At 69.1% G+C, this 55,324-nt stretch carries 55 protein-coding genes and 1 pseudogene (2 of these 56 only partly in view); 30 read left to right on the top strand and 26 right to left on the bottom strand.

Annotated features, from left to right (window positions below; translation table 11 throughout):
* The 3 genes from ACXC9Q_RS09575 to ACXC9Q_RS09565 form a co-directional block, all read left to right on the top strand.
* Positions 1-2,317, top strand: partial view of an ATP-dependent Clp protease ATP-binding subunit gene (locus ACXC9Q_RS09575; protein WP_457056126.1) — the 3' portion only. Its footprint begins 221 nt before the window's first position; 2,317 of the gene's 2,538 nt are visible here — the last part of the coding sequence; its start codon lies beyond the left edge, outside the window; it ends in the stop codon at positions 2,315-2,317.
* Positions 2,318-2,596: 279 nt separating this feature from the next.
* Positions 2,597-4,579, top strand: a complete 1,983-nt coding sequence (locus ACXC9Q_RS09570; RefSeq protein WP_457056125.1) for a kinetoplast-associated-like protein — start codon at positions 2,597-2,599, stop codon at positions 4,577-4,579.
* A 72-nt stretch (positions 4,580-4,651) separates the two neighbouring features.
* Complete coding sequence (locus ACXC9Q_RS09565) at positions 4,652-5,602, top strand: DivIVA domain-containing protein (RefSeq protein ID WP_457056124.1); 951 nt, start codon at positions 4,652-4,654, stop codon at positions 5,600-5,602.
* Positions 5,603-5,637: 35 nt separating this feature from the next.
* On the opposite strand, the pseudogene ACXC9Q_RS09560 reads toward ACXC9Q_RS09565, so the two are convergent.
* Positions 5,638-6,544, bottom strand: a pseudogene (locus ACXC9Q_RS09560) (A/G-specific adenine glycosylase).
* 23 nt (positions 6,545-6,567) lie between these two features.
* Here ACXC9Q_RS09560 and ACXC9Q_RS09555 point away from each other — a divergent pair.
* Positions 6,568-7,200 carry a hypothetical protein gene (locus tag ACXC9Q_RS09555; protein ID WP_457056123.1) on the top strand — a complete coding sequence of 211 codons (633 nt, stop codon included), beginning with the start codon at positions 6,568-6,570 and terminating at the stop codon, positions 7,198-7,200.
* Here the strand turns inward: ACXC9Q_RS09555 and ACXC9Q_RS09550 are convergent.
* The 4 genes from ACXC9Q_RS09550 to ACXC9Q_RS09535 form a co-directional block, all read right to left on the bottom strand.
* A complete protein-coding gene (locus ACXC9Q_RS09550) occupies positions 7,171-8,685 on the bottom strand; it encodes a DHA2 family efflux MFS transporter permease subunit (RefSeq protein WP_457056122.1) in 1,515 nt (504 codons plus the stop codon). The two genes, ACXC9Q_RS09555 and ACXC9Q_RS09550, sit on opposite strands and share 30 nt — an antisense overlap.
* Positions 8,661-9,233, bottom strand: a complete 573-nt coding sequence (locus ACXC9Q_RS09545; RefSeq protein ID WP_457056121.1) for a PadR family transcriptional regulator — start codon at positions 9,231-9,233, stop codon at positions 8,661-8,663. Before ACXC9Q_RS09545 ends, ACXC9Q_RS09550 begins: the two co-directional genes overlap by 25 nt.
* A 119-nt stretch (positions 9,234-9,352) precedes the next feature.
* The gene (gene disA, locus ACXC9Q_RS09540) at positions 9,353-10,408 is read right to left on the bottom strand and encodes a DNA integrity scanning diadenylate cyclase DisA (protein WP_328526919.1); all 1,056 of its coding nucleotides are present in this window, start codon (positions 10,406-10,408) and stop codon (positions 9,353-9,355) included.
* Between the two features lie 219 nt (positions 10,409-10,627).
* On the bottom strand, positions 10,628-11,566 hold the full coding sequence (locus ACXC9Q_RS09535) for a beta-ketoacyl-ACP synthase III (protein WP_457056120.1): 939 nt from the start codon (positions 11,564-11,566) through the stop codon (positions 10,628-10,630).
* Between the two features lie 252 nt (positions 11,567-11,818).
* On the opposite strand from ACXC9Q_RS09535, the gene ACXC9Q_RS09530 reads away from it, so the two are divergent.
* Positions 11,819-14,017, top strand: coding sequence for an FUSC family protein (locus ACXC9Q_RS09530; protein ID WP_457056119.1), 2,199 nt, complete (start codon positions 11,819-11,821; stop codon positions 14,015-14,017).
* A 47-nt stretch (positions 14,018-14,064) separates the two neighbouring features.
* On the opposite strand, the gene radA is transcribed toward ACXC9Q_RS09530, so the two are convergent.
* The 7 genes from radA to ACXC9Q_RS09495 all read right to left on the bottom strand — a co-directional run bounded on the left by radA (position 14,065) and on the right by ACXC9Q_RS09495 (position 22,414).
* Positions 14,065-15,468, bottom strand: coding sequence for a DNA repair protein RadA (gene radA / locus ACXC9Q_RS09525; protein ID WP_329482422.1), 1,404 nt, complete (start codon positions 15,466-15,468; stop codon positions 14,065-14,067).
* A 36-nt stretch (positions 15,469-15,504) separates the two neighbouring features.
* Entirely contained in the window at positions 15,505-16,821 is a 1,317-nt protein-coding gene (locus ACXC9Q_RS09520) for a hypothetical protein (protein WP_457056118.1), read from the bottom strand.
* Positions 16,818-18,590 (bottom strand): ABC transporter permease subunit, encoded by a 1,773-nt coding sequence (locus ACXC9Q_RS09515; RefSeq protein ID WP_457056117.1) that lies wholly within the window; start codon positions 18,588-18,590, stop codon positions 16,818-16,820. Before ACXC9Q_RS09515 ends, ACXC9Q_RS09520 begins: the two co-directional genes overlap by 4 nt.
* Complete coding sequence (locus ACXC9Q_RS09510) at positions 18,590-19,735, bottom strand: ABC transporter substrate-binding protein (RefSeq protein WP_457056116.1); 1,146 nt, start codon at positions 19,733-19,735, stop codon at positions 18,590-18,592. The genes ACXC9Q_RS09515 and ACXC9Q_RS09510 overlap by 1 nt, the downstream gene beginning before the upstream one ends.
* Positions 19,736-19,826: 91 nt before the next feature.
* Positions 19,827-20,378 carry a hypothetical protein gene (locus ACXC9Q_RS09505; RefSeq protein WP_457056115.1) on the bottom strand — a complete coding sequence of 184 codons (552 nt, stop codon included), beginning with the start codon at positions 20,376-20,378 and terminating at the stop codon, positions 19,827-19,829.
* A 103-nt stretch (positions 20,379-20,481) separates the two neighbouring features.
* Positions 20,482-21,177 (bottom strand): class I SAM-dependent methyltransferase, encoded by a 696-nt coding sequence (locus ACXC9Q_RS09500; RefSeq protein WP_457056114.1) that lies wholly within the window; start codon positions 21,175-21,177, stop codon positions 20,482-20,484.
* Between the two features lie 4 nt (positions 21,178-21,181).
* Positions 21,182-22,414: an MFS transporter gene (locus tag ACXC9Q_RS09495; RefSeq protein ID WP_457056113.1), complete on the bottom strand. Its 1,233-nt coding sequence runs from the start codon at positions 22,412-22,414 to the stop codon at positions 21,182-21,184.
* A 159-nt stretch (positions 22,415-22,573) separates the two neighbouring features.
* Here ACXC9Q_RS09495 and ACXC9Q_RS09490 point away from each other — a divergent pair, with 159 nt between their 5' ends.
* Both ACXC9Q_RS09490 and ACXC9Q_RS09485 read left to right on the top strand, forming a co-directional pair.
* On the top strand, positions 22,574-23,998 hold the full coding sequence (locus ACXC9Q_RS09490) for a beta-N-acetylhexosaminidase (RefSeq protein ID WP_457056112.1): 1,425 nt from the start codon (positions 22,574-22,576) through the stop codon (positions 23,996-23,998).
* Positions 23,999-24,148: 150 nt separating this feature from the next.
* A complete protein-coding gene (locus ACXC9Q_RS09485) occupies positions 24,149-25,540 on the top strand; it encodes a WS/DGAT/MGAT family O-acyltransferase (protein ID WP_457056111.1) in 1,392 nt (463 codons plus the stop codon).
* A gap of 2 nt (positions 25,541-25,542) precedes the next feature.
* On the opposite strand, the gene ACXC9Q_RS09480 is transcribed toward ACXC9Q_RS09485, so the two are convergent.
* Positions 25,543-26,175 carry a VOC family protein gene (locus ACXC9Q_RS09480; RefSeq protein ID WP_328525846.1) on the bottom strand — a complete coding sequence of 211 codons (633 nt, stop codon included), beginning with the start codon at positions 26,173-26,175 and terminating at the stop codon, positions 25,543-25,545.
* A gap of 65 nt (positions 26,176-26,240) precedes the next feature.
* On the opposite strand from ACXC9Q_RS09480, the gene ACXC9Q_RS09475 reads away from it, so the two are divergent.
* Positions 26,241-27,194: an NAD-dependent epimerase/dehydratase family protein gene (locus ACXC9Q_RS09475; protein WP_457056110.1), complete on the top strand. Its 954-nt coding sequence runs from the start codon at positions 26,241-26,243 to the stop codon at positions 27,192-27,194.
* On the opposite strand, the gene ACXC9Q_RS09470 is transcribed toward ACXC9Q_RS09475, so the two are convergent.
* Positions 27,187-27,927, bottom strand: a complete 741-nt coding sequence (locus tag ACXC9Q_RS09470) for a hypothetical protein (RefSeq protein ID WP_457056109.1) — start codon at positions 27,925-27,927, stop codon at positions 27,187-27,189. The genes ACXC9Q_RS09475 and ACXC9Q_RS09470 overlap by 8 nt on opposite strands.
* 87 nt (positions 27,928-28,014) lie before the next feature.
* Between ACXC9Q_RS09470 and ACXC9Q_RS09465 the strand changes: the two genes are divergently transcribed.
* The 7 genes from ACXC9Q_RS09465 to ACXC9Q_RS09435 all read left to right on the top strand — a co-directional run bounded on the left by ACXC9Q_RS09465 (position 28,015) and on the right by ACXC9Q_RS09435 (position 34,683).
* Positions 28,015-28,947 (top strand): Ppx/GppA phosphatase family protein, encoded by a 933-nt coding sequence (locus ACXC9Q_RS09465; protein WP_457056108.1) that lies wholly within the window; start codon positions 28,015-28,017, stop codon positions 28,945-28,947.
* 7 nt (positions 28,948-28,954) lie between these two features.
* Positions 28,955-29,806: a sugar phosphate isomerase/epimerase family protein gene (locus ACXC9Q_RS09460; RefSeq protein WP_457056107.1), complete on the top strand. Its 852-nt coding sequence runs from the start codon at positions 28,955-28,957 to the stop codon at positions 29,804-29,806.
* A complete protein-coding gene (locus tag ACXC9Q_RS09455) occupies positions 29,803-30,402 on the top strand; it encodes a TetR/AcrR family transcriptional regulator (protein WP_457056106.1) in 600 nt (199 codons plus the stop codon). Before ACXC9Q_RS09460 ends, ACXC9Q_RS09455 begins: the two co-directional genes overlap by 4 nt.
* The gene (locus tag ACXC9Q_RS09450) at positions 30,402-30,992 is read left to right on the top strand and encodes an HDIG domain-containing metalloprotein (protein WP_457056105.1); all 591 of its coding nucleotides are present in this window, start codon (positions 30,402-30,404) and stop codon (positions 30,990-30,992) included. The genes ACXC9Q_RS09455 and ACXC9Q_RS09450 overlap by 1 nt, the downstream gene beginning before the upstream one ends.
* 39 nt (positions 30,993-31,031) lie before the next feature.
* Positions 31,032-31,754, top strand: coding sequence for an ABC transporter ATP-binding protein (locus ACXC9Q_RS09445; RefSeq protein ID WP_457056104.1), 723 nt, complete (start codon positions 31,032-31,034; stop codon positions 31,752-31,754).
* Positions 31,751-32,488, top strand: coding sequence for an ABC transporter permease (locus ACXC9Q_RS09440; protein WP_457056103.1), 738 nt, complete (start codon positions 31,751-31,753; stop codon positions 32,486-32,488). Before ACXC9Q_RS09445 ends, ACXC9Q_RS09440 begins: the two co-directional genes overlap by 4 nt.
* A 410-nt stretch (positions 32,489-32,898) precedes the next feature.
* Entirely contained in the window at positions 32,899-34,683 is a 1,785-nt protein-coding gene (locus tag ACXC9Q_RS09435) for a hypothetical protein (RefSeq protein WP_457056102.1), read from the top strand.
* A 693-nt stretch (positions 34,684-35,376) separates the two neighbouring features.
* Here ACXC9Q_RS09435 and ACXC9Q_RS09430 read toward each other — a convergent pair.
* The 4 genes from ACXC9Q_RS09430 to ACXC9Q_RS09415 form a co-directional block, all read right to left on the bottom strand.
* Positions 35,377-36,438 (bottom strand): hypothetical protein, encoded by a 1,062-nt coding sequence (locus tag ACXC9Q_RS09430; protein WP_457056101.1) that lies wholly within the window; start codon positions 36,436-36,438, stop codon positions 35,377-35,379.
* 11 nt (positions 36,439-36,449) lie between these two features.
* Positions 36,450-36,953 carry a SigE family RNA polymerase sigma factor gene (locus ACXC9Q_RS09425; RefSeq protein WP_457056100.1) on the bottom strand — a complete coding sequence of 168 codons (504 nt, stop codon included), beginning with the start codon at positions 36,951-36,953 and terminating at the stop codon, positions 36,450-36,452.
* Positions 36,954-37,040: 87 nt separating this feature from the next.
* Positions 37,041-37,613, bottom strand: coding sequence for a dihydrofolate reductase family protein (locus ACXC9Q_RS09420; RefSeq protein ID WP_457056099.1), 573 nt, complete (start codon positions 37,611-37,613; stop codon positions 37,041-37,043).
* 97 nt (positions 37,614-37,710) lie between these two features.
* Positions 37,711-38,745 carry a DUF695 domain-containing protein gene (locus tag ACXC9Q_RS09415; protein WP_457056098.1) on the bottom strand — a complete coding sequence of 345 codons (1,035 nt, stop codon included), beginning with the start codon at positions 38,743-38,745 and terminating at the stop codon, positions 37,711-37,713.
* 155 nt (positions 38,746-38,900) lie between these two features.
* Here ACXC9Q_RS09415 and ACXC9Q_RS09410 point away from each other — a divergent pair, with 155 nt between their 5' ends.
* The 3 genes from ACXC9Q_RS09410 (at position 38,901) to ACXC9Q_RS09400 (ending at position 41,294) form a co-directional block, all read left to right on the top strand.
* On the top strand, positions 38,901-39,830 hold the full coding sequence (locus tag ACXC9Q_RS09410) for a proline dehydrogenase family protein (RefSeq protein ID WP_457056097.1): 930 nt from the start codon (positions 38,901-38,903) through the stop codon (positions 39,828-39,830).
* A 9-nt stretch (positions 39,831-39,839) separates the two neighbouring features.
* Positions 39,840-40,643, top strand: coding sequence for a pyrroline-5-carboxylate reductase (gene proC, locus ACXC9Q_RS09405; protein ID WP_328525863.1), 804 nt, complete (start codon positions 39,840-39,842; stop codon positions 40,641-40,643).
* 81 nt (positions 40,644-40,724) lie between these two features.
* Positions 40,725-41,294 carry a hypothetical protein gene (locus tag ACXC9Q_RS09400; RefSeq protein ID WP_457056096.1) on the top strand — a complete coding sequence of 190 codons (570 nt, stop codon included), beginning with the start codon at positions 40,725-40,727 and terminating at the stop codon, positions 41,292-41,294.
* Between the two features lie 10 nt (positions 41,295-41,304).
* On the opposite strand, the gene ACXC9Q_RS09395 is transcribed toward ACXC9Q_RS09400, so the two are convergent.
* The gene (locus ACXC9Q_RS09395; RefSeq protein ID WP_457056095.1) at positions 41,305-41,736 is read right to left on the bottom strand and encodes a TIGR03618 family F420-dependent PPOX class oxidoreductase; all 432 of its coding nucleotides are present in this window, start codon (positions 41,734-41,736) and stop codon (positions 41,305-41,307) included.
* Between the two features lie 51 nt (positions 41,737-41,787).
* Here ACXC9Q_RS09395 and ACXC9Q_RS09390 point away from each other — a divergent pair, with 51 nt between their 5' ends.
* The 3 genes from ACXC9Q_RS09390 to ACXC9Q_RS09380 are packed head-to-tail and all read left to right on the top strand — an operon-like array spanning position 41,788 to position 43,806.
* A complete protein-coding gene (locus tag ACXC9Q_RS09390; protein ID WP_457056094.1) occupies positions 41,788-42,144 on the top strand; it encodes a winged helix-turn-helix transcriptional regulator in 357 nt (118 codons plus the stop codon).
* Positions 42,145-42,148: 4 nt separating this feature from the next.
* Complete coding sequence (locus ACXC9Q_RS09385) at positions 42,149-43,051, top strand: TIGR03560 family F420-dependent LLM class oxidoreductase (RefSeq protein WP_457056093.1); 903 nt, start codon at positions 42,149-42,151, stop codon at positions 43,049-43,051.
* A gap of 53 nt (positions 43,052-43,104) precedes the next feature.
* Positions 43,105-43,806, top strand: a complete 702-nt coding sequence (locus ACXC9Q_RS09380) for a DUF3800 domain-containing protein (RefSeq protein WP_457056092.1) — start codon at positions 43,105-43,107, stop codon at positions 43,804-43,806.
* Between the two features lie 130 nt (positions 43,807-43,936).
* On the opposite strand, the gene ACXC9Q_RS09375 is transcribed toward ACXC9Q_RS09380, so the two are convergent.
* The 4 genes from ACXC9Q_RS09375 to ACXC9Q_RS09360 form a co-directional block, all read right to left on the bottom strand.
* On the bottom strand, positions 43,937-44,680 hold the full coding sequence (locus ACXC9Q_RS09375; RefSeq protein ID WP_457056091.1) for an endonuclease/exonuclease/phosphatase family protein: 744 nt from the start codon (positions 44,678-44,680) through the stop codon (positions 43,937-43,939).
* Complete coding sequence (gene trpS, locus ACXC9Q_RS09370) at positions 44,677-45,645, bottom strand: tryptophan--tRNA ligase (protein WP_457056090.1); 969 nt, start codon at positions 45,643-45,645, stop codon at positions 44,677-44,679. The genes ACXC9Q_RS09375 and trpS overlap by 4 nt, the downstream gene beginning before the upstream one ends.
* A gap of 184 nt (positions 45,646-45,829) precedes the next feature.
* Complete coding sequence (locus ACXC9Q_RS09365; protein ID WP_457056089.1) at positions 45,830-46,579, bottom strand: hypothetical protein; 750 nt, start codon at positions 46,577-46,579, stop codon at positions 45,830-45,832.
* A gap of 192 nt (positions 46,580-46,771) precedes the next feature.
* On the bottom strand, positions 46,772-47,356 hold the full coding sequence (locus tag ACXC9Q_RS09360; RefSeq protein ID WP_457056088.1) for a TetR family transcriptional regulator: 585 nt from the start codon (positions 47,354-47,356) through the stop codon (positions 46,772-46,774).
* A gap of 82 nt (positions 47,357-47,438) precedes the next feature.
* Here ACXC9Q_RS09360 and ACXC9Q_RS09355 point away from each other — a divergent pair, with 82 nt between their 5' ends.
* The 3 genes from ACXC9Q_RS09355 to ACXC9Q_RS09345 all read left to right on the top strand — a co-directional run bounded on the left by ACXC9Q_RS09355 (position 47,439) and on the right by ACXC9Q_RS09345 (position 49,277).
* Positions 47,439-47,750 (top strand): DUF2530 domain-containing protein, encoded by a 312-nt coding sequence (locus ACXC9Q_RS09355; RefSeq protein ID WP_457056087.1) that lies wholly within the window; start codon positions 47,439-47,441, stop codon positions 47,748-47,750.
* Positions 47,751-47,767: 17 nt separating this feature from the next.
* Positions 47,768-48,943, top strand: coding sequence for an acetoin utilization protein AcuC (locus ACXC9Q_RS09350; RefSeq protein ID WP_457056086.1), 1,176 nt, complete (start codon positions 47,768-47,770; stop codon positions 48,941-48,943).
* A 118-nt stretch (positions 48,944-49,061) separates the two neighbouring features.
* A complete protein-coding gene (locus ACXC9Q_RS09345; protein WP_012923942.1) occupies positions 49,062-49,277 on the top strand; it encodes a helix-turn-helix domain-containing protein in 216 nt (71 codons plus the stop codon).
* A 49-nt stretch (positions 49,278-49,326) separates the two neighbouring features.
* Here ACXC9Q_RS09345 and ACXC9Q_RS09340 read toward each other — a convergent pair whose 3' ends face one another.
* Positions 49,327-49,821, bottom strand: a complete 495-nt coding sequence (locus tag ACXC9Q_RS09340) for a MarR family winged helix-turn-helix transcriptional regulator (RefSeq protein ID WP_457056085.1) — start codon at positions 49,819-49,821, stop codon at positions 49,327-49,329.
* A 64-nt stretch (positions 49,822-49,885) separates the two neighbouring features.
* Here ACXC9Q_RS09340 and ACXC9Q_RS09335 point away from each other — a divergent pair, with 64 nt between their 5' ends.
* Positions 49,886-51,136 carry an amidohydrolase family protein gene (locus ACXC9Q_RS09335; RefSeq protein WP_457056084.1) on the top strand — a complete coding sequence of 417 codons (1,251 nt, stop codon included), beginning with the start codon at positions 49,886-49,888 and terminating at the stop codon, positions 51,134-51,136.
* Positions 51,137-51,208: 72 nt separating this feature from the next.
* Here ACXC9Q_RS09335 and ACXC9Q_RS09330 read toward each other — a convergent pair whose 3' ends face one another.
* Positions 51,209-51,823 carry a TetR/AcrR family transcriptional regulator gene (locus ACXC9Q_RS09330; protein ID WP_457056083.1) on the bottom strand — a complete coding sequence of 205 codons (615 nt, stop codon included), beginning with the start codon at positions 51,821-51,823 and terminating at the stop codon, positions 51,209-51,211.
* Positions 51,824-51,891: 68 nt separating this feature from the next.
* Here ACXC9Q_RS09330 and ACXC9Q_RS09325 point away from each other — a divergent pair, with 68 nt between their 5' ends.
* A complete protein-coding gene (locus tag ACXC9Q_RS09325) occupies positions 51,892-52,746 on the top strand; it encodes an LLM class flavin-dependent oxidoreductase (protein ID WP_457056082.1) in 855 nt (284 codons plus the stop codon).
* 109 nt (positions 52,747-52,855) lie between these two features.
* The gene (locus ACXC9Q_RS09320) at positions 52,856-53,038 is read left to right on the top strand and encodes a hypothetical protein (protein ID WP_457056081.1); all 183 of its coding nucleotides are present in this window, start codon (positions 52,856-52,858) and stop codon (positions 53,036-53,038) included.
* A gap of 328 nt (positions 53,039-53,366) precedes the next feature.
* Here the strand turns inward: ACXC9Q_RS09320 and ACXC9Q_RS09315 are convergent, their stop codons facing one another.
* On the bottom strand, positions 53,367-53,930 hold the full coding sequence (locus ACXC9Q_RS09315) for a class I SAM-dependent methyltransferase (protein WP_457056080.1): 564 nt from the start codon (positions 53,928-53,930) through the stop codon (positions 53,367-53,369).
* A 111-nt stretch (positions 53,931-54,041) separates the two neighbouring features.
* Here ACXC9Q_RS09315 and ACXC9Q_RS09310 point away from each other — a divergent pair, with 111 nt between their 5' ends.
* The 3 genes from ACXC9Q_RS09310 to ACXC9Q_RS09300 all read left to right on the top strand — a co-directional run.
* Positions 54,042-54,143 carry a 30S ribosomal protein bS22 gene (locus tag ACXC9Q_RS09310; protein WP_008356322.1) on the top strand — a complete coding sequence of 34 codons (102 nt, stop codon included), beginning with the start codon at positions 54,042-54,044 and terminating at the stop codon, positions 54,141-54,143.
* A 67-nt stretch (positions 54,144-54,210) separates the two neighbouring features.
* Complete coding sequence (locus ACXC9Q_RS09305; protein ID WP_457056079.1) at positions 54,211-55,218, top strand: NAD-dependent epimerase/dehydratase family protein; 1,008 nt, start codon at positions 54,211-54,213, stop codon at positions 55,216-55,218.
* A protein-coding gene (locus ACXC9Q_RS09300) for a lysophospholipid acyltransferase family protein (protein ID WP_457056078.1) crosses the window boundary here: on the top strand, positions 55,211-55,324 show its 5' portion. The gene runs 981 nt beyond the window's last position; the window shows 114 of its 1,095 coding nt (coding positions 1-114); it begins with the start codon at positions 55,211-55,213; its stop codon lies off the right edge, out of view. Before ACXC9Q_RS09305 ends, ACXC9Q_RS09300 begins: the two co-directional genes overlap by 8 nt.

Here is a 55,324-nt window from a genome sequence, read left to right as displayed (position 1 = left end):
GAGCGGGCACATCCCGTTCACCCCCCGCGCCAAGAAGGTGCTGGAGCTCTCCCTGCGCGAGGCCCTGCAACTGGGCCACAACTACATCGGCACCGAGCACATCCTGCTCGGCCTCATCCGCGAGGGTGAGGGTGTCGCAGCGCAGGTCCTGGTCAAGCTCGGCGCGGACCTGAACAAGGTCCGCCAGCAGGTCATCCAGCTGCTGAGCGGGTACCAGGGCAAGGAGCCGTCGAGTGCCGGTGCGCCCACCGAGGGTGCGCCCAGCAGCTCTCTGGTGCTGGACCAGTTCGGCCGGAACTACACGCAGTCCGCTCGTGAGGCGAAGCTCGACCCGGTGATCGGGCGCGAGACCGAGATCGAGCGGGTCATGCAGGTGCTGTCCCGGCGGACCAAGAACAACCCTGTCCTGATCGGTGAGCCGGGTGTCGGGAAGACCGCGATCGTGGAGGGTCTGGCCCAGCAGATCGTCCGCGGTGACGTCCCGGAGACCCTGAAGGACAAGCAGATCTACTCCCTCGACCTGGGTGCCCTGGTGGCCGGTTCGCGCTACCGCGGTGACTTCGAGGAACGCCTGAAGAAGGTGCTCAAGGAGATCCGTACCCGCGGCGACATCGTGCTGTTCATCGACGAGATCCACACCCTCGTCGGGGCCGGCGCCGCCGAGGGCGCGATCGACGCGGCGAGCATCCTGAAGCCGATGCTGGCCCGTGGTGAGCTGCAGACCATCGGCGCCACCACCCTCGACGAGTACCGCAAGTACGTCGAGAAGGACGCCGCGCTGGAGCGCCGGTTCCAGCCGATCCAGGTGGCCGAGCCCTCGATCGCGCACACGATCGAGATCCTCAAGGGCCTCCGGGACCGGTACGAGGCGCACCACCGGGTGACCATCACCGACGCCGCGCTGGTGAACGCCGCGCAGATGGCCGACCGGTACATCTCGGACCGGTTCCTGCCGGACAAGGCGATCGACCTGATCGACGAGGCCGGGGCCCGGCTGCGGATCCGCCGGATGACGGCTCCGCCGGACCTGCGCGAGTTCGACGAGAAGATCGCGACCGTGCGCCGGGAGAAGGAGTCGGCCATCGACGCGCAGGACTTCGAGCGCGCCGCCGGTCTCCGCGACGACGAGAAGAAGCTGATCAACGCCAAGTCGGAGCGGGAGAAGCAGTGGAAGGCCGGCGACATGGACGTCGTCGCCGAGGTGGACGAGGAGCTGATCGCCGAGGTGCTGAGCACCGCGACCGGCATCCCCGTCTTCAAGCTGACCGAGGAGGAGTCCTCCCGGCTGCTCGACATGGAGAAGGAACTGGCCAAGCGCTACATCGGCCAGGAGGACGCGGTCAAGGCGCTGTCCCGCTCGATCCGGCGTACTCGCGCCGGCCTGAAGGACCCGCGTCGCCCGAGCGGCTCGTTCATCTTCGCCGGCCCGTCCGGTGTCGGTAAGACCGAGCTGTCCAAGGCGCTGACCGAGTTCCTGTTCGGCGACGAGAATGCGCTGATCAGCCTCGACATGTCGGAGTACTCCGAGAAGCACACCGCCTCCCGGCTCTTCGGCTCGCCGCCCGGTTACGTCGGCTACGAAGAGGGTGGCCAGCTGACCGAGAAGGTCCGCCGCAAGCCGTTCAGCGTGGTGCTGTTCGACGAGGTGGAGAAGGCCCACCCGGACATCTTCAACTCGCTGCTGCAGATCCTGGACGAGGGTCGCCTGACCGACGCCCAGGGCCGCGTGGTCGACTTCAAGAACACCGTGATCATCATGACCACGAACCTGGGCACCAAGGACATCGCCAAGGCGGTCTCCCTGGGCTTCTCGCAGGCCAGCGACGTCGGCGGCACGTACGAGAAGATGAAGGCGAAGGTGACGGAGGAGCTCAAGCAGCACTTCCGCCCGGAGTTCCTGAACCGCGTCGACGAGATCGTGGTCTTCCACCAGCACGACATGGCGGCGATCGTGAAGATCGTCGACCTGATGGTCGCGCAGGTGGAGGAGCGGCTGAAGGACAAGGACATGGGGATCGAGCTCACGGCGGCGGCGAAGGAACTGGTCGCCAAGCGGGGCTTCGACCCGGTCCTGGGCGCCCGCCCGCTACGCCGCGCGCTGCAGCGCGACGTGGAGGACATCCTGGCCGAGAAGATCCTGTTCGGGGAACTGCGCCCCGGCCAGATCGTGGTGGTCGACGTCGCCCCCGAAGGCACGGTCGACGCGGACGGCGTGACCGAGTACTTCACCTTCACCGGCAACCCGAAGTCGTCGACTCCGGACCTGGAGCTGACCGACCTCGCCGCCGGCGGTGGCTCGGGCCTGCAGGACTCGTAGTCGACAGCAACAAAACAGCAGGCCTCGCGCGGTCGCGCGAGGCCTGCTGTTTTTCGTAGGCTTCAGGCAGTCGGGGGGACGACTACTGGTCCAGGCCACTGGCGCGAGTACTGCGCCAGTAGCGTGCGTACAGGGAGACACGCTTGAGTTGCACGGTGCAACCCGGATGGCCGTATCGTCCTGTTACTTCCCGCCCATGTACCGCGTTGTAACGCTGTGACCACGCTGTTGGGACCCGGACTGTCGGAAAGGGGGCCGGGGATGGAATCATCTCGTCGCATGGACGCTCCGCGTCTGCCGTTGACCCAGGAACCGGTCGCCGACACCGGTTCCTTTGGCGTGCGGCAAGCGGGCGGCGTGCTCGAGCGGGCCCAGCGGATCGCCGACACCCTGCGGGAGCAGGCGGAGCACGAGAACGACCTCGCCCGTGAGGACGCCGACCGGATCCGGTCCGAGACCGAGCACCTGAAGGCCGAGGTCGAGGCCGCCGCGCAGAAGCTACGGGCCGACGCGATGTCCGCCGCCCAGCGACTGCTGAACGACGCGGAGCGGGCCGCTGAGCAGCTCCGGACCGAGGCCGAGACCGAGACCGAGCGGGTCCGCTCCGAGGCCGAGGAGGCCGCCGAGCGGCTCCGCGCCGAGTCCACCGCCGAAGCCGACCGGGTACGGCGCGATGCCGCCAACGCGGCGCACCAGCTGCGGACGGAGTCGACCGCAGAGGCAGAGCGGGTCCGGGCCGAGGCCACGATGATCGCCGATCGGCTGCAGGCCGACTCCGAGGCCGCGGCCGAGCAGCTCCGGGTCGCGGTCGCCGACGAGGTGGCCAGGCGCCGGGCGGACTCCGAGGCCGCGGCCGAGAAGCTGCGGACCGAGAGCCAGGCGGCCGCCGATCGGCTGCGGGCCGAGTCGCAGGCCGCCGCGGACCGCCGGATCGCCGCGGCCGAGGCCGAGGCGGCCCAGCTGAAGGAAGCGGCCGACGAGCTGCTCGAAGACGCCCAGCTGGCCCGCGAGTCGGCGCAGGCGATGGTCGACCGCGCCGGCCGCGAGGCGCAGCAGCTGGTCGCGGACGCCGGTGAGCAGGCCAGGCTGGTCTCCCAGGCCGCGGTGCGCAACGAGGCCGACCTGATCGCCCGCGCCGAGACCGAGGCGAGCGATCTGCGCGCGGCGGTCGAGCGCGAGGTCGAGGCCGCGCGGGAGAAGTCCCGGATCCAGATCGCCGAGGCACACGCCGAGATCGAGCGGCTCCGCGGCGAGAACCGGTCCGAGCTGGAGCGCCGGACCGCCGAGCTGGAGGAGACCGAGCGGGCCAAGCTCGCCGCGATCTCGCTCGAGATCGACAAGCTCCGGGCCGAGGCCGTGGCCGAGATCGCCGAGCGCAAGGCCGAGACCGAGGCCGGCAACGAGCGGCTGATGGCCGACGCGCGGGCCCAGGCCAAGCTGGTGGTCGATTCCATCGAGGCGGATCGCCGGACGGCGACGGGCGAGGCGCAGCGGATCGTCGAGGACGCCAACCGGGCCGCCGAGGCGGCGCTGGCCGAGGCCGAGAAGCAGACACTGTGGAGCAAGAAGACGGTCGACGACCTGATCGGCGCGGCCGAGTCCGAGGCGCAGTCGATCCGCGACCAGGCCGCTGCCGACGCCGCCGAGCTGCTCCGGCAGAAGCGGGCCCACCTGCGCCGCGTGGTCGGCCGTTCGACCAGCCGGCTGAAGCAGACCCAGGACGCGATCGCCAGGGAGAACGCGGAGCTGACCGCGCTGGCCGAGACGACGTTGACCTCGGCAACCGAACAGGCTGAGGCGACGCTCGCGGCGGTCCAGCGCGACGCCGACAAGGTCACCGCCCAGGCGCAGGCCAGGGCGGACCGGCTGAAGGGTTCGGCCGCGTCCGACGCCCAGGAGATCATCGAGCGGGCGAACCGGCGCGAGGCCGAGGCCGAGGCCAGCACCCGGGTCCTGCGCGAGCGTGCGGCCAACGATCTGGCCGACGCGCAGCGCCAGTCGCACGACCTGATCCGTAGATCCCGCGCCGAGGCCCAGCAGATCGAGGCGCAGGCCCGCGAGCACGCCGACGACCTGCGTGCCCAGGCCCGAAAACTTCTCGCCGACGCCGAGGCGAGGGTCGCGGCATTGAACCAGCGCCGTGATGAGATCACCAAGGAGCTCACCCAGCTTTCGGGTGTGATCGAGGCACTCGCTGTACCCGGCTTCCGCTCAGGTGGTGGAATGTCTTCCAGCGAGGGTTCCACGGGGGAATCAGGATGAGGACGTGACAGTCAGATCCTTGTCAGTGACAATGTGTGATCCACCCACCCACCGAAGTGAGCATCAGAAGACATGAGCAGTGAAAGCCCAACCCCGTTCCGCACCGTTCTGCGTGGCTACGAGCCTGCCCAGGTGGACCAGCACATCCGTGAGCTGACCACCTCGCTGACCGCGCTGCAGCAGCAGTCCGAGCAGTTGCAGCGGCACGTTCAGGAGCTGCAGACCCGCACGGACGCCGCGGAGTCGGCCGTCATCTCCGCCCAGGAGGAGAACAAGGACCGCACCCCGACCTTCACCGAGTTCGGTGAGCGGGTGGCGAAGATTCTGTCGCTGGCCGACGACGAGGCCCGTGACCTGGTCACCCGTGCCCGCACCGACGCCGAAGCGATCGTCGCCGACGCCGAGGCGCACGCGAAGAAGGTCCGCAAGGAGGCCGAGCAGTACTCCCTGGACTGGAAGAGCGAGGTCGACGCGGAGGCGGCTCGCATCCTCGAGGAGGCCCGCACCCAGGCCGACGACATGCGTGACGAGGCCGAGCGCGACGCCACCGCGCGGCGCAGCGAGGCCCAGGCGCTGTACGAGCAGGAGCGGGCCAAGTCCGCCCAGGCCGCGGCCGCCTTCGAGACCACCCTGGCCGAGCGCCGGGGCAAGGTCGAGCAGGAGTTCGCCGCCCGGACCGCACTGGCCGAGCAGCAGCTGGCCGCCGTCACCGACCGCGCCGCGCAGGTGCAGCGCGAGGCCGACCGGGCTCGTTCCGAGGCCGAGCGCCTGGCCCAGCAGCAGCTGGCCGACGCGAACCGTCAGGCGCAGGAGATCGTCGCCGCCGCGAAGGACAAGTCGGAGCGGATCCGGGCCGAGTCCGAGCGCGAGCTCGCCGCCGCGACCCAGCGTCGCGACAGCATCAACGCGCAGCTGACCAACGTCCGCCAGATGCTGGCGACGCTGTCCGGCAGCCCGGCGATGCCGCTCGACCTGCTGGCCGACGACGACCAGCAAGCCGCCACCGGCAGCAAGAAGAACTGAAGTACCTGAGGCCGGCCCGGATCCCGGGCCGGCCCTCAAGTCGGTAGCCGATAGTGGCCGTGGGCAAGCGGCTCCACCAGACCGTCGGTCACCAGGCCGTCCAGCGCGCGCTCCCGCTGAGCCTCGTCGTGCCAGCAGGCATCCAGCGCCGTCTTGGGTACGGCGCCCTCCGCGGACCGCAGCACGGCCAGCAGCCGGCCACGAGCCTGCCGATCGGTGCCCTCGTACGTCTGCCCCTTCCGAGGCGGCCCGTCGTACTGCGGACTCCCGGCCAGCACCCATGCACACCGGCCACGGATCGGGCACTCGCCGCACTTCGGCGTACGCGCGGTGCAGACCAGTGCACCCAGCTCCATCGAGGCAACCGCCCAACGGGCGGCTGTCGGCTCGTCAGCGGGCAGTGCGGTCACCGCGAGCCGCTGGTCGGCCGCAGTGGGGGAGATGCTCGGCTGTGCGACTCCAGTGAGTGCTCGCGCGAGCACTCGACGCACGTTGGTGTCCACGACCGCATGCCGCTGGCCGAACGCGAAAGACGCGATCGCAGCGGCCGTGTACGTGCCAACGCCGGGCAGTGCGAGCAGTGCGGCGTGATCGTCCGGCACCTCACCACCATGGCGCTCCACAATCGCCTGAGCCGCCGCGTGCAGCCGTAGGGCGCGCCCGTGGGTACCCAAGCCGGTCCCAGGCCCGCACAGCCTCACCTGGCGCCTCTACAGCCAGGTCCACCGGCTTCGGCCACCGCTGCAGCCACGCCTGGTACGCCGGCAGCACCCGATTGACCGGTGTCTGCTGCAGCATGAACTCGCTTACCATCACTGCCCACGGGCCGGCGTCCGGCTCCCGCCAGGGCAGTACTCGCGCGTTGGCGTCGTACCACTCCAGCACCGGCTCGTGCAAGGTGCTAGGTGTGGTGGTGAGCGGCGAGCCTGACTGGTCGAGCACAGCCCCGATATTAGGGTGCGAACATGAGCAGCCTGCTCCGTCCGGTCGGGCATCTGCCCGCCAGCGTGTACTGGTTCCGCCGGGGACTGGTGCTCGCCGTACTGGCGCTGCTGTTCCTTCTCATCGTCCGATTGTTCGGTGGCGGCGGTGACAGCCCGCAGAACACGGCCGCCTCGGACCCGAGCAGTAGCGCCCCACCTGCCGCGCCGACGACCACTCCGACGGTTACGGCGACGCCTACCAGAACCACCACGTCGCCAACTCCACGGGACACGAAGTGTTCCGGGTCCGATGTGCGCGTCGAGGTGCTGCCGGCCAACCGGAAGATCGCGTCCGGGTCCGCGCTGAACTTCGTGATCCGGCTCGACGCGGTGTCGGACGGCTGTAAGGCGACGATCGATCCCAGCGCGCTGACCGTGACGGTGATGTCCGGCACGGACCTGATCTGGACGACAACCCATTGTGGGCAGGCGATTCCGCGCGCCACGTTAGTTGTTGCTAAAGGCAAGCAGGCGATGAGTACGGTGCCCTGGAATGGGCACCGGTCCGGCCCCGGCTGCCTTCCCGGGCAGCCGGTGGCCAAACCTGGCACCTATGTGGTGAAGGCCGACTTCGACGACCGCTCGTCAGCCGTGCAGGCTTTCCAGGTCGTCTGACGGCTTGCCCTGCGTGCGCACCGGCTTGGCGAACAGCAGCGCGGCGACCAGACCGATCAGCAGCACCGAGGCCGGCAGGATCAGCGCCTGCGCCATCGAGTCACTGAAGCCCTGGCGCAGTGGCGCCGGCAACCTCCCGCTGAAGGCGCCTTCACCCGCCGCTGCACCATTCGATGCCACCGGCAGGTTGCGCGCCAGCAGCGACTCCATCAGTACGGCGATGCCGGCGCTGCCGAGCACCGCGCCGATCTGCCGCGTCGTGTTGTAGACGCCCGCCCCGGCGCCCGCCTGACTCAGCGGCAGGTTGCGGGTCGCCGTACTGCCGATCGGAGCCCACATGAAGCCGTTCGCCACGCCCAGCAACGCGATCGGCAGCAGCAGCTCCCAGATCGGTACGTCGGGCTCGATCACCTGGCTGAGCCAGAACAGGGCGATCGAGCAGCACGCGAGTCCGAAGCCGGCCAGGTAGCGCGGATGCGCCCGGTCGGTGAGCCGGCCGACGAACGGCGACAGCAGGCCGGTGATGACGGCCATCGGGACCAGCAGCAACGCCGACTTGGTCGGGCTCAGTCCGCGCACGGCCTGCGCGTACAGAAACAGTGGGAACGTCATCGCGGTGATCGCGAAGCCGACCGTGGTGATCGCGATGTTGGCCAGCGAGAAGTTGCGATCCTTGAACAGGCCCAACGGCAGCAGCGGTTCGCCGCGGTTGCGGGACTGCCAGACCACGAAGGTCGCCAGCACGACCAGACCGGTGATGATCAGCGACCAGACCGAGATCGGTCCCTTGATCGTGCCCCAGTCGTACTTCTGTCCTTCCTGGATGCCGAACACCAGGCAGAACAAGCCGATCGAGCTCAGCACCACCCCCGGGATGTCGAACTTGTGCTCGTTCGTCGGCAGGTCGGGCACCAGCCGCATCGCCAGGACGAATCCGACCACGCCGATCGGCACGTTGATGAAGAAGATCCACTGCCAGCCCAGGCCGTCCACCAGCACGCCGCCGAGGATCGGGCCGACCAGCGTCGCCACGCCGGCGGTCGCGCCCCACAGGCTCATCGCCCGGCCGCGCTGGTCCGGCGGGAAGATCCGGGTGATCACGGCCATCGTCTGCGGTGTCATCATCGCGGCGCCGAGACCCTGGAAGACCCGGGCCAGGATCAGCATGCCGATCGAGGTGGTGAACCCGCACCAGAGCGATGCCAGGGTGAACAGGGCCAGACCGGCCAGGTAGACCTTCTTCGGGCCGATCCGGTCACCCAGCCGTCCGGTCACCAGCAGGGGTACGGCGTACGCGAGCAGATAGGCACTGGTCACCCAGATGACGCTGCCGACATCGGTGTGCAGGTCCTCCAGGATCGCGGGGGTCGCGACCGAGACGATGGTCGAGTCGACCAGGATCATGAAGAAGCCGATGACGAGTGCCCACAGCGCGGGCCACGGCCGCACCTCCGGAGGCCTCACGTGTTCTTGCGGGGTTGCCATGGCAAGTCCTTGCTCTCGATGCGTTCGATGGTGGTGGCGAGCCAGTCACGTTCGGCGGCGATCTGGTGGCGGATGTACGCGCCGCCGATCCAATAGGGCTCGTGCACGCCGTTCTCGCGGGCCAGGCCGAGCGACTGGTCCAGATCGGCCAGCCACTTGTCCAGGTCCTCGACCCGGCGGCGGAACCGCAGCAGCGCATCCTCGGCCTCGAGGTTGTGCGCCTCACTGAGGACCACCGGGAACAGCGGATATTCGTAGACGAACTTCTCGATCCCACTCTCCACCCGGCGCCGCAGCGCTTCGGCACCGGCCGGGGTGATCTCGTACGTCGTGCGTTCGGGGCGATTGCCGGCCCGTTCGGTGCCGGTCGCGCGGACGTGCTTGTGTCCGGCCAGTCGCTCGACGGTGTGGTAGAGCGAGCCGGGCCGGACCTTGACGATCCGGTCGTTCTGCCGGCTGACGAGCAGTTGGTACATCTCGTAGGCGTGCATCGGCCGCTCGTTCAGCAACGCCAGCACCGAGATCGCCAGCGGGGTCAGGTCGGTCACGATCTTCCACCCGGATTGTTCCGCACGAAATGTTCCACGTGGAGTATTACTCGCCAGAGCCTGAACGCGCAAGACCCCCGGTGAGTACACCGGGGGTCTCGAGGAGAGCTGGAGCCGGGTCAGACGTAGCGCTCGAGGATGCTCGACTCGGCCAGCCGGGACAGGCCCTCGCGGACGGTGCGGGCCCGGTTCTCGCCGACGCCCTCGACCGTCTGCAGGTCGTCGATGCTTGCCGCGAGCAACTTCTGCAGGTGTCCGAAGTGGTCGATCAGCCGGTCGATCACCGCACCGGGCAGGCGTGGCACCTTGGCCAGCAGCCGGTAGCCCCGCGGCGTGACCGCGGCGTCGAGCTGCTCGGCGCCGCCGAGCTGCAGGGCCCGGGCGACCTGGCCGATGTCGAGCAGGTCGGTCGGGCTGACCGCATCCAGCTCGAGCAGTACGTCGTCCGCCGTCTTGGGCTTGCGGCCCGTGGCCGGCGGCAGGTAGTCGCGGACGACCAGTTCACGTTCACCGGCGACCCCGGCGACGAGCTCGTTGAGCTGCAGGGTGAGCAACCGGCCGTCGGTGCCGAGCTCGACGACGTACCCGTCGATCTCGGTGGCGATCCGCCGGACCATCTCCAGCCGCTGCGCGACCGCGGCCACGTCGCGAACCGTGACCAGGTCCTCGATCTCCAGCGCGGACAGCGTGGCGGACACCTCGTCGAGGCGGAGCTTGTACCGCTCGAGCGTCGCGAGGGCCTGGTTGGCGCGGGACAGGATCGCGCCGGAGTCCTCGAGGACGTAGCGCTGGTCGTCGACGTACAGCGCGATGATGTGCATCGACTGCGACACCGAGATGACCGGGAACCCGGTCTGCCGCGCGACCCGATCGGCGGTGCGGTGCCGGGTGCCGGTCTCCTCGGTGTGGATCGACGGGTCGGGCATCAGGTGTACGGCGGCGCGGAGCAGCCGGCTCACGTCGCGGTCGAGGATGATCGCGCCGTCCATCTTGCTCAGCTCACGCAGTCCGGTCGCGGAGAACTCGACCTCGATCTCGAAGCCGCCGGTCGAGATCGAGTCGACGGTCTTGTCGTGGCCCAGGACGAGCAGGGCGCCGGTACGCCCGCGCAGGATCCGTTCCAGGCCTTCGCGCAGTTCGGTCCCGGGTGCCACCGCCGCGAGGGTCGCGCGCATCCGGGCGCCGGTGCTGTTCTTGTCGGAATTCGGAGCCACGGAACCTGAGTCTATGCGGTTAAGTGGGTGCGATGGAGCCGAAGTCCCCGGTGGGCGTCCGGTCGCGGGGTGCGCTGCCGGTCGCGGTTGCCCATGCGCGTGCAGCCGCTCGTGCATCCGGGCCGTGCAGTTCTGGTTTCCCGCGTGAATCAAGCCCTCGCGGCGACGGCGCCTGCCGCGTCAGGGGCAGCGGATGACCTGACCGGCATACGAGAGACCGCCGCCGAACCCGAACAACAGCACCGGCGCGCCGGACGGGATCTCGCGCTTCTCGACCAGTTTCGACAGCGCGATCGGGATGCTCGCGGCCGACGTGTTGCCGGACTCGACCACATCCTTGGCGACCACCGCGTTGACCGCGCCGAGCCGCTTGGCCAGTGGCTCGATGATGCGCAGGTTGGCCTGGTGCAGGACCACGCCGCCGAGCTCCTCGGGCTTCAGGCCGGCCTTCGCGCACACCTGCTGCGCGATCTCCGGCAGTTGCGTGGTGGCCCAGCGGAAGACGCTGAGTCCTTCCTGCTGGAACGGGCCGTCGCGGCCCTCGATCCGGACCGCGTCCGACATCTCCGGTACCGAGCCCCACACCACCGGACCGACCTCGGGCTCGTCGCTCGCGACCACTACGGCCGCGCCGGCGCCGTCGCCGATCAGCACGCAAGTGGTGCGGTCGGTCCAGTCCGTCCAGTCGCTCAGCTTCTCCACGCCGATGACCAGGGCCTTCGAAGCAGCGCCGGCCCGGATCGCCTGGTCGGCGGTCGCCAGCGCGTAGGTGAAGCCCGAGCACGCGGTGTTCAGGTCGATGGCGGCCGGGTTGCCGAGGCCGAGCCGTGCGGCGACCCGGGCCGCGATGTTCGGTGACCGGTCGATCGCCGTACAGGTCGCGACGACGACGTAGTCGATCTCGGAGCTGTCGATCCCGGCATTGGCGACGGCCTTGTCGGCGGCCCGCCACGCCATCTCGTCGACCGATTCGTCGGGTGCCGCGATGCGGCGCTCCCGGATCCCGACCCGGCTCTGGATCCACTCGTCGTTGGTCTCGACCATGGTGGCGAGCTCGGCGTTGGTGAGCACCCGCTCGGGCTGGTAGTGGCCGAGCGCGACAACTCTGGATCCGGTCATCTCGTGCTCCTGCGGTCATCCGGCGGGGGGTGCCGGCGGGTTCCCAGGTTCGCCACTGAACCCGGCGGGGCGCCCCCCAGAGTACGTTCCCCATCTACCCTGTGTAGATCCCCGTCTCACCCCACACCCGCAGTTCGGTGTGATCTCTCCGCAGGCATCGCGGCGTAAGGTGGTCCGGGGGGATGGGCAGACCTACGCCCGTTCCGTCGGCCACCGAGAACCGCACCTTCGGTAGGGACGGAGCCGGATGACATGACGGTGGACGTCCGGGGGTCGACCGCCGCCACCGTCGGGCGCATCAGGCGGCTCGACGACCGCGGGCGGGCCGCGGTACGCCGGGCCGTTCAGGTCACCGTCGCGGCCTGTCTGGGGTTCTACCCCTTGCAGTACGTCGTCGGGGACACGACGACGGCGGTGTACGCCCTCTTCACGGCGGTCGCACTCGGGGGGCTGTCGGACGTGCAGGGAGCACCGTCGACGCGGACACGGACCTACCTCGCCGCGATCGCCATCGGGGCCGTGCTCATCACTGCGGGAACCCTGGCGGCGGTGAGTACCGCGGTCGCCGCCGCGGGGATGCTCGTCGTCGGGTTCGTCGTGGCCTTCGCGGGAGTGGGCGGCCCTCGGGTCGCCGGGGTGGCCAACGGGTTGCAACTGTTCTACGTGCTGCCGTGCTTCCCGCCGTTCGCTCCGGACACCCTCGACCAGCGGCTCATCGGCCTGCTGGTGGGCGGCCTGTTACTCACACTCGCCGACCGGTTGGTCTGGCCCGCGGCCGCTCCACGACCACACAGTGAGCGGTTGCTCGAAGCGGCGGACGCCGTTGCCGCCTACGCGGCGGCGCTGCGACCGGTGCTGCAGCGCCCTGCGGCCGCCATCGGCCCGGAGCTCGCCGCCCGCCGGGCTGCACTCGACGCCGTGGCCCGGCTGCGGTTGTCGGACATCCCGCCGGCGCAACGGCCCCTCGGCCCGGGCATCCGCGACCGTGCGCTGCTCGCCGCCAGCGCCGCGACCCGTGTGACCGCGGGCCGCCTGGCCGACCTCGCCGACCTGCTGACCGACTCGCAGCGCACCAGGCATCCCGGTACCGCCGATCTCGTCGCCGCGTCCGGCGACGCTTTCGCCACCCTCGCCGCGGCGCTGCGAGCCGGCCGCCCGACCCCGATCGCCACCACCGGCCTCGACGGCGCGCTGGAGAGCTACGTCGCCGAGCGGGGCCGGCGCCTTGCGAACCAGGCGGGGGCTCCGGCGGACCTCCGGGCTGGGCTCGCGGGGATGGCCGTCGCCGAGAGCGCCCGCACTGCCGTGCTCGCCGGAGGCGGCCTCCTGAGGGCGCCGGCACCCGATCCCGCCACGACGCCGCAGGAGCTGTGGTTCCTGCACGCCCGGCCCGCGGAGCTGGTGTGGCAACGCGTCCGCGCGAATCTCACGCCGCGCTCGGTGTATCTGCAGAACGCGGTGCGCCTCGCCGTCGGTCTGGCCGTCGCCCGGGTCGTCGCCGGCGTGCTGGACCTCTCGCACGGCTTCTGGGTCCTGCTGGCGACCCTGAGTCTGATGCGCACGTCGGCGGTGGCGGACCGAGCCGTCTTTCTGCGCGGCTTCGTCGGAACGGTCGGCGGTGCGCTCGTCGCGGCCGGCCTGCTCGCCCTCGTCGGTCCCGATCACGACGTGTTGGCCTGGGCTTTGCCGCTGGTGATGATGCTGGGGTTCGCGGCAGGCCCCCTGTTCGGTGTCGCGGCCGGCCAGGCCTGCTTCACCGTCGTCGTTGCGTTGCTGTTCGCGCAGGTCGCACCGGCGAACTGGCGGTTGGCCGAAGTCAGGCTCGCTGACGTCGTCGTCGGCGGCCTCGTCGGCGCGCTCATCGGCGCGGCGGTGTGGCCTCGCGGAGGCGGCGGGGAGGTCCGGCGGGCAGCCGCGGCCGGCCTGGACGCGGGTGCGCGCGTCATCTGGGACACCATCACGCGGCTGACCCGTGGTGTCTCCTCGGGGACCCCGCCCGACCTCAACCGACAGGCGATGCTGTTCGACCAGGCGTACGTGCAGTTCCGCACCGAGCCGTCCGGCGACCCCGGCCCGGACTGGCTGATCGTGCTGTCGGTCGTGCACCGGCTTGCCGACTATGCGTCCGTGCTACAGGCCCGTCACACCGGCGGGCCGTATCCGCCGATCGACGCTGCAGGAGCCCTGGAGGCCGCGGCGGTTGAGGTCAGCACCGACTACGCGACCGCGGCCGCCGCCATCGCCGCAGGCGACTCTCCTCCCGCCGGCGCAGGCGCCTCCCTGACCCGACGGCTCGACGACTCCGGCGCCCCGACACCGTCCGGGGCGCAGGACGCGGCGCTGCGGATCGTCGACGGGTGGAGCTGGCTGCACGCGCTGGCCGACGACCTCGACCGGCTCGAGCGGGCGTTCGTCCCAGCGTCCGTCACAGCACCCCGCGCCCAGCGGTGAACGTCGCGACCGTCGACCCGCGTGGCCGGGAGGGTGGGGTGACGAAATCAGGCGAGGCCGGCGGCCATCAGGGCGGAGGGGAGGTCGGGGGCGGCGAAGACGCGCAGGCCGTACTTGGCCTGCATGTCCATCGGCTTCAGGTCCTTGCCGCGGTTGGGGACGTCGGCGGGAACGATCGCCTTGGTGAAGCCCAGCCGGGCGGCTTCGGCCAGGCGCTTCTCGAGGCCGCCGACCCGGCGGACCTCACCGGCCAGGCCGACCTCGCCGATCGCGATCAGGCCGGGATGGATCGGGCGGTCCATCACCGACGACGCGACCGCGATCGCGACGGCCAGGTCCGCGACCGGCTCGGTGATCTTCACGCCGCCGACGGTGGCGACGTACACCTCTTGATCGGTCAGCTTGAGGCCGGCCCGATTGCCGAGTACGGCGAGGACCATCGCGACCCGGGACGACTCCAGCCCCGACGTGGTCCGGCGCGGCTGGGGAGCGGCCGACGGGCCGACCAGCGCCTGGACCTCGGCCAGCAGCGGCCGGCGGCCCTCCATCATCACCGTCACGCACGTCCCGGCGACCGGCTCGGCGTGCTCGGAGACGAACAGCCCGGTCGGGTCCGACACCTCGACGATCCCGGTGTCGACCATGTCGAAGCACCCGACCTCGTCCGACGGCCCGAATCGGTTCTTGGTCGCCCGCACCATCCGGAACCCGGAGTGCCGGTCGCCGTCGAACGCGAGCACGACGTCGACCAGGTGCTCGAGCATCCGCGGCCCCGCGATCGCGCCGTCCTTGGTCACGTGCCCGACCAGTACGACGGCGATGTGCCGCTCCTTGGCCAGCCGCACCAGCGCACCGGTGACCTCGCGGACCTGCGTCACCCCACCGGGCGCGCCATCGACCTCCGGATGCGCCATGGTCTGCACCGAGTCGATCACCAGGAACGACGGATCCACGGCGTCGACCTGCCCGACCACCGCGCCCAGGTCGGTCTCGGCCGCGAGATACAGCTCGTCGACGAGCGCGTCGGTCCGCCCGGCGCGCAGCCGCACCTGGGCGGCCGACTCCTCACCCGAGACGTAGAGCGTGCGTTGACCGCGCCGGGCCGACTGCGCCGCGACCTCGAGCAACAGCGTCGACTTCCCGACGCCGGGCTCACCCGCGAGCAGGATCACCGCCCCTGGTACGACGCCGCCGCCGAGGACCCGGTCGAGCTCGGCGATGCCGGTCGGACGGGACTCGGCCTCGATCGCGGACACCTTGGCGATCGGCATCGCCGGCGACGACACCGGACCGGCCGTGATCCGGGCGGCCTTGGGCGCACCGACCTCGGCGACCGTGCCCCACGCCTGGCATTCACCGCACCGGCCGATCCAGCGGGCCGTCGTCCAGCCACACTCCGAACACGCGAACGACGTTGCCTTGCTCTTGGTCTGCCCCGCCGTCTTCGCCATGCCCAACAACCTAAGCGAAACCGCCGACAAATCCCGTCAACGGGCGAAGTGGTTGCGGATGCGCTTGAGGCTGCGAGTGAGCCAGCTGACGGCGACGCGGTGCCCGGCGTCTTCGGCGACCACCGGCGGGGCGGCGATCTCCCGTGCGGCCTCGAGATACCTCGCCAGGATCTCGCTCTCCGACGTCCGCAACAGCGCACTCTGCTCGAGCAACTCACGCGCGGAGCGCAGCCGGCCGGCCGCGACCTCTGCCGAGCCCAGGTGCTGAAGACACCGCGCGCGGCCTTCGCGTTCGTCGACCTCGGCGTAGAGGTGTTCGGCGTGCTGCCACCAGCGCTTCGCCTCGTGCGGACTGCGCTGCATCCACGCCGCCACGCCAGTGAGCTCGAGGGCATGCGCCTGACCGCTGATGTCGCCCGCGGCGGTCGCGCGGGCCACGGCCGGCCGAAGCTGATCCAGCGCGCCCTCCGGGTCCTGCTGATACAGCTGCACGATCGCGCGGTTGATGTAGATCGCGATCTCGGCGGCCAGGTCCGGACCCGGGCGGCTCAGCCGTGCGTCGTCCAACCGGTCCCGGGCGTTCAGTACGGCCTCGTCGCGGTCGTTGCCCGCTGGCGCCAATTCAGCTCGGGCCAGGTGGAGGAGTGCCCGCTCGACCTGTCTACGAGTCGTCAGAGCGGCCGCGGTCCGAGTGTGCGTCGCGACGTTGTCCGAGACGCCCAGCCGGGTGCTCGCCGCTTCCAGATCGCCCATCAGCCGGTACGCCGTTGCCGCGCGGGCGGCGGCGAGTTCGGCCAGGTCGCGGCGCCCACATGCGTCCGCGACAGCGCTCAGAAACTCACTCAACTCCAGCAATGCACCCGGCTCTGAGCGGCGGAGGTACCAGACCTCGAGCGCGTCACAGATCCGGGCCAGGTCATCGGCCGTCTCGTCGCGCGGCTTCTCCGTGAGCAGTACCTCGCGCAGTTGCGGTTCGTTCATCGAGTACCACTCGGCCGCCGCCATCCCGCCGGCATCGGACCCGAGTGCGATCATCCACTGCTCGGCCTCTTCGGCCGCCGCATGAAGCTCGGGCGCGGCGATCGGCGCCTGAACGCCGTACCGCCGGCGTCGATAGGCCTGGAGTGCGGCCGGCGCGTTGTAGATCGCCCAGATCAGCAAGAGGATGACGGCCACGGCGACGCCGACGATGCGCACCCAGCCGGTCGCACTGAAGCTCTGCGACCAGCCGTCGGTCAGGAGTCCGGTCAGCAGGCCGGATGCGAGTCCACTGATCCCGAAGACGCGTCCGCGTCGTCCCGTCCGCGGCGGTTTCTCCTCCGAAGAAGGCCCGCGCTCCACGTCAGCCTTCATGGCCTGCTCCCAGCGGTCAGCCCGCGCACCACGGTCTGCCAGAACGACAGCATCAGCACAGCCGGCACGACGGACGCGACCACAGCCGCAGCGGCCACGGTTCCACTCGACGCCGAGAACTGCCGCGCCTCACCCCACAACACCAGCGACAACGGCGTCGTACCCGGGCCACTGATCAGGAAGCCGACGATGAAGTCGTTCCACACCAGTGCAAACTCGAGCACCGCGACAGCAACCAGTGCGGGCCGATACGTCCGCTGCACAGTCGCGAGTACGGCGCTCTGCCGCGCGGGACCCTGGAGTGCCTCAGACACCAACGCTGGTGGAGCCGATGCGAAAGCAGACCGCAGCAACAGCACAGCGAACGGCAGACCGGCGGCCGCATGCACAAGCGCCAGTGCGATCCGCGATCCCGCTAACCCAGCACCACCGATCGCATCCCGCAGCGGAGCGGCATACATCTGCACAGGAGTCACTGCCAGCACTACAAAGGCAGACGTCACCGCCCGGCCCAGCCACTGCGGCAAACCGCCCCATGCGACCAGATAAGCCGTCGGTACGGCGATCACCAGCAGGACAACCGTGGCTGCACCGGCGATGAGCACTGTGGATAGCAGAGCCCGGAACAGCCCGATATTCGCAGCCGCCGCGAACGATGAGAACCCCAGTCCCGACAGGGGCCACCAACCTCGCAGCCCGGCCTCCCGCGGTGAGTGCAGCGCAGTTGCGACGAGCACCACCGCGGGGAAGATCCACACCAGGCTCACTGCGAACCCGACCGTCCACCCGGTCCGGCGTACCCGCTTGCTCGGCTTCGGCCGACCCAGTGACGGGTCGGGCGGCGCGACCGTGACGGGCATGGCCCAGCGACGCCGTCGCAGTCCACGGACGCCGATCACGCCGACCGCGGCCACGATGGCGAACAGCACTACACCGAGGGCCGCCGTACGTCCGGAGTCGTCGCCAGTCGTGGTCGCACGCCACCAGTTCAGGCCGAGCACATCCGCGGACCGCTGCATCGAACCCGGTACGACGATCAGCACCAGGTCGAACACCCGGACTGCCGCGATCACCAGGGTCAGCGTGACCACACCGGTGATCGGCCGCAGCATCGGGATCTCCAGCGCCCGGAGCCGCCGCCACCCCGTCACTCCTTCGGCAGCGATGGTTCGGGTCACGTCGTCGGGGATTGCGTCCAGACCGGCGCGGAACAGCGACACGACGTACCCGAGCCAGGTCCAGCCGAAGGCGGACACCAGCACGAGCCAGAACAGACCAGGGCCCAGCCACACCGGACTCGACCCGAACAGTCGCGTCCAGACCGCTGTCACGGTCCCACGCTCCGGCGTCGGGTCGAAGATCAGCCGGAACGTCGCACCGGACACCAGCACCGACACCGCGAACGGGATCACCAGTGCAGGCTGCAGGAACGACGTCAGTGCGGGCAGCCGATAACTCAACAGGGCAAGGAAGAACCCGACCGCGACGAGTCCGAAGGCGACCAGCACCCAGAGCAGACTGTTGCCCACAGCACGCAATGCGCCGGGGTCGCCCATCACCGCGAAGTTGCCGAAACCGAGGCCGCCCGGCGTCCGGAACGCCGCGGCCACCGTCACCCCGATCGGAATCAGCAGGAGACAGCTCAGCAGGAGCGCCGGCAAGCCCAGCAGGTACGGTCCGGCCGGCCGGCGCGGCTTTCCCGGTACCGGCCGTCCGCTCACCTCCCGGCCGACGACCTCGAGCGACAGGCCGTTCGTCTGCAGGCCCATCAGCCCTCCACCTCGCGCAGTTCGCTCATGGCCGCGTCGACAGCCTCGGGTACGACGGCAGCCCCGCGGCCACCGATCTGGGTCAGGAAGTCGGTGAGGACACGCCACAGTCCGTTGATGTCACCGAGCCGTCCAAGCAGGTCGGACAGGTCGAACTGCAATTGCTCGCCCGGTCGGGTCAGCTGTTCGGCCAGCCGGGTGAGCTCGGGGGAGTAGCCCGACACCTGTCCGTCGACCAGGAACCCGCCCTCCTTGATCCACGGATCCGCGGCGGTTGGAGCGGCCAGCCGCCGGACCAGATCGCGTGCGTCCTCGGTGGTCGGCTTCGGCAACACCATGACGTCCCCACCGACAACCACGGGCGCGGCCGCGCCGGGTTCCAGGGGTGGGAAGGTGAAGACACCGATGTCGTCCGGGTCTGCGGCAAACGACCGTACGACCGGCTCGGCGAAGTCGGATGCGAGCACCATGGCTGCTCTGCGGTGTCCGAATACTTCCACGACGGCATCTGGGAACTGCTGGACGAGCGAGCGCTTCACTCCACCGGCCAGCGCACCAGGAGCCGACCACATCGTCCCCAACAACCGCAGTGCAGCGGCGAACTGCGGCTGCCGGGACGGACGTGGATCAGCAGCCGTCGCAAGTCCTGCATAGACAGCCGGCGCTATGCCCAGCAGCACGTTCTCCAAGAAGTCGGTCAGCACCCAGCCATCACCAGCAGCCAACGACAACGGCGTGACCCCGGCCTGCGTCAAGGTCCGGTTGAGATCCAGCCAGTCCGCCCACAGCCGTGGAGGCTTTACGCCGACCTGCTGGAACACCGAAGGCCGATACCAGACCGCCGACTTGTGCGCTGTCTTGAAAGGCACGCCGTACGTCGTCCCGTCGTGCACCAACAGGTCTTTCCACAGGCGGGCCTGGCCGAGCTCGGCCAGGTCATCGGGGATCGGGTCGAGATCGCGGAGATGACGGGGGACCAGACCGGGTTGCGGCAGCATCACGATGTCCGGTCGGCGCGTGGACCGGGCGCCGAACGCCGTGGAGATGTCGTCGCCGAGCGGTACGACCTCCACGGGGTAGTCCAGCCGGCCGAGACCGTCGAGCACCTTGTGGAAGGCACGTAGCTCCTGACCGCTCCAGCTCACGGCGACCCGTACGCTACGGCGCAGTCCGAGCACATCGCTCGAACAGCCCGCGACCACTAGCGTGGCGGCGGCTCCCAGGAACGCTCGGCGACTACTCCGCATCCAGGAAACCCGCCGTACGCGCTGGACTGGTTGTGATGAGCAGGATCGCCGCGGACGAGAGGTCCGGGTTGTGTTCGATGCGCAGTAGGGATCCCCAGGTTGGTAGGCCGTTCGCGTCCTCCAGCAGGATCACTCGCGGATAGGCGCCGAGTGCTCGGGCCACACCGGCCAGCCGGCGACGGCCTGGGGTGATCTCGTGCGGGTAGCGGTCCAGCACGTCCGCGAGACCGCACCGGCCGGCTTTGACCAGACTCTGTTCCTTCGCGGCCTGCTTGGTGACTGGATGCGCGACCGTGTGCCCGTGGATCACGTTGTCGAGGACAGTCAGGTGCGGAAGCAGTCCACCCTCGGCGGGCACCAGCCGGACCGCGCCGCCGATCTTCACCACCGCGCCGTCCGGCGGATCCTCGGCGCCGGTCACCAGGTCGGCCAGCCGACGGCGGTCCACCGCGGCGGGTATCACCACGGCTCGCTGCTGACCTACGTCGATCCGAAGTCGATCCGGCAACCCCGGCACGCGGTCGAGCAGCAGTCCGTCCATCCCTGGCTGGCGCCTCCCCAGAAGACCCGTCGAGTGGTTCGTCAACCCTATGGGCCCCGCAGGTCCGCCCGCAGCCGGTCCCGGGTGTCGTTTCAGAAGACGTTCAGAAGGTCTTGCTCCAGAGGTTGATCGCGTAGTCGACCTCGACCCCGGAGTGGGACGCGATGATCCGGTCCGCGTCGGCCGGCTTGAACTCGATCCGGACCACCGCCTCGAGGTCCTCCCGCCGCTCGAACCGCCAGCCCATGTCCAGCGGCGTCCGCGTCCACCCGCGCTCGGTGAAAAACTTCTCCACGACCGCCGGCTTGATCATCGGGTACGCCGCGCCGAACCAGCCACCGAACGTCGAGCGGCTCGCGTCGTTGTCGATCACGAACGCGGTCCCGCCCCGCCGCATCACCCGGTCCAGTTCGGCCAGCCCGGGCTCACACCCCGGCCCGAAGAAGTACGCCCAGCGCGCGTGCATCACGGCGATCGAGGAGTCCGGCACGGGCAACCGCTGCGCAGTACCCTGCCGCACCTCGACGTTGGGCAATCCGCGCGTACGACGCCTGGCCGCGTCGGCCAGCGCACCATGCGGCTCGACCCCGACCACCCGGGCCGCGGTCTCCGCGAACCGGGGCAGATGGAAGCCGGTCCCGCAGCCGATGTCGAGCACCGTCAGTCCGGCCCAGTCCCGGATCGCCCGCATGGCCGGCTCGATCACGCCGTCCGGATCCACCGCCCGGTTCTCGACCTCGTACACCTTCGGGTGCTGCCAGATGTTGGGACTCGGGATCCCGCCCTCCGCAATGCTCACAGCGCTAGACCTTAGTTGCCGCCGGCAGCGGCCTGGTCGTGGCGGCGGCGAGGAGGGCGATGGGGATGAGCAACAGGCCGCAGAGGATGGCGAGCCAGTGGAAGCCGAAGTGGGCGAGGATCGGGCCGGCGGCGATACCGGCGATGGAGGCGAGTGCGCCCATCATCAGGTCGGACAGGCCTTGGGCCGAGGTGCGGATGTCTGCTGGCACGGAGCGGGAGAGCAGGGTGGATCCCGCGACCAGGCAGGCCGACCAACCGAGCCCTAGTAGACCCAGGGCGGCAGCGGTCAGGCCATGTGCGCCGTCGGAAGCCAGTGCGGCGATCGTCATGGCCATGGCGAGGATTGCCAGGCCGATGCCGATAGTGGGGATCCGGCCGAGGCGGTCCGCCAGCCAGCCCATGACTGGAGACAGGGCGTACATGCCGGCCACGTGACCGCTGATGACCAAGCCGACGATGGTCAGCGAGGCTCCGTGGTGCCTGAGGTGGACGGACGTCATCGACATGACCCCGACCATGACCGCGTGAGCGACCGCGATCGAGAGCAGTCCGAGGCGGGCATGAGGGATCGCCATCACCCGCCGGAAGGTGGGCGCCAGCGGCTGCCGCTCCAGTTTGTCCTGGGGTGTGGATCGGTGCAGCCGACGCAGTCCGAACCACACCGTGGTCAGACTGAGCCCGAAGGCGACGACGGAGAAGACGTACGGACCGGCAAGAGCCATGATTCCGATCGACGTGCCTACCGAGCCGCCGACACCGGTCAGGTTGGGTCCGACGACCACACCGATCGTGGTGGCCCAGACGACCAGCGACAGCGACCGGGCGACGCGTGTCGGGTCGGCTGCGTCGGTAGCGGCGTACCGGGACTGCAGGTTGGACGCCGAACCGCTGCCGAACAGGCAGCCGGCGACCAGGAGCAGTGCGAGCGAGTCCACCTGTGCGGCGACGATGCTGAGCACCGCACCGGTCGTGGCCATCAGGTAACCGACTGTCAACGAGACCCGTCGGCCACGCGACCGCGCGAGCCGAGCCAGGGGTACGGCGAGGATCGCGGCGCCCAGTGTGGTCGACGTGGCGACCAGTCCGGCCATCGAGGTCGAGCCGGAGATGTTCTCGGCCAGCAATCCAGCAACCGCGAACCCGCTCGCCACCGCGACGCCACCGAGCACATTGCTCGCCACCAGCACCCGCAAGGTCGTCCGCTGCAGCTCGGCGGGTCTCTGGTCGACTGTCACCGGCTCACCTTCTCATCAACCTGATGGGGAAGCAGCTCGATTTGGTGTGTTCGGCGATGCTCTCAGTAGCCGGGTTACACGCATTTCCGAACGTGGACGTGCGCCGATCCGCGCTTATAGGATTGTCCTGACGTAATTCGACCCTGCTTTGGAGTCCGGATGCCTGACATCGCGATCGTCCCTGCCCCGCGTGAACTCACTGTCGAGGAGGGCCAGTGGATCAGTGCGGATCCCGGCGCCGAGGCGATCCGGGACGTGGTCGAGAACCTCGGTGAGACCGAGTACCGCATCGAGGTGACCGCGGACGGCGCCCGGCTGTCGGCCGGCTCCGAGGACGCGCTCCGGCACGCGGAATCGACGTACGCGCAGCTGCTGGATGCCGCCGAGCCGGCCGAGGACGGCAAGGTCGCGGTGCCGGCGGTGCGGATCGCGGACGCGCCGAGGTTCGCCTGGCGCGGAATGATGCTCGACGTCGCCCGGCACTTCATGCCGAAGGACTTCGTGCTCAAGGTCATCGACGTGCTCGCCCTGCACCGGCTGAACACGCTGCACTTCCACCTCACCGACGACCAGGGCTGGCGGGTCGAGATCGAGGCCTACCCGCGGCTCACCGAGATCGGTGCCTGGCGCGACGAGACCATGGTCGGCAAGATGTCCCGCGGCCAGAAGGAGTTCGAGTACGACGGCAAGCGGCACGGCGGCTTCTACACCAAGGACGACCTGCGCGAGATCGTCGCGTACGCCGCCGAGCGCGGGATCACCGTGGTCCCGGAGATCGACCTGCCGGGTCACATGCAGGCCGCGATCACGGCGTACCCGGAGCTCGGCAACAACCCGGACACCCAGCTGAGCGTCCGTCAGTACTGGGGTATCAGCGAAGACGTGCTGAACGTGAACGACGAGACCGTCGAGTTCGTCCGGACCGTGCTGCGCGAGGTGCTGGAGATCTTCCCCAGCCCGTACATCCACCTCGGCGGTGACGAGTGCCCGTCGGTGCAGTGGCGTGACTCGGAGGTGGCCCAGAAGCGGCAGGCCGAGCTCGGGCTGACTGAACCGGGGCAGCTGCAGGGCTGGTTCACCGAGCAGGTCGCGTCGGTGCTGGCCGAGGAGGGCCGCCGGCTGGTCGGCTGGGACGAGATGGTCGAGACCGACTGCCCGAAGGATGCCGTGATCATGGCCTGGCGCAGCGCCAACCGCGGCGAGGTCGCCGTGAAGGCCGGTCACCAGACCGTGATGGCGCCGTGCGAGTCGGTGTACTTCGACTACTACCAGGGCGACCCGGCCACCGAGCCGCTGGCGATCGGCAACTTCATCCCGCTGGAGAAGGTCTACGACTTCGAGGTGATCCCGCCGTCGCTCACCGAGGAGGAGGCGGGGCTGATCGTCGGCACCCAGTGCCAGATCTGGACCGAGTACATGCCGGACGAGCAGCAGGTCGGCTACATGCTGCTGCCGCGGCTGTCCGCCTTCGCCGAGCGCGCCTGGGGTTCGCCCAGGACGTCGTACGACGAATTCCTCACCCGCCTGCGCCCCCACCTGACCCGCATCGAAAAGATCGGCGTCAACTACCGCCCCCTCGACTAACCGCACCCACCCTCCTTATCGACTTTGGGCACCGGCCAACCATTTTCAGCGCGGGAAAGTGGTTGAGGGGTGCTCAAGGTCGGGGGGTAGACGGGCTGGGGTCCGGCGGCGACGATGGGGTGCCGGGACCAGGTCGGGAGCGGAGGGGTCATGACCGCGGTGGGGCCGCTGGACGCGATGTTCTTGCTGGGGGAGACGCGCGAGCAACCGATGCACGTCGGTGGGCTGATGCTGTTCGAGTTGCCGGAAGGCGCTGGTCGGGATCATGTGTTTCCGGAAGGGTCGCGGGACTATCTGTCCGGGCTGTACCGGGACATGGTCGCGGCGCCGGCGGTCCACCCGCTGTTCGCCCGGCGGGTGCGGCACCGGCCGTTCGACCTCGGCTACTGGTCGTGGGAGCAGGACGACGACGTCGACCTCGACTACCACGTACGGCTGTCGGCCCTGCCGCGCCCGGGGCGGTTCCGGGAGCTGTTCGAGCTCACCAGCCGGCTGCACGGCACGCTGCTCGACCGGCACCGCCCGCTGTGGGAGATGCACCTGATCGAGGGTGTGGAGGGCCGCCGGTTCGCGCTGTACAGCAAGATCCACCACTCGCTGATCGACGGCGTGACAGCGCTCCGCTGGATGCAGGACACCCTGACCTCGGACCCGGCGCGGACCGGGATGCCGGCGACCTTCGCCCTGCCGGTGTCAGCGGCCGAGCCGGCGCAGAGCGCTGATGGGTTGCTGACGACGGTCGGCCGCATCCCGGGGAGTGCGGGCAGAGTGCTGGCCGACGTCGCCGGCCTCACACCCCTCGGGGTGAAGAGCTTGGTGCGTTCGTCGGTACCGCTGCGGGCGCCGCGGACGATCCTCAACCAGTCGATCACCGGATCGCGGCGGTTCGCGGCGCAGTCCTGGCCGGTCGAGCGGTTGGACAAGGTGCGGGCGATCACCGGCGCGACGCTGAACGACGTGATGCTGGCGATGTGTTCAGGGGCCCTGCGCAACTATCTGCTCGAGCTGAACGCCCTTCCGGACCGGGCGTTGACGGCCATGGTCCCGGTGTCGCTGCGCGGTGCGGCTGACGCTCCCGGTGGCGGCAACTCGTTGAGCACGCTGATCGCCGACCTCGCCACCGACGAGCGGGATCCGGAGCGCCGGATCCGCCGGATCATGGCGTCCACCACGTATGCCAAGGGCGTGTTGTCCGAGCTCAGTCCGTTGCAGCGGCTGCTGCTGGGAGCCCTCGGCTTCGGTGTCGCCGGCCCCGCCGCGGTCCTCCCCGGAGTCGCCGGCCGGACGAGGCCGCCGTACAACGTGGTGATCTCGAACGTGCCGGGCCCGAGCGAGAGTCCGCTGTACTGGAACGGGTCGCGGCTGCTCGGGATGTATCCGGCGAGCATCGTGCTCAACGGCCAGGCCCTCAACATCAGCGTCACCAGCTACGACCACCAGCTCCACTTCGGGCTGGTCGGCTGCCGCCGTACGGTGCCACACCTGCAGCGGCTGCTGACCCACCTCGAGACGTCGCTCTCCGACCTCGAGGGCCTGCACTAGGACTACAGCCGGACGATCCCGTTCGGGGTGTCGAAGAGGGCGGCGTTGAGGCCGGGCTGGCCGTTCGGGCCGACCCAGGCGACGTCGAGGTCGTCGAGCAGGTGGTCGGCGGGGTGGCCGATCCAGTCGGTGACGCGGGCCGGGTCGCCGGCGATCTCGAGCGCGGTCAGCTTGACGCCCTTCCCGCCGGTCGACGGGTGCTGGCTGAGGTCGTCCCAGTGCACGAAGAACGGCAGCTGCGGGTCGGCCATCAGGCCCTTCACGCCGATCTGCCGCCAGGTCAGGTTCACCCCGTCGGGCCGGTGCCGGTTGCCGGGCACCGCGGGCCGGCCGAGGCGCTTCTCCATCCGCTCCATGTCGCGGACCGCCACCACCCAGCCGAGCCAGCCACCGCCGAGCTCCTTGCGGGCGCGGACCGCCTGACCGAACGGTGCCTTGTCGGAGGCCGGGTGATCGAGGACGTCGACCACCTCGATGTAGCGATCGTTCTCCAGCGGGAGGATGTGGTTCACCGTGCCGAAGCGCGGGTGCACACCGCCGTCGACGAACTCCGCTCCGAGCAGCGCGGACAACCGCTCGACAGTCGCGCGGCACCCATCCGGTCCGCACGCGTACGACAGATGATCCAGACGCATGCAGGTCATTCTGTCCTCACCCACCGACAATCGCCGCATCCGGGGTGTCGGACTAGGGTCTAGCCATGCGTACGGTCGTTATCGGAGGCACCGGTCATATCGGCACCTACCTGGTCCCGGCGCTGGTGCGCCTCGGGCACGAGGTCACGGTGCTCAGTCGCGGCGAGCACTCGCCGTACCAGTCCGACAGCGCTTGGCAGAAGGTCGAGCTCGTCCAGGTCGACCGGCAGGCCGAGGATGCGGCCGGGACGTTCGGGCAGCGGGTCGCCGACCTGCGGCCGGACGTGGTGATCGACCTGATCTGCTTCACCGAGGACAGCACGCGTCAGCTCGTCGAGGCAGTGGAAGGAAAGATCCAGCACCTACTGCACTGCGGCACGATCTGGGTGCACGGCCCGAGCATGACGGTGCCGACCCGGGAGGACGCGCCACGCAAACCTTTCGGCGACTACGGCGTACAGAAGGCGGCGATCGAGGCCTACCTGCTCGGCAAGGCTCGCCGCGACGGGCTGCCGGCCACGATCATCCACCCCGGTCACATCTGCGGTCCCGGCTGGACACCGGTCAACCCGGCCGGCAACTTCGACCTCGGCGTGTTCGAGAAGCTTGCCCACGGCCATGACGTGCTGCTGCCGAATCTCGGCCTGGAGACGCTGAACCCGGTCCACGCCGACGACGTCGCGGGCGTCTTCCTGGCCGCGATCGCGAGCCGCTCGACCGCGATCGGCGAGAGCTTCCACGCGGTCGCCGAGGGCGCGGTGACACTGCGTGGGTATGCGTACGCCGTCGCCGACTGGTTCGGTCAGGAGGCGCAGATCGGGCTCCTGCCGTACGGCGAGTGGCGGGAGAAGGTGCCTGAACGGGACGCGGCCGCCACCTGGGACCACATCGAGCACAGCCCGAACTGCTCGATGGAGAAGGCGGCGCGGCTCCTCGGCTTCCGGCCGCGCTACACCGCGCTCGAAGCCACCCTCGGAGCGATCGGCTGGCTCGTCGACAACGGGAAGATCGCTACTTAGAGGCCGGGTGCGGCAGCAGCGGCCGGGCCGCTTCCAGGTGCTGACGGCACAGTTCCGCGAGTACGTCGTACGCCTTGTGGCCCATCAGGGTCTGGAGCTCGACCTTGCTGGACTCGAAGACGGCCTCGACGCCGACGTGCGCCTCGGTGTTGCCGGTGCAGTACCAGTCCAGGTCGTGACCGCCCGGCCCCCAACCGCGCCGGTCGTACTCACCGATGCCGACCTCGGTGTACGTCGTACCGTCCGGGCGCTCGACTTCGCGGAAGGTGCGGCGGATCGGCAGCTGCCAGCAGACGTCCGGCTTGGTCTCGACGAAGTGCACACCGCGCTTGAGCGCTAGCCCGTGCAGCGCGCAACCGGCGCCGCCGGGGAAGCCCGGACGGTTCAGGAAGATGCAGGCGCCCTCCCAGACCCGGGTCTTGCGGTCGCCCTCGTCGTCGGTCTCGACCCAGCCGTTCTTCCGGCCCTCCTTGCGGAACTGCCATTCGTCCTTGGTCAGCTCCTTGGCGTAGGCCTTGACCCGCTTCTCGTCGTCGGAGTCGGAGAAGTGTGCGCCGAGGGTGCAGCAGCCGTCGTTCGGTCTGCCCTTGTAGATGCCCTTGCAACCACCGCCGAAGATGCAGGTCCAGTTGGACGCCAGCCAGGTCAGGTCGCAACGGAAGACCTGGTCGGGATCGTCGGGATCGGTGAACTCGACCCACGCGCGGGGAAAATCGAGAGAAACCTCAGGCACCTGGAAAGCGTACGCGCCAAACCCGCACAACTGTGAACGACGACTCCGGAACACGCTGGTACTCCGATAGTCCAGTAGCGTGAGGGTATGCGGCTCGGCGTACTCGACGTGGGATCCAACACCGTCCACCTGCTCGTGGTGGACGCACACCGCGGTGCCGCGCCGCTTCCGGCGTACTCGCACAAGACGGAACTGCGGCTGGCCGAGCACCTCGACAAGGACGGCAAGATCGCGCAGTCGGGATCCGACGGGCTGGTCGCGTTCATCAAGGAATCGGTCGTGCTGGCCGAGGACAAGGGTTGTGAGTCGGTGCTCTCGTTCGCCACCTCGGCGCTGCGGGAGGCGCCGAACGGCGAGAAGGTGCTGGACCGGGTCCGCACCGAGACCGAGGTCGACCTGCAGGTGCTGAGCGGTGAGGACGAGGCCCGCCTGACCTTCCTGGCGGTACGGCGCTGGTTCGGCTGGTCCTCCGGTCGCCTGGCGGTGTTCGACATCGGTGGCGGTTCGCTCGAGATCGCGGCCGGGTCCGACGAGGAGGCGACGATCGCCGTCTCGGTCCCGCTCGGCGCAGGCCGGTTGAACCGGGAGGGCCTGACCGCCGACCCGCCGGACAAGGACGAGGTCCGAGCGCTGCGGAAGCGGATCCGGATCGAGATGGCCGCCGTAGCCGGTCCGGTACTGCGGGCCGGCAAGCCGCAGCGTTCGGTCGCCACCAGCAAGACGTTCCGCTCGCTGGCCCGGATCTGTGGCGCGGCGCCGTCGGACGACGGACCGTACGTGCCCCGCACCCTGAACCGGGACGACCTGAGCGACTGGATGCCGAAGCTGACCAAGATGTCGGCCGCCGAGCGGGCCGATCTGCCCGGGGTCTCGGCCGGCCGGTCGTCACAGCTGCTCGCCGGTGCGATGGTCGCGGATGCGGTGATGGACCTGTTCGACCTGCCCGCGCTCGAGGTCTGCCCCTGGGCGCTGCGCGAAGGCGTCATCTTGTCCCGGCTCGACCAGCTGCAACCCCGATAGGCTCCCGATGACTACCAGCAAGACCGCGCGGATCGGCCTGTCCACTGCGTCCGTGTACCCCGAGTCGACCGCCAGCGGATTCGAGCTCGCCAGCCGGCTCGGGTACGACGGCGTCGAGGTGATGGTCGGCATCGATCCCCTGAGCACCCAGATCGACGCGATCCAGCGGCTGGTCGACTACCACCAGCTCCCGGTCCTCGCGATCCACGCGCCCTGCCTGCTGATCACGCAGCGGGTCTGGGGGACCGATCCGTGGGGCAAGCTCGAGCGCAGCGCCGAGGCCGCGAAGGACCTCGGCGCCGACGTGGTCGTCGTCCACCCGCCGTTTCGCTGGCAGCGCGACTACGCGCGCGGGTTCGTCGAGGGGATCGCCCGGCTCGAGGCGGAGACCGGGGTCATCTTCGCGGTCGAGAACATGTACCCATGGCGCGCGCCCGGCAGGGGCCTGCAGGCGTACGCCCCGAGCTGGGACCCGACCGAGCAGAGCTACGCCCACACCACGCTGGACCTGTCGCACTCGTCGACCGCCGAGCAGGATTGCGTCGAGCTCGCCGCGACGATGGGCAAGACCCTCAAGCACATCCACCTCACCGACGGGACCGGCTCCGCGAAGGACGAGCACCTGGTGCCCGGCCGCGGCACGCAGCGCGCGGCGGATCTGCTCGCCGAGCTGGCCTATCAGGACTTCCGCGGTCACATCATCATCGAGATCAACACCCGCCGTGCGACCAGCCGGTCCGAGCGTGAGGTCGACCTGGTCGAGTCGCTCGAGTTCACCCGGAAGCATTTCGCCCGCGGATCACGCCGTACGTCGTTCGCCGTCACCCCCGAAGGCGAGATCTCGGAACTGATCCCGTGAACGAGCGTACGGCGGGGAGTGGGCGGGCCGGCCGTCGTCCGGGTGGACCGGATACTCGCGGCGAGATCCTGGGAGCGGCCCGGAAAGCCTTTGCGGACAAGGGATTCAGCTCCACCTCGATCCGTGCGGTTGCCCGCGAGGCCGGGGTCGACGCGGCGCTGGTGCATCACTACTTCGACAGCAAGGACGAGCTGTTCATCGAGGCGATGGCCATCCCGGTCGACCCGCGCCAGATCGCCGCGGACATCCTCGACGGACCGCGGGAGGAGATCGGCCGGCGGATCGCGACCGTGTTCCTCGGGATCTGGGAGTCGCCCGAGGGACGGCAGCGGATGACGGCGATCTTCCGCAGCGTGGTGACCAGTGACGAGGTGGCCCGGCTGATGCGCGAGGGCATCACCCAGATGATTATCGAGCCGATCTCGCGCACGCTCGACGTACCCGATGCGCACCTGCGCGTGAGCCTGGTCGCGACCCAGCTGATCGGCGCCGCGATGGCCCGCTACCTGGTCGGGCTCGAACCGGTCGCCTCGGTCGACCTCGCGACCCTGATCGACCGGCTGGCGCCCGTTCTCCAGCTCCACCTGACCGGCTGATGCGGATCCCCACCGACCGCGAGATCCACGCCCTGCATCGCGATCACGCGCCTACTCGCGACGCCTTCGAGTCGGTGTATCCCCACTCCGTGGTGGTCTGCCAGGTCGCCGAGCAGCTGTTCGACGGTCTCGACGTCGACACCGACCTGATCCGGGCCGGCGCCCTTCTGCACGACATCGGCGTCTATCGCCTGTACGGCCCGACCGGCGAACTCAACACGGTCGACTACGTGCGGCACGGCGTACTCGGTCATGAACTGCTGGACGGCCTCGGCTTCCCCGAACCGATCTGCCGCTTCGCGTCCCGCCACACGGGCGTCGGCATCACGCGGGACGACGTACTGCGCCAATCGCTGCCGATCCCGGTCGCCGACTACGTCCCGGCCTCCGCGGAGGAGGAGCTGGTGATGTACGCCGACAAGTTCCACAGCAAGCGCACTCCGCCGGTGTTTCTGACCGGGGACACCTATGCGGCGTCTGTCGGGCGCTGGGGCGAGGACAAGGTCACGGCGTTCGCTTCACTGCGGGCGAAGTACGGCGAACCCGTTCTGGGCCCGCTCAGCGAATCCACCGGTTACTCCGTCATCTGAAGGCTTGCCAGAGGCTGCTGCGCGAGCTAAATTCATCACATGATGAAAAACGCGGTGAGTTGCCGTGACGTCGTGGTGGTGCGCGGCGACCGGGAGGTCCTGCACGGGATTGGGTTCGACCTGCGGGCCGGGACGGTGACCGGGCTGCTCGGTCCATCCGGGTGCGGCAAGACGACGCTGATCCGGGCGATCGTCGGTCTCCAGGCCCGCGTGACTGGCGACGTCTCCGTTCTCGGATTGCCCGCCGGTGCGCCGAAGCTGCGCGGGCGGATCGGGTACGTCACCCAGGAGCCCAGCGTGTACGGCGATCTGACCGTCACGGAGAACCTTCGCTTCTTCGCCGCAGTGCTCGGGGTTCCTTCAGAAGATGTGGAACGGGTGATCGATGCCGTCGACCTGCGCTCGCACGCGGATGATCGCGTCGATCGGCTGTCCGGCGGGCAGCGGTCGAGGGCCTCGCTGGCCGCGGCTCTGCTCGGGGATCCCCAACTGCTCGTCCTCGACGAACCGACCGTCGGTCTGGATCCGGTGTTGAGGCGCGACCTGTGGAGCCTCTTCCACTCCTTGGCGGACGCCGGCGCGACGCTGCTGGTCTCGAGTCACGTGATGGACGAGGCCTCGCGCTGCGATCGCCTCCTGCTGATGCGCGACGGCGACCTGCTCGCCGACGAAACCCCGCAAGCCCTGCTCGACTCGGTCGGCACCGACGACATCGAGCAGGCGTTCCTGACTCTGATCGACCGGAAAGCAGGTGCGCGATGACGCCGCGGATCACCTTCGCCGTAGCCGCTCGGGTCCTGGCCCAGTTACGCCGCGACCATCGCACGGTCGCGATGCTGATCGTGCTGCCGACGCTACTGGTCAGCCTGATGTGGTGGATGTTCATCGACTCACCAAACGCCTTCGACCGCTTCGGCGGGCCGCTGCTCGCGGTGTTCCCGGCGATCATCATGTTCGTCGTCACCTCGGTCGCGACCCTGCGCGAACGCTCGACCGGCACGCTGTCCCGGCTGTTCACGATGCCGATGGCGAAGCTGGACTTCCTCCTCGGCTACGCACTCGCCTTCGCCCTGATCGCGGTGGTCCAGGCCGCCGTGGTGGTGTCGGTCGCGCTGTACGCCCTCGGCCTCGACATCGAAGGTCCCGCCTGGCAGCTCGGGGTGGTAGCGGTCCTCGACGGCGTCCTGGGTACGGCGCTCGGCCTCTTCGCCAGCGCCTTCGCCGCCACCGAATTCCAGGCCGTCCAGATGATGCCCGCCGTGATGATCCCCCAGATCCTCCTCTGCGGCCTCCTCATCCCCCGCGACCACCTCCCCACCGCCCTGCACGCCATCAGCGACGTACTGCCCTTGTCCTACGCCGTCGACGCCGTCATCAGCGTTGCCAAAGGCAACGGCTTCACCTCGGGCGCCGGCACCGACGCCCTCATAGTCCTGGCCTTCATCCTCGCCGCGCTGGTCCTAGGCGCCGCCACCCTCAAACGCCGCACGACGTAGACCCACCGCGGCCTGCCCGCTCCCGCCCACCCCTTTGCGCGCGGCGCGCGCCAGACCTTCGCCACCACGCCACGGCCCCCTTGCTTGGCCCAATGCGGCTCAATCCATCGCACCGTGGTCCGCTTGGCCGTGATCGGTCAACGGCCCCGTTCCGCCAAGCGGTCCCTCGACTCCGTGTAAGTCGCGGCCATCCATCGTGCCGGCCGCCACCGCCACCACATCTGATCAACCATTCGCAAGATCAGCGCCCTCGCCGACACCCCATCGCCCGATCCAACGAAAGCTCAGAGGGCGAGGTTGCTATCGGCAGCAGCTGTTGATCGGAGTGTGACGTTTCCCCTTGTGGATAAGGGCTTTCGAGGCCTTAGTCGATTTGCGAGGGTGCATCGAGATTGCGTAAGATCGAACACATGTTCGAAGGAGATCTGGCGACGCTGACGACGGCCGACCTGCTGGCCTCGGCCGCCGAACACGACGTCGAGGCCCGGCGAGTCGACGCGCGGCGCCTCCTGCACGCCCAGATCTACGCCGACCGCTACCACCCCTCCGCCCACCCCGGCCGCCCGGGCCGCCGGTCCTGCGACGGCCGCGAACGCGCGGTGGTGCTGGGTGGCGACGGCTGCCCGGAGATCCTGGAGTTCGCGATCGCCGAGTTCGCGGTGATGCTGGGGATCTCACCCCGGGTCGCGGCGAACTACCTCGGCCGAGCCGTGGCGTTGCGGCACCGGTTCCCCTTCACCTGGGCCAGAGTCCAGGCCGGCGAGGCGACCGCGTGGAAGGCGTGCCGGATCGTCGCCGACTGCGCGAAACTGACCCAGGACGCCGCCGCCTACGTCGACCAGCGGATCGCACCCCTGATCGACTCGATCACCCCGTACCGGTTGAACAAGATCGTCACCGCCGCCAAACTCCACGCCGACCCCGCCCTGGCGCGGGCCGAGGCCGCCGAGCAGGCCCGCGAACGCGGCGTGTTCGTCGGCCGCTCGGACCCACACGGCACCAAAACCATGTACATCAAGGCCGCCGCCGGTGCAGTCATCCGGAACAAGGCCACCCTCGACGCGATCGCCGAGGCCCTGAAGACCTTCGGCGACACCCGCCCCGTCCAGCACCGCCGCGCCGACGCGGTCGGCATCATCGCCGACCCCCGCTACACCCAAGAACTCCTCACCCAAGCCCGCCACCACCGCCTCCACAACCCAGCCACCACCGACACCCCGGATACCGCGCCGACCACCACGGCTCCGGATACTGCGCCGACCGCCACGGCTACGGACACCATCGGACCGACCGCCGCTCCGGACATCGCCGCCGCCCCAGCTTTGGGCCGCCGCTGCCGCAGCCGGGATGTGGACCTGCTCGATGACCGAGCGACCGACCGGGACGAGCCCGGCCCGGACGACGAAGCCGACCGCGACGCACCCCACCCCAGCACCACCGACCTGCCCGACCCCCTCGACACCCCAAACACCATGCCGATCCAGCCGTTCGACCCATCCGATCCCGGCCTACACCTCGACCCCGACGACGGCCAGGCCATGGACGCCGCCGCCCAACGCGCCCTGCACGCCCGCCTCGCCCAAATAAAACGCGACGCCTACACCCCAACCGACACCGACCTCACTGGTCACAGCAGCCGCCGCGGAGAACGTCTACGCCCGGGCCAGACGCAGATCTACGTCCACCTCACCGACCACACCCTCGCCACCGGCACCGGCGTACTGCGCGCCGAACACCTCGGACCCTTGCTCGCCGATCAACTGGCCGAGCTCATCGGCTACGGTCCCTACACCGTCAAGCCCGTCATCGACGTCAACGACGCCATCAGCGTCGACGCCTACGAAATCCCCGACCGGATCCGCGAACGCATCAAACTCACCCACCCCGTCGAACTCTTCCCCTACGGCACCCAAGAAACCCACCACGGCATGGACCTGGACCACATCCAGCCCTTCGACCCGCTCGGTCCACCGGGTCAGACCAGCACCACCAACCTCGCGCCGCTAGGCCGGTACGGTCACCGGGTCAAAACCCACGCCCAGGGCTGGAAGGTACGGCGCATCGACCACAAGACTCTGGAGTGGACGACACCCCATGGCTTCCGATTCCGCGTCGACCCCACCGGCACCCACCGGCTACCCCTGGAACAGGTGAGATCGGTCCAGCGGTCGTTGCTCTGGAAGCTCGAAGGCTGAGCGACTGACTGGGCTTACGTACGGCTACCTCTGCTCGGCGTTCGGGCGTGAGCGCGAGGTGCTTCCGTGGGAGCTCGACGAAGAGCTCTTGCATGGGTGACGCGGCGGTCCGGACGATCGAAGAACTCGACCTCGATACACCGGGCAAGCATCACTCCGGCGGGGTCGGAAGCCATCCGGGCGATGTGATGGTCTCCGACGACGAGGAGCAGCTGCGGATGTATCGGGCGCGCATTACCGGAAAGCTCGATCGCGTCGCCTGGATGGCGGACGTACGAAGTCACCCTGACTACGACCCTTCGGCCTGGGAGAGCCATCGGGACAGGGTGAACGCACTGTGGTTCTCGCACACTCAGCGGTGCTGTCCTCGATGGTGTGCTGGGTACGGCGTTGGGCCTGTTCGCGAGCGCCTTCGCGGCAACCGAATTCCAGGTCGTGCAGATGATGCCGGCCGTGATGATCCCGCAGATGCGGTGGACGCGGTCATCGGAGTTGCCCAGGGCAACGGATTCACCAGTGGGACGGGGGAGCTGCTCTTGTCGTCCTGGAGTTCATCCCTCGCAGCTCTCGGCCTCGGTGCGGCAACGCCGAACGGCGTGAAGAGCCGGCGCGCACCAGTGAGTGCGCGCCAGCTCCCTTGTCACTCCCGAGCAGCGGATCGGATTTCACCGACGCCGATCCGTACGCCGAGTCTCAGGCCGGTGACCGGGGCTCCAGGATCTTGACGACCTGTCCGTCCTTGTCGTAGGCGGTGGCCTTGAAATCGGTCGCCTTGGCCGTCGTCGGTGGGCTCAGCCAGATGTAGGCGAACCAGCCGTCGGTGACCGGAATGTCGGTAGCCGCCGACGGGCCCATCTGCAGGTGGATGCGCGTTGCCGTGCTCGCTACCCGTCCCCAGGCGCGGGCCTCCCAGCAGAGCTTTCCGGAGCACTGCTGGCCGCTCAGATCCCTACCGGTGTAGAGATCCGCGCGTTGCGACCCCTTCGCCGGGGTGAGGATCGGGTCGTGCACCTGCCGCAACGAGTCGAGGTTCAGGAAGGTGGTCCCGCGCATCACCATGCCGCCGTCCAGCGAGTTCTTCTCGATCTCGCAGGCGATCGCCGTTCGCCCGTTGGGTGACACCGCGGTCAGCAGCACGCTCGGCCAGGTCTTCGACCGCGCCGAAGCGACGATGCGCCACTTGGTGACATCCACCCAGGTCTGTGCGGAACAGTTCAGCAACTGGATGGCAGGGTCGGTCGGAACCGGATCCTTCCGGAGCTTCGCCATCAGTGCGGCCGTCGGCTTGTCCGCACCGGGGACCGTGCACAGCAGCATCTTGTCGCCGACCTTGATTTTTGCACCCTTACCGATACTCGCCTGGTCTCCGATCCGGTATCCGCCGACGGTGTCCGCCAACGGACCCTTCATGTCCGGAAGTCGCAGCCGGCAACGGCGCAGCGCCTCCGCGTTGGTGACTGGCGCGCCGACGACATCGTCGCCGCGCGGTACGCCCTGCACCGGCGCGAAGTACGCCTCCTGCTGCTGCTGATCGCCCGCCACCGGGGCGTCGTCCGCGCGGAGCTGGTTGGGCAGCAGCGCGGCGGTGGCGGCGATCGCTGCCAAGCCGGCCACGGTGCCGCCGACGGTGAGCATCCTGCGGCGGCGGCGCCCTCGGCGACCGCGGTCCAGCAGTCGGGCGGTGTCCAGCGGGTCGAACTGCTCTGCATCGGCGAGGCGGTGCAGTTCGGCACCGACCTCACGTACGTCCTCCATGGGGTTCTCCTTCACAGTGCTCGGCTCGTCCGTCGCCGGTCGATGGCTTGCCGGAGAGTGTCGAGACCGCGGGCCGCCTGGCTCTTCACGGTGCCGGTCGAGCAGCCGAGGATCTCCGCGGTCTGCTCGACGGACAGATCCTCGTAGTACCGCAGCACCACACAAGCGCGCTGACGCGGCGGCAGACCGCGAAGCACGTCGAGTACCTCGTCGCGCTCGGCGTGCCCGGTGGCGAAGTCGGCCGCCGCTCGATCCGGTACGGCGTCCGTCGCCACTTCCCGGCGCCACGGCCGGCGGCCACCGTCGTGTGCCACGTTGACGACCATCCGCCGTGCGTACGCGAACGGGTTACCCACCCGCTGTACCTTCGGCCAGGCCAGGTACAGCTTGTAGAGCGCGTCCTGGACGATGTCGTCCGCCTTGTGCCGGTCACCGCTGATCAGGTAGGCCGTCCGCCGCAGCGATGGACTCGTCGTTTCGACGAATTCCACGAAGTCTTGGTCCCGCACGGCCATGCCGCCTCCACTCTCTCCGAATTCCCCCTCAAGACGGAAACCCCGGGCGATCAGGTTGCATCCCGATCTGCCGCGACCGGCGGGAGGTCAGCGGACGACGTCGTACACCATCTTCTGGATGCCGTTGGAGTAGGACTCGCTCTCGGTGAGGGTGAGGCGCTGCTTGTCCTTGTCGGTCTGGCTGAAGAGGCGCTTGCCGGCTCCGAGCAGGACCGGGAAGACCAGCAGGTGGTACCGGTCGATCAGGCCGGCGTCGGACAGGTTGCGGTCCAGGGTGGCGCTGCCGTGGATGATGATCGGCCCGCCCTCGGTCTGCTTGAGCGCGGCGACGTCGTCGAGGGATCGCAGGATCGTGATGTCGCCCCAGTTCGTCACCAGGTCCTCGTCCTGCAGGGTGGTCGACACGACGTACTTCGGCATCACCCGGTAGCCAGGGAACTCGGGCATGTCCGGCCAGACCGGAGCGAAGGCCTCGTAGCTCGCACGGCCCATCATCATGGCCCCCGCCTCGTCCTGCTCGCGGCCCTTCAGCTCGTACGCGGCCGGGTCGAACTCGATGTCCTTGAACGTCCACCCCGAACTCCGGTAGCCCGCCTCTCCACCAGGCGCCTCGACAACACCATCGAGCGAAACGAACGCGGTCGCGATCAAAGTACGCATCACAAACTCCTTGTCAGCCCTACCGTCTTGTCACCCTTGCGTCGCCCGACCCCCACCGAACTAGACATTCTGCCAAAGGTGACCCCAATCACAGGAGCTACCCGGCGAGGTGGGAGACGTTGTGCCAGGCGGGGTCGGGGTTGGTGGTGATGGTGACTTTGCCGTGGGGCCAGCCGGTGGTGGCGGCCTGGAGTTGGGCGCCGGCGGGGGTGGTGCCGTCGGTGTAGTAGTGCAGGATGCGGACACCGGCGGAGGTTTCGTGGGCGAGGAGGTTGCCGGAGCCGCCGAGGCGATCGGTGAGGTGGTCTTCGAAGGCGCGGAGTTCGTCGAGCATGTCGGACTCGGGCAGCCCGTCGTCGCGCACCACGGGGTAGCCGATCGAGACCGCGACGTGGGTGTCGAGGTGTGGGCGGCGGATGGAGCGCAGCGGGTACTCCGCGGTTGCGATCAGCCGCTGTCCGTCGCGCGTACCCTCGAGCATCTTCCACGCCGGGCTGCCGTCCTCCAGGGTGTGCTCGGCCGCGAACGCAGCCACGGCCGGCAGCAGCGAATCGATCGCCACCGCGTCAGCCGGCGCCGAGGTGAGGGTCTCGATCGCGCCGACCCAGGTCTCCACCATCTCCTCGCCGAGCACCAGGTCGAGGAGCAGGAAGGTCACCCGCCGCTGCACGTCGATCGGCACATCAGGAAAGACAGGGTGATGTACGCCGACATGGATCGAAGCCGCATCGGGTTCGATCGAGACGACCGCCTCGTCGACCGGGATCGGCGGCAGCCCGTCGAAGCGGATCGTGAACGCGGGACCGGGCCGGCGCAGGTCGGCGTACTCCCAGGTCTCGTCCGACGGCGGCGCGGCGCGCAACCAGCGGCGGGCGACGGCGCGGTGGGTCGGGTTGCCGGCCGCGGTGACGATGAGGGCGTGCTTGGCGTGCAGTCCCGGACCGAGTTCCCACTCGAGGTCCTGGTGGATCCGTCCGACCAGGTCAGTCAGCACGGCGCTCGTCTCGGCCGGCTCCTTCCGGGCGATCGCGTCTGCTACCTGTGCCGCGCCAGCCTCGGTCCACCACGACCAGAACGCGCCGATCGCGTCGGCCTCCACGACGGTCCGCTTGCGACGCTTGAAGATGGACATGCCCGCATCCTTGCCGACCAAGGGTGCGAGTATCGGACCAGTGGACCGGCTGGTGTGGTCCCCGCCACACGATTAGCGAGCGTCTCGTTCAGGCGCGTAGCCTGCTGACACCACTGGCATATGGGGCCGGGTGGGTCGATGAGGAGGAACACGTAGTGCTTCGGCGAGTCCTGCTGGGCATGTCCCGCAGCCCCCAGATCAAGAAGGCCGTGTCGTCGCTCCCGGTGTCCAGTGGCATCGTCGCACGGTTCGTCGCCGGCGAGACCGCTCCGGAGGCCGTGCTGGCCACCGAGAAGCTGGTCAGCAACGGCCTCAACGTCACCCTCGACCACCTCGGTGAGGACGTCACCGACCTGGCCGCCGCGACCGCCACCGCGGACGCCTACCTCGAGGTCTTGAAGCAGCTCGCCGCCGCCGGCCTGACCAACAACGCCGAGGTCTCGGTCAAGCTGTCCGCGGTCGGCCAGGCGCTGCCCGGTGACGGCGAGAAGATCGCGCTCGAGAACGCGCGGACCATCTGCCTCGCGGCCCGCAACGCCGGTACGACGGTCACCCTCGACATGGAGGATCACACCACCACCGACTCCACGCTGGGCATCCTGCGCGAGCTGCGCCAGGACTTCCCGGAGACCGGCGCGGTGCTGCAGGCCTACCTGCGCCGGACCGAGAGCGACTGCCGCGACCTGGCGTACGCCGGATCCCGCGTCCGGCTCTGCAAGGGCGCGTACAAGGAGCCGGAGTCGGTCGCGTTCCAGGACAAGCGCCAGGTGGACAAGGCGTACGTCCGCGCGATGAAGGTCCTGATGAACGGCACCGGCTACCCGATGATCGCCTCGCACGACCCGCGGCTGATCGCGATCGCCGGCTCGCTCGCCGACCGCGCCAACCGCCGGCCGGGCAGCTACGAGTACCAGATGCTCTACGGCATCCGTCCCGAGGAGCAGCTCCGGCTGGCCGGCCTGGGTCACACCGTGCGCGTCTACATCCCGTACGGCGAGGACTGGTACGGCTACCTGGTCCGCCGCCTGGCCGAGCGCCCCGCGAACATCCAGTTCTTCGCGAGGTCCCTCATCAGCAAGAAGTAACCTGTCGGCATGACTAGTCAGGTGGCCATTCTCGGGGCCGGTGTGATGGGGGAGACGTTGCTGTCCGGGCTGATTCGGGCCGGGCGGCGACCGGAGGAGCTCCTGATCACCGAGCGCCGGGAGGAGCGGGCCACCGAACTGCGCGAGCGGTACGGCGTCGACGTCGTGTCCAACGTGGATGCGGCGGTCAAGGCGGACACCCTGGTTCTGGTGGTGAAGCCGCAGGACATGCCCGACCTGCTCGCCGAGATCGCCCCGGCGGTCCGTGCTTCCCAGACCGTGGTCTCGCTGGCCGCGGGCATCACCACCGGGTTCATCGAATCGCGGCTGCCCGAGGGTGTGGCCGTCGTACGCGTCATGCCGAACACGCCGGCCCTGGTCGACGAGGGGATGGCCGCGATCTCCCGTGGTGCGCACTGCGACGAGAGCCACCTCGAGTTGGCGGAGGGCCTGCTGGCCGCGACCGGCCGGGTCATCCGGGTGCCGGAGAAGCAGCAGGACGCGGTGACCGCGATCTCCGGGTCGGGCCCGGCGTACCTGTTCTTCGTGGTCGAGGCGATGATCGAGGCCGGCGTCCACATGGGCCTGCCGCGGAGCACCTCGACAGACCTCGTCGTCCAGACCGTGGTCGGCTCGGCGAAGCTGCTGCGGGAGACCGGTGAGCACCCGACAGTGCTGCGCGAGCGGGTGACGTCACCGGGCGGTACGACGGCCGCCGCCATCCGCGAACTGGAGGACCACAAGGTCCGGGCCGCGTTCCTGTCCGCGATCGAAGCGGCCCGCAACCGGTCCCGCGCACTGGCTGCCGAATAACACCTCTCCGACGGGTGGCGTTATTGTTGGCGCCGCAGTTTCCTGCCTTGTTCGAGGGATGAGTCGACTATGGTCCCGCCCATGGGTAATCGTTCGGTCGATCCGGCCGCCGCGCCTGCGCAGCAGCAGGAGGAGGTGCCACGGCTGCCGTGGCGGGTGCCATTGGACCCGGCGCCCTGGTGGGCGTGGGCGCTGTTCGTCGCCCCCTTCATCGTCGTGCCGGCGCTGAACTCGTGGCTCTGGATGGGTGCCCGCGACATGCTCGCGGTCGGCCTGCTCACGATCATCGGCGCCTCGGTCGTCCGCGTCGCCGGCGGCGTGGTGCTCTACCGCGTGGTGCTGACCGACACCGCCCTCAAGGCCCGCACCAGCATGCTCATCCGCAGCCTCGCCTGGCAGGACGTCGACAAGATCGAGATCGGCGACGACAACGTCGTACTGACCCGCGGCCAGGACGAGAACGAGATCAACGGCATCCCGAAGGACCGCACGGCCGAGGTCGGCGCGGTGATGGAGTCCATCCGCAGCCAGGCGGCCGACAGCCCGGTACGGCGCCACCGGCCGCGTCCCGGGATCGGAGCCCTGCTCGTCCTCGCCTACCTGATCTTGTCGGTCGGCGCCTTCCTGCTCCGCTGGCACATCGTCGTCTGACCAGGTACAACTAGGCGGTCCACGGCCCTTCGCCGGCGACCCGGTCCACGGTGATCCGGGCGATCACGCCCGTGTCCCAGATGCCTTCGCCGAAAGGGAATTCGGGGACGCCGAGGTAGCGCTGGGACAGGTGGTCCATCAGCGCCTTGTAGTCCGCCGGAATCCCGGGGCCTTCGAGCTTCGCCGTGCCGCGGATCACCAGGTACTGCGTGATGCCGCGAGAGCTGACCTGGTCGTCCTGGATCAGCAGCGTCACGCGGGGATCGCGGAACAGGTTGCGGGTCTTGCGGTGCGGGCGCTGGAGACCGAGGAGGATCTGGTCGCCGTCGCGCTCGGCCCAGACCAGCGATGCCTGCGGTGAGCCGTCGGGGTCGACGGTGATGACGGTGACGTCCTTGGGTTCGGTGAAGAGCCGGTGCGTACTTTCGGGAAGAGCGTTCATACCGGAGACGGTAGGCACCGCCGTGGGAACCTCTGAGTACCCTTGACGGTCGTGGATGGATTGGATCCCGGCGATGTCTTCCTGGCCGACTGCCCGGCCCGGCTCGCGGTCGAGGTGATCGCCGACAAGTGGGCCGTGGTCGTCCTGTGGGGTCTCAACGACGGACCGCGGCGGCACTCGGAGCTGATCGCGCTGATCGGCGGCATCTCGAAGAAGGTGCTCACCCACACCCTGCGGCGGCTGCAGGCGAACGGCCTGGTCGACCGCCGGGACTTCGGCGGCGTCCCACCCCGCGTCGAGTACGAGCTGACCGACCTCGGCCGGACCCTGATGGGGCCGATCCGGATGCTCACGATGTGGGCGGAGGAGAACGGGGAGGCGGTCCTCGCGGCGCAGGAGGGAGGATGACGGCATGGACTTCTCTTTGTGGCCCGCGGCATCCAGGACCTGGTCGGAAGTGCTCGAAGGAGCCGAGTACGCCGAACGCACTGGCTGGCACGGAGTCTGGATAGCAGATCACTTCATGCAGAACGGCGACGACCTGTCCGTTCCCGTCAACGAAGCCTTCGCCCTGCTGGCCGGGATCGTCGCCCGGACCGAGCGGGTCCGGGTCGGCTCGATGGTGCTCGGCAACACCTACCGGCATCCCGCCGTCGTCGCGAACACGGCGGCGACGATCGACCAGATGAGCAACGGCCGGTTCTGCCTCGGGATCGGGGCCGGCTGGCAGGTGAACGAGCACGAGGTTTACGGCATCGAGCTGCCGCCCGTACGTGAACGGCTGGCCCGGTTCGAGGAGGCCTGCCAGGTGTTCAAGGGCCTGCTCACCGAGGAGCGGACGACCTTCGACGGGACCTACTACCAGCTGACGGGCGCCCCACTGGAGCCGAAGCCGGCCCACCTGCCGATCCTGATCGGCGCCGCCGGCGAGAAGGTTGCCCTCGGCATCGTTGCGAAGTACGCCGACGAGTGGAACCACTGGGGTGATCCGGCGCTGGCCGCCCACAAGGGCGAGGTGTTCGCCACGCACTGCGAGCGCCTCGGCCGCGACCCGAAGACGGTCCGCCGGTCCGCGCAGACGATGCTGGAGGTCGTCGTACCGGGTGACACCGAGGCGGCCGAGCGGAAGGAACGGCTCGAGAGCGGTGGCGGGCACGTGATCATGGGGTCGGCGCAGGAGGTGCTCGACAAGGTCGCGCAGTACCCGGCGGCGGGGATCGACGAGTTGCTCGTGCCGGACGCCTTCCTCGGCACCGGCAACCGGCGGTTCGACGCGCTGGAGCGCCTCCGCGAAGAGGTTTTCGCCAAGATCTAGCAAGCCAGGGTCGAGAACAACGGCGGGCTGACAGGTACGGGTAGGCTCCTCGGGTGCTGCTGACCTACCTCGACGAGTCCTACACGAAGGATCGCTTCTACATTGCGGCACTGGGTTGCCCAGATGAGGTTGCGATCCCTCTTGCGACCGATCTCGATCAGGTCGTGCAGGACGCGGCGACCGCGTATGCGGTCGCCCCAACAGCTGAGCTGCACGGCCACGCGTTGTTCGCCGGGAAGGACGACTGGAAGGATCTTGCGCCGGCGATCCGGGCGCGGATCGGTGTGTACGACAAGGCCATGGAGGCGATCGGCCGGTACGCCGTGAAGATCTTCCTGTGCGGGGTCGATGTACCAGCGCTCCGGAGGCGCTACAGCTACCCTGAAGCACCGCACTCGGTGGTGCTCCAGCACGTGTTGGAGCGCGTGAACGAGCACGCGCGGAACACGCCGGAGCGGGTGCTGTTTATTGCGGACGAGGTCGCCGAGGCGGACTCACACCGGCAGGCGCTGATTGACTACCGGAGGTACGGAACACCGGGCTACCTGTCGAGCACGCTCGGACAGGTGGTCGATACCATCCACTTTGTTCCCTCCTACACCAGTCGGTTGCTGCAGGCCGCGGACCTGGTCGCGTTCCTCCATCGTCGGCGTGAGACGCACATCGAGACGGACAAGCGTGCGCAGCGAGCGAACGACCGGATCTGGGGGCACATCGAACCCCGGATCGTGCATCAGCGACTTTGGGTGCCCTAGACGCACGGAAGCCCCGCCAACAGCGGGGCTTCTGGCTTACCGGATTCCCTCTCGGGCCTCCTGGAGTTGATTCTACTACAGGATGGGATGAGGCAACACCGGGTGAAACAAGGAACGCTTCCTGGGACATCTAGAGTGACAACGTCGCGAGCACCGGCCAGTGGTCGCTGGGCAGCCGTCCGTCCGGGCGGTAGTGGGAGACGGCTGCCTCGACCACGGTCCACCCCGCGCTGACCAGGATGTGATCGATCCGGTCGTCGTCCTCCGCGCCGGTGAAGTCGTTCCAGCTCCCACCGGCCTCGACCGGTACGGCGAGGCGCAGGCCGGACTCGATCAGCGTCTTCAGCGGCGGGGAGTCCGGCGTCGCGTTCAGATCGCCCATCACGATCCACGGCAGCTCGCCGGCGGTCCAGCGCGCGATCAGCCGCGACGACTGCAGCTGGGCCATCTCACCGGCGTGGTCGTAGTGCGTGTTCGCGACACCGATCGTCGTACCGTTGCGATGCCGGAGCCAGACCAGCGTCGCGATCCGCGTCAGGTCCGCGTCCCAGCCGACCGAGCCCGGCGTGCCCGGATCGTCGGACAGCCAGCGGGTCTCGTGCTTGTCGACGCGCCAGTCGCCGGGCCGGACCATGACGACGGAATGCTCGCCGGCGCTCATCCCGTCGTCCCGGCCGACGCCGACGATCTCGTACTTCGGGAATCGCCAGCGCAGGTAGTCGAGCTGGTCGGGCAGCACTTCCTGCAGCCCGACCACGTCCGCGTCCAGGTGCTCGATCGCCGCCACTGTCGCGTTCCGCCGTACCGGCCAGGCGTTGTCGCCGTCGGGTGCGGAGGAGTTGCGGATGTTGAACGTGGCAGCGCGAATCTTCATGGTGCCGATCCTGCCAAACCCATCGCCCGCGTCGCCGCTCGGAGTCGGGGAGTGCTCGCATCGATCGCCCGATCCCGTCCCTGCGCGAGCAACTGGTCGATCGCACCGGGGTCGCCCGTCAGCCGCGCGTACTCCTTCTGCAGCGGCTCGATCACGGCCAGCACGGCGTCCGCGACGTCCTGCTTGAGTGATCCGTACGACGAGTACGACGCGGCCAGCGTGACCGGATCGCCGTCCGTACAAGCCGCCAGGATCTCGAGCAGGTTGGTGACTCCAGGCTTGTTCGCCTCGTCGTGGCGAACCTCGTTCTCGGAGTCGGTCACCGCCCGCATGACCTGCCGGCGGATCACGTCCGGCGGGTCGAGCAGCCGGATCACGCCGATCGCGTCGTCGGCAGCGGACTTGCTCATCTTGGTCGTCGGACTGGCCAGGTCCTTGACCCGCGTCGCCAGCGCGGCCTTCGCCAACTGCGGTACGACGAACGTCTCGCCGTACTCGCGGTTGAACCGGATCGCGATGTCCCGGGCCAGCTCGACATGCTGGTCCTGGTCACCGCCGACCGGGACCTGCTTGGCGCCGTACAACAGAATGTCCGCGGCCATCAGGCACGGATAGGTGAACAGCGAGGCCCGCGTCATCGGGCGTCCGTTGCCCTTCTCCTTGTACTGGATCATCCGCGACAGTTCGCCGACGTACGACGTGCACTCGAGGAGATACGCGAGCTGCGCGTGCGCGGGGACGTCGGACTGGATGAACACGGTCCCTTCGGGGACGCCGGCCGCGAGCATCAGCGTCGCGAACTCGCGGGTCAGTGCGGCGAGCCGGCGCGGATCGTGCTTGGTCGTCATCGCGTGCAGGTTCGCGACGAAGTAGAACCCGTCGGGGTCGGTGAACCGGCGCAGCGCGCCGAGGTGGTTGCCCAGCGTCAGACGGCCGGACGGGGTGATACCGGACAGCGAAGTCATGATGATTGCCCTTTCGGTGAGTGTGAGAGCCCCACCGAGGGCATCAAAAAGGCCGCCTCGGCGAGGCGGCCTCTTGGATGCGTGCGAACACGCCGGGGGACCGCCCTAGGCGGCCCACCACAGCTGCAAGTTCGTGTTCACGGCATCAAGCGTAGCTCATCGACCGGGGCGGTGGGGAAGGAATTCAACGCTGTGTGAGCGACTGGACGATCAGCTCGTTGCGGGCGTCCTGACCGAGCGGCACCGAGGGGTGGACGCCGTCCCGGAGGTAGTTGGCCAGGCGGTACGGCTTGACCCAGAGCCACTCGGCCCAGCGGATGATGCGCAGGTTCGGGTACTTCTTCTGGGCGTCGTACAGCTGCATGTTGAGCCAGGAGCTGTTGCGCTGGTCGGCAAGCTGCACCGCTGCGGTCTGGGCCGTGCGGACGACCTGGAGGTCGACCCAGAACAGCGTCCGGTTCTGGCCGACGATGCTGATCGCCCGGTCGACCTGCGCCGCGAACTTCGGCGGGTCGAAGATGTCGTTCGACCCGCTCGCCATCAGGATCCGCCGCGGCAGGCCGTACGTCGACGCCCACTGCTGCAGCGCGTCGACCGCGCCCGACGTGGGCCGGCTGGACCAGTTGTTCACAGCCATCTGGCTGCCGTCACGGTTCAGCAGCCGGATCGCCAGCGACTTGCCGTCCTGGACCGAGATGCTGTCCCCGAACATGTACACACCGTTGGTCCCGACCACGCGCCTGATCTGCGTCTCGGTCGAGATGGCCCGGGTCCCGTTCGCCCAGGAGCCGAGCGTGCCGGAGCCGTACAGGCCGCCGGGCGTCGCGGCCGTCGCCGGCACAGTCGAGGCGGCCACGGTCGACGCGGCGACGGCCGCTCCCGCCGTGAAGACCTGCCGCCGATTGGGTCTGATCGAGCTCAAGCGCTTCCTCACGGGAAGGAACTGTGCGGCCTGAGCACCGATCGGCGCAACTCCGGTTCGCGGCGGCCGGAAGCCGGGCAGAGTACAGGACTAGACCATCTTGTGTCACCCTCCGCAACCGAATCGCTCCGCGGTTTGCAGTTACCTGCAAATCCTGTAACGCCTTGCAGTCTTTGAGCGATGAAGCACCTGTCGGACCAGTTGTCACACGGGTCGGCGCGGCTCTGGAGGGGTGTCGCGCCGGCTCGTGTCCTTCGTCAAGGCGCTGATGAGGGGTTCCGCCACCGCCATCACGTCCTCCGGTGGCGCATCCAGACCGTCCAATCGGACCAGGTGCCGCCCGATCACGAGCCCGAGAGTCAACGCGCCGATCACGCCGGAACGCAGTACGGCGTCCTCCCCGGGCAACTGCGCTGCCACCTGACGCTGCTGCCCGGTCATGGCGGACCGCACCTCGTCGGCCGCCTCGGGGTGACTGAACATCGCCCGCAGCGCGGCCAGCGCCGCCGCCGGCTCGTCCGCCAGCTTCTCCGACAGTGCGCTGGTCAGTTGTGCGGCGATCTCCGCCGGCGATCCCACGATCGGCCCGTCCGCGGGCATCGCGGCCGCCTGGGCGAACAGTCGCTCCTTCGAGCCGAAGTACCGCATCACCAGGCCGGCATCGCTCCCCGCCGCGGTCGCGACCGCGCGGATCGTCGTCCGGTCGTACCCGTGCTCGCCGAACAGCTGCCGCGCCGCCGTCAGGATCCGCGCTTCCGTCCGCCGCCGCTGTTCCAGCCTCGTCGTCATCGGCTCAGTCTACGCATGTTGACTGAAACGCGCTGAGAGGTCTACGGTTTCAGTCAACGTATGTAGACCGAAATGAGGAGAGATGATTCAAGTGATCGTGCTGACGTTCCTGGCCGGCTTGATGGGTACGAACGGCATCCCGCATTTCGTCCAGGGCATCAGTGCCCGCGAGTACCCGAACCTGACCGGCAACTCGCCGACCAGGAACGCGGTCGGCGGCCTGGGCGCGTTCGCGATCGCCGCCGCGCTGACCGCCTGGGCGCACGTCGGCGCGCATCCGTGGACCGCGCTGATCTCCGGTGCTGTCGGCGTACTCGGCATGACTGTCTTCCATGCTCAGCGCGGCGCCTACCGATTGAGCGCCAGGTTTGGCAAACCACTTCCTCACGTCTGACGGTTAAGGTCGGAGACATGAGCGGTGAGGCGATGCTGGTCTTCGACGACGGACTGACCGAGTACGACTTCGGCCGCGGGCATCCGATGAGTCCGATCCGCGTCCAGTTGACGATCCGGCTGGCGAGCGCGCTCGGTGTGCTCGACGAGCTGAAGGTCGTGCCGGCGCCGACGGCCGACGACGCACTGCTCGAGACCGTGCACACCGCCGAGTACATCGCCGCGGTCAAGCGGGCCGGCGAGGACCCCGACACCTCCGATGAGGTGCACGGGCTCGGCACTCACGACACGTACTGTTTCCCGCGCATGCACGAGGTCTCCGCGCACATCGTCGGCGCCTCTGTCGAGGCGGCGCGGGCGGTCTGGGAGGGCGATGTCCTGCACGCCGCCAACATCGCCGGCGGCCTGCACCACGCGATGCCGGACCGGGCCAGCGGTTTCTGCGTCTACAACGATCCGGCCATCGCGATCCAGTGGCTGCTCGACCACGGCGCCGAGCGGATCGCGTACGTCGACGTCGACGTGCACCACGGTGACGGCGTGCAGGCGACGTTCTACAACGATCCGCGCGTACTGACGGTCAGCCTGCACGAGTCGCCGACCACGCTCTTCCCCGGCACCGGCAGCGCGGGGGAGACGGGCGGGCCGGACGCCGAGGGTACGTCGGTCAACGTGGCGCTGCCTCCCGGAACCGGCGACGCGGGCTGGTTGCGGGCGTTCCACGCGATCGTGCCAGATGTGGTGAAGGCGTTCCGGCCGACGGTGCTGGTGACGCAGCACGGCTGCGACTCGCATGTCGAGGATCCCTTGGCTCACCTGACGAAAACGATCGACGGGCAGCGGGCGGCGTACCTGGCCCTGCATGACCTCGCGCACGAGGTGGCCGGCGGGAAGTGGATCGCCACCGGCGGCGGTGGGTACGCGATCGTCGACGTCGTACCGCGGGCCTGGACCCACCTGCTCGCGATCGTCGCGGGCAACCCGATCGACCCGCTGACGCCGGTGCCGGAGTCGTGGCGCGAGGAGGTCCGGATCCGGTTCGCGCGGGTCGCGCCGCTGCGGATGACGGACGGCCGCGATGCGTCGTACGTGGACTGGTCGAGCGGCTACAACCCCGACACCTGGCTGGATCGCGCGATCAAGGCGACCCGCGACACCAGCTTCCCGCTCTTGGGTCTCGATCCCTCCTATTGAGTCACACGAGTCCCCCTCTTTCCCATTCGTACCAACAGCCACTACGCTCGTTGCATGCACGGACGGAGGTGCCGGAGGGGAAGCCGGCGCACGATCCGTGCTGGAAGTGCGGTGCGCAATGGCATCAAAGAAGTCCGGTGGTGAGCAGCCGCTCGCCGAGGTGAAGTTCCTGACCGTGGCGGAGGTCGCCACGGCCATGCGCGTGTCCAAGATGACGGTGTACCGCCTGGTGCACTCCGGTGAGCTGCCCGCGGTGCGGGTGGGTCGTTCGTTCCGGGTGTCGGAGGACGCCGTGCACGACTACCTCAAGGGCGCGTTCTTCCAGGCCGGATAAACCACGAGAAGCCGAAGCGGCCGGATCCCTCCAGGGACCGGCCGCTTCGTCATGTCACCGGTAGTCCGGAGACGGCCCGCAGTGCGACGGTGGCGCGCTGGACGGTGTCGTCGGGCAGGCCGTCCCACAGCTTGTGCTGCGCGGCGGCGCTCGCGATCACGGCCTCCTCGGCGAGCGCCACGCCCTCGGCGGTGAGCCGGATCTGGGTGCCGCGCCCGTCGTCCGGGTCGGGCTCGCGGGCCACGAATCCACGCCGTACCAATTGGTTGACGACATTGCTCGTGCCGCCCGAGGACAGCAGCAGACTGCGGCTCAGGTCCGACGGCTTCTGCCGGTACGGCGCTCCCGAGCGACGCAGCGCGACGATCACGTCGTACTCGGCCGCGGTCAGACCGAGCTCCCGCAGCACCGGCCGAGTGGCCTGGTCCAGGGCGTCGGCCAGCACCATCAGGCGCTTGGTCAGCTCGCTGGTCGGGTGCAGCGCGTCCGGCAGTTCGTGCTGCCAGGCCGCGAGGATCCCGTCCACCCGATCGCTCGTGGTCATGGTTGACAGTCTATCTGCCTTTGGTGATAGCTTTTTATAAAGCTTTCTACTGAGAGGATTCTTCATGCGCATGCTGGTGCGAGGCGGCCTGGTGATCGACACCGCGCCGACGGTGGTGGTCCGGCCGGGGACCGACGTACTGATCGAGGACGGCCGGATCGCCGCGGTCGGACCTGGACTGGTAGCGGACGATGCGGAGGTGATCGACGCGCGCGGGCGGATCGTGCTGCCCGGGTTCGTCGACACCCACCGGCACGTCTGGCAGACCGCGCTGCGCGGGATCGGGACCGATGGTGATCTCGGGTACTACTTCGACCGGGTGATGCAATCCCACGGCACCCGCTACCGGGCGGAAGATGTTGCTGCGAGCAACCTTGTGGGTGCGTTGGAGTGCCTGGACGGCGGCATCACCACGGTGCAGGACTACTCCCACGTGCAGGGTTCGGCGGAGTTCGCCGAAGCCGCCGTCGACGCGCTGGATCGCAGCGGCATCCGGGCGGTCTTCGGATTCGGGCCGTCGCCGCTGGCCGGTGGTGCGGTCGATCCGGACGGCCTGCGCCGCATCCTGGGCCGGGTGTCCGGCCGTATCGGCGTCGCGGTGGCGTCCATCGGTCCCGCCTACGCGCCGTTCGAGATCGTCGAAGCCGACTGGGCGCTGGCCGCGGAACTCGACCTGCCTGTCGTGACGCACATCGACAGCAGTGAGGTCACGCCGGCGCCGATCGCCGGGCTCCGGGATGCGGGGCTGTTGCGGCCGGACACGGTGTACGTGCACTGCAACAACCTGTCCGAGGCCGAACTCAAGCTGATCGCGGAGTCCGGTGCGTCCGTCTCGGCCACGCCTACGGTCGAGTCGCGGCTGGAGATGGGTGGCCCCGTCGCCGCCCGGCTGAAGGCCGCGAGGGTCGGGGTCGGCCTCGGGATCGACACGGTGACGAGTGGTGCCGGCGATATGTTCAGCGTCATGCAGCAGGTCTTGGCACTGGGCCACCGCTCCTTCACCGCGGCCGAGGTGCTCCAGTTGGCGACCGTCGGAGGCGCCCGCGCGCTAGGGTTCGCCGACGTCGGATCGCTTGCCGTCGGCAACCAGGCTGACCTGATCGTGCTGCGCGGTACGGATCTGAACCTGGCCGGCGGCCGGCAGGACCCGGTCGCGAGCCTGGTCACCTGCGGACACCCGGGCAATGTGGAGACCGTCCTGGTCGGCGGTACGCCGGTCAAGCGCGACGGTCAGGTGATCAGCACCTCGCTGCCCGCCGCGCTCGACGCCCTCACGGAGTCGGCCGCCTACCTCACCGCTCGAGCAGCTTCCTGATCGCGCTGGTGCTAGGCCGCTACCTCTGATCTCACCGAGCGCCAAGTGTTCGCACTAGAGATCGTCCGGTACTCAACGGCTGAAGGCGAACTCCAACCGCGCCAGGATGCGGTCGGCGCCCTGCTGGACTCGGGTGACGAGTTCCGGGCCGTGGCTGCCGGACAGGACCTCGGTGCGGATCTCGGCGACGATCGCTCGCTGGACGCCGATCAAGGCGTTCGCGATCGCCCAGGCCTCCAACCGATCCGAGCCGTCCGACAGCAGGCCGGCCAGCGCGTCGGTGGTCGCGGCGACGATCTCGCGCTCGCGGGCTTGCAGCGACGGACTGCCGTCGACCACCCGGGCCGCGGTGGTGATGAGCTCGACCGCGCCCGGGTCGGCGGTGTGGGCGACGTTCGCGACGGTGAAGCGGCGGAACGCGGCGATCGCCGACTCGCTGGGCGGGCGCTCCCGGACCGCGGCCAGCGTCGCGGCCTGGAACTGTTCGAGTCCTCCGCCGAAGAACAGGTCGTCCTTGGTCGGGAAGTAGTTGAACACGGTGGCCTCGGACACCTGCGCGGCCCGCGCGACCTCGACCACGGTGACCTCGTCGAACCCGTGCGCCACGAACAACTCCCGCGCGGCCGCCGCGATCCGCTCGCGCGTCTCCCGCTTCTTCCGCGCCCGGAGCCCGTCCACTGCCTTCACAGCGTCAGGGTAATGCGCTTAAGGTGGCCCCAAATATAGGGTGACCCTAAAATTTCTGGAGTGACCGGATGAAGGTCAGCATGACGGTGACGGATCACGCCTGGACCGATGGTGTGGACGGGCTGCGGCGGATCGCGGCGATCGCGGACGAGGGTGGGCTGGACACGATCTGGGTGCCGGACCATCTCTTCCAGGCGGATCCGACCAGTCATCCGCAGGCCGAGTTGTTCGAGGCCGTCGGCACGCTCGGGTTCCTGGCCGCGATCACCAGCCGGGCGCGGCTCGGGATGCTGGTGTCCCCGGTGCCGTTCCGGCCGCCCGCCGTCCAGGTGAAGGCGATCGCGACGCTGGATGCGTTCACCCGCGGGCGGGCATGGTTCGGGGTCGGGATCGGGTGGAAGGGTGAGGAGGCACGGGCGATGGGCGTCCCGCTCGGGCCGACCAAGGCGCGGTTCGAGCAACTGGAGGAGTTGCTGGACATCGCGGACCGCATGTTCGCGGGCGACAGTTCGCCGTACGTCGGCAAGCACTTCCAGCTCGAGGGGCCGATCTGCAGCCCGCGGCCGGCCAAACGCCCGCCGGTGCTGATCGGTGGCACGGGGGAGCAGAAGACGTTGCGGATGGTGGCGCGGCGCGCGGACGCGTGCAACCTGTTCGACCTGCCCGATGGTGGTACGACGGTCCGCCACAAACTCGACGTACTGCGCAAGCACTGCGAGGACAGCGGTCGTCCGTACGGCGAGATCGAGAAGACGCTGTCCACCCGGCTGACCCCGGACGACACCGTCGCCAGTTTCGTCGAACGTTGCCGAGAGCAAGCATCATGGGGAATCGATCACGCCATTGTGATCCGCAGCGGTCCGTGGACCCCGGAATCCGCGCGGAGCCTGACCGCCGCTGTGCCGGAGGTCATGGCGCTCTGACTGCCAGCCGGCTCCCAGGTTTCTCCCAGGACTGTTCCAGCGCGGGCGTCGAGGATGGAGTCATCGCCGGGAAAAGAAGCCCCGGCCAAAGACTTCCAGGGAGCCCGTCATGCGCACGAAGATCGTCAAGACCGTTGCCGTCGGCACCATTGTCAGCCTCGGCCTCGCCGGCGTCGCCTTCACCCCGGCCGCCTACGCGAGTACCACTCAGGCCACCGCTCGAACCGCCACCCCCCACCTGGCCATCCTCACCGACCCCATTGTCCAGGTGCCGATCCGCAAGGCCGCGTGAACTCCAGGACAGGCAGCCGATCTCCGGAAATAGATGTGCGCCAGGTGACCGGGATGTTCCGCAAAGCGGCAGACCGGTTGCGCAGCTTCTCGGGGCTCTCTGGACCGCCCAGGTGAGCGGTCATCTCGGGTGTGTTGCAGCGCTCGAGCAACCAGAAGTCCTGCTCGCGCCACGGAACCAGCGTCACCATGCGGAAGATTCCATCAGCCGCCACCGACAAGCTTCGCTCAGTTGCTCCGACGGGCGCGGACTGCCAGGGAGTGGGGGACGCCGGCGTGGCCTGGTTCTTCGAAGCGTTCGAGGGTCAGGGCGGGGGTGAGGAAGGCGTTCAGGTAGGTGGCGAGGGGGATGTGGTGCATGCCGACGTGCCGGCGGATGCCGTCGCCCCAGTAGGGGGACTCCTCGTGCCAGCCGCGTTGGCGGTAGGAGGGATGGACCAGCCGGCTGCCGTCTCGTTCCAGAGGACGTGTGGGCCGTTGAAGCATGGATGGACGCCGTACACGACCAGGACGCCGTCTGGTCGGAGGACTCGGGTCGCCTCGCGGACGACCCTGGTGAAGTCGTCTACATCGGTCGAGATCACCATCGCGGTGTCGAAGGACCCGTCCGCGAACGGGAGTACGGCGGCGTCCGCGACCATCAGTGGTCCGTCGGTGCGGGTGCGAGCCAGCCGGAGCTGGTCGGCGGAGAAGTCCAGGCCGACCACGCTGCGACCGCTCGCGCGGATGGTCTCGAAGTTGCGGCCGGTGCCACAGCCGATGTCCAGGCATGGTCCGGATCCGGGTCCGAGGAGCTCGAGCAGGCCGGGTTGGTGCGGCTCGGCGCCGGCCACGTAGCGGGCGTCGTACCAGTCGGCCAGACCGTCGTACCGAGCCGTCGTACCTGTCACCATGCACGCCTCCCCAGGTCGTTCCCCACCCTACCGAGCGGCCTGCTTTAGGTTCACGCGGTGACCTGCGGGTAAGCTTTGCCGACGTTCTCTTTGAGTTTGGATGGTCCAACTGTGGGTTCTGTTATCAAGAAGCGCCGTAAGCGGATGGCGAAGAAGAAGCACCGCAAGCTGCTGAAGAAGACGCGGGTGCAGCGCCGCAAGCTCGGCAAGTAAGCAGTTCCCGCCGCGCCGGCGCCCGGCGCGGCCTCCGGTGGGGTTGCTGTCTGGCTGGGGGTCTCTCGTGGCACAGGTAGTGATGGTGACCGGCGTCTCCCGGGACGCCGGTGCTCGCTGTGCGCGCAGGCTGGCCGACGATCCGTCGATCGGCACCGTGCTCGGCATCGACGTGGTGCCGCCACGGGCCGAGCTGGGCCGGGTCCGGTTCGTCCGGGCCGACATCCGCAACCCCGTGATCGCCAAGGTGATCGCCGCCGAGGACGTCGACACGGTCGTCCACACCGGCGTCGTGGCCACCCCGGGCAGCGCCGGTGGCCGGTCGTCGATGAAGGAGATCAACGTCATCGGCACCATGCAGCTGCTCGCCGCCTGCCAGAAGGCGCCCGGCGTGGCCAAGCTGGTGGTGAAGTCGTCGACCACGGTGTACGGCGCGGGTCCGCGGGATCCGGCCATGTTCACCGAGGAGATGGCGCCCCGCGCGATCCACCAGACCGGGCTGAGCAAGGACGCGGTCGAGGTCGAGGGATACGTGCGCGGGTTCGCCCGGCGCCGCCCCGATGTCTGCGTCACCACGCTCCGGATGGCGAACTGGATCGGCCCCAAGACCGACTCCCCGATCACCCGGTACTTCGCGATGCCCGTCGTACCGACAGTCTTCGGGTACGACGCCCGCATGCAGTTCTTGCACGAGGACGACGGCGTCGAGGCGATCCGCCACGCCACCGTGACCGACCTTCCGGGGACCTTCAACCTGGCCGGCGACGGCGTGCTCACGCTGTCCCAGGCGATCCGCCGGCTCGGCCGGCCGACGCTGCGGCTGCCCTCGTTCACCGCGGCCAGCACGGCGGCCGTCGTACGGCGGGCGCGGCTCGCGGACTTCTCGCCGGACCAGATCACCTTCCTGACGTATGGGCGGGCCGTGGACACGACGCGGATGCGGACGGAGTTCGGGTTCGAGCCCGGGTACACGACGGCATCGGCCTTCGACGACTTCCGGACTTCGCTCGGGCCGGGTGCGGTCACGCGGGCGTCGGGGTTGCTGTCGGCGGGGCTGGGAGCGCTGCGTGGCTGACGCCGACGTGATCCCGATCGGTGCGGGCGGTCGCCCGGGTCGCGGATCAGGACGCCGCACGACGCCTTCCGCGGCGGCACGTGCGCTGGCCAGACCTGGTGCTCGC

The organism is Kribbella sp. CWNU-51 (assembly GCF_054073265.1).
This window is presented reverse-complemented; position numbering and strand designations above follow the sequence as displayed.

Coding starts and splice junctions, on each gene's coding strand:
- ACXC9Q_RS09520 (WP_457056118.1), bottom strand. CDS start 16,821: ATGAAGGCTGACGTGGAGCGCGGGCCTTCTTCGGAGGAGAAACCGCCG.
- ACXC9Q_RS09425 (WP_457056100.1), bottom strand. CDS start 36,953: ATGGCCGTGCGGGACCAAGACTTCGTGGAATTCGTCGAAACGACGAGT.
- proC (WP_328525863.1), top strand. CDS start 39,840: ATGACTAGTCAGGTGGCCATTCTCGGGGCCGGTGTGATGGGGGAGACG.
- ACXC9Q_RS09335 (WP_457056084.1), top strand. CDS start 49,886: ATGCGCATGCTGGTGCGAGGCGGCCTGGTGATCGACACCGCGCCGACG.
- ACXC9Q_RS09325 (WP_457056082.1), top strand. CDS start 51,892: ATGAAGGTCAGCATGACGGTGACGGATCACGCCTGGACCGATGGTGTG.
- ACXC9Q_RS09535 (WP_457056120.1), bottom strand. CDS start 11,566: ATGACCGGATCCAGAGTTGTCGCGCTCGGCCACTACCAGCCCGAGCGG.
- ACXC9Q_RS09490 (WP_457056112.1), top strand. CDS start 22,574: ATGCCTGACATCGCGATCGTCCCTGCCCCGCGTGAACTCACTGTCGAG.
- ACXC9Q_RS09420 (WP_457056099.1), bottom strand. CDS start 37,613: ATGCGTACTTTGATCGCGACCGCGTTCGTTTCGCTCGATGGTGTTGTC.
- ACXC9Q_RS09465 (WP_457056108.1), top strand. CDS start 28,015: ATGCGGCTCGGCGTACTCGACGTGGGATCCAACACCGTCCACCTGCTC.
- ACXC9Q_RS09445 (WP_457056104.1), top strand. CDS start 31,032: ATGATGAAAAACGCGGTGAGTTGCCGTGACGTCGTGGTGGTGCGCGGC.
- ACXC9Q_RS09450 (WP_457056105.1), top strand. CDS start 30,402: ATGCGGATCCCCACCGACCGCGAGATCCACGCCCTGCATCGCGATCAC.
- ACXC9Q_RS09440 (WP_457056103.1), top strand. CDS start 31,751: ATGACGCCGCGGATCACCTTCGCCGTAGCCGCTCGGGTCCTGGCCCAG.
- ACXC9Q_RS09345 (WP_012923942.1), top strand. CDS start 49,062: ATGGCATCAAAGAAGTCCGGTGGTGAGCAGCCGCTCGCCGAGGTGAAG.
- ACXC9Q_RS09400 (WP_457056096.1), top strand. CDS start 40,725: ATGGGTAATCGTTCGGTCGATCCGGCCGCCGCGCCTGCGCAGCAGCAG.
- ACXC9Q_RS09375 (WP_457056091.1), bottom strand. CDS start 44,680: ATGAAGATTCGCGCTGCCACGTTCAACATCCGCAACTCCTCCGCACCC.
- ACXC9Q_RS09565 (WP_457056124.1), top strand. CDS start 4,652: ATGAGCAGTGAAAGCCCAACCCCGTTCCGCACCGTTCTGCGTGGCTAC.
- radA (WP_329482422.1), bottom strand. CDS start 15,468: ATGGCGAAGACGGCGGGGCAGACCAAGAGCAAGGCAACGTCGTTCGCG.
- ACXC9Q_RS09430 (WP_457056101.1), bottom strand. CDS start 36,438: ATGGAGGACGTACGTGAGGTCGGTGCCGAACTGCACCGCCTCGCCGAT.
- ACXC9Q_RS09395 (WP_457056095.1), bottom strand. CDS start 41,736: ATGAACGCTCTTCCCGAAAGTACGCACCGGCTCTTCACCGAACCCAAG.
- ACXC9Q_RS09350 (WP_457056086.1), top strand. CDS start 47,768: ATGAGCGGTGAGGCGATGCTGGTCTTCGACGACGGACTGACCGAGTAC.
- ACXC9Q_RS09475 (WP_457056110.1), top strand. CDS start 26,241: ATGCGTACGGTCGTTATCGGAGGCACCGGTCATATCGGCACCTACCTG.
- ACXC9Q_RS09460 (WP_457056107.1), top strand. CDS start 28,955: ATGACTACCAGCAAGACCGCGCGGATCGGCCTGTCCACTGCGTCCGTG.
- ACXC9Q_RS09485 (WP_457056111.1), top strand. CDS start 24,149: ATGACCGCGGTGGGGCCGCTGGACGCGATGTTCTTGCTGGGGGAGACG.
- ACXC9Q_RS09315 (WP_457056080.1), bottom strand. CDS start 53,930: ATGGTGACAGGTACGACGGCTCGGTACGACGGTCTGGCCGACTGGTAC.
- ACXC9Q_RS09355 (WP_457056087.1), top strand. CDS start 47,439: ATGATTCAAGTGATCGTGCTGACGTTCCTGGCCGGCTTGATGGGTACG.
- ACXC9Q_RS09570 (WP_457056125.1), top strand. CDS start 2,597: ATGGACGCTCCGCGTCTGCCGTTGACCCAGGAACCGGTCGCCGACACC.
- ACXC9Q_RS09415 (WP_457056098.1), bottom strand. CDS start 38,745: ATGTCCATCTTCAAGCGTCGCAAGCGGACCGTCGTGGAGGCCGACGCG.
- trpS (WP_457056090.1), bottom strand. CDS start 45,645: ATGACTTCGCTGTCCGGTATCACCCCGTCCGGCCGTCTGACGCTGGGC.
- ACXC9Q_RS09340 (WP_457056085.1), bottom strand. CDS start 49,821: ATGACCACGAGCGATCGGGTGGACGGGATCCTCGCGGCCTGGCAGCAC.
- ACXC9Q_RS09385 (WP_457056093.1), top strand. CDS start 42,149: ATGGACTTCTCTTTGTGGCCCGCGGCATCCAGGACCTGGTCGGAAGTG.
- ACXC9Q_RS09550 (WP_457056122.1), bottom strand. CDS start 8,685: ATGGCAACCCCGCAAGAACACGTGAGGCCTCCGGAGGTGCGGCCGTGG.
- disA (WP_328526919.1), bottom strand. CDS start 10,408: ATGCGCGCGACCCTCGCGGCGGTGGCACCCGGGACCGAACTGCGCGAA.
- ACXC9Q_RS09480 (WP_328525846.1), bottom strand. CDS start 26,175: ATGCGTCTGGATCATCTGTCGTACGCGTGCGGACCGGATGGGTGCCGC.
- ACXC9Q_RS09530 (WP_457056119.1), top strand. CDS start 11,819: ATGACGGTGGACGTCCGGGGGTCGACCGCCGCCACCGTCGGGCGCATC.
- ACXC9Q_RS09555 (WP_457056123.1), top strand. CDS start 6,568: ATGAGCAGCCTGCTCCGTCCGGTCGGGCATCTGCCCGCCAGCGTGTAC.
- ACXC9Q_RS09515 (WP_457056117.1), bottom strand. CDS start 18,590: ATGGGCCTGCAGACGAACGGCCTGTCGCTCGAGGTCGTCGGCCGGGAG.
- ACXC9Q_RS09435 (WP_457056102.1), top strand. CDS start 32,899: ATGTTCGAAGGAGATCTGGCGACGCTGACGACGGCCGACCTGCTGGCC.
- ACXC9Q_RS09320 (WP_457056081.1), top strand. CDS start 52,856: ATGCGCACGAAGATCGTCAAGACCGTTGCCGTCGGCACCATTGTCAGC.
- ACXC9Q_RS09505 (WP_457056115.1), bottom strand. CDS start 20,378: ATGGACGGACTGCTGCTCGACCGCGTGCCGGGGTTGCCGGATCGACTT.
- ACXC9Q_RS09360 (WP_457056088.1), bottom strand. CDS start 47,356: ATGACGACGAGGCTGGAACAGCGGCGGCGGACGGAAGCGCGGATCCTG.